Annotated in this window: 72 protein-coding genes and 1 tRNA gene (2 of these 73 cut by a window edge); 51 read left to right on the top strand and 22 right to left on the bottom strand. The window is 63.4% G+C overall.

The annotated features are described in order from the left end of the window. The 11 genes from FIU89_RS11225 to FIU89_RS11175 all read right to left on the bottom strand — a co-directional run. Positions 1 to 113 carry the 5' portion of a helix-turn-helix domain-containing protein gene (locus tag FIU89_RS11225; RefSeq protein ID WP_254701649.1) on the bottom strand. The gene continues 94 nt to the left of window position 1, outside the view, so 113 of the gene's 207 nt are visible here — the first part of the coding sequence; the start codon lies at positions 111 to 113; its stop codon lies beyond the left edge, outside the window. 296 nt (positions 114 to 409) lie between these two features. Then, positions 410 to 703, bottom strand: coding sequence for a hypothetical protein (locus FIU89_RS11220; protein ID WP_152492676.1), 294 nt, complete (start codon positions 701 to 703; stop codon positions 410 to 412). Further along, the gene (locus FIU89_RS11215; RefSeq protein WP_152492675.1) at positions 700 to 1,386 is read right to left on the bottom strand and encodes a hypothetical protein; all 687 of its coding nucleotides are present in this window, start codon (positions 1,384 to 1,386) and stop codon (positions 700 to 702) included. Before FIU89_RS11215 ends, FIU89_RS11220 begins: the two co-directional genes overlap by 4 nt. Positions 1,387 to 1,517: 131 nt before the next feature. Beyond that, on the bottom strand, positions 1,518 to 1,748 hold the full coding sequence (locus tag FIU89_RS11210) for a hypothetical protein (RefSeq protein ID WP_152492674.1): 231 nt from the start codon (positions 1,746 to 1,748) through the stop codon (positions 1,518 to 1,520). A 42-nt stretch (positions 1,749 to 1,790) separates the two neighbouring features. Continuing rightward, positions 1,791 to 1,964 (bottom strand): hypothetical protein, encoded by a 174-nt coding sequence (locus FIU89_RS11205; protein ID WP_254701648.1) that lies wholly within the window; start codon positions 1,962 to 1,964, stop codon positions 1,791 to 1,793. 405 nt (positions 1,965 to 2,369) lie between these two features. After that, complete coding sequence (locus FIU89_RS11200) at positions 2,370 to 4,190, bottom strand: ParB/RepB/Spo0J family partition protein (RefSeq protein ID WP_152492672.1); 1,821 nt, start codon at positions 4,188 to 4,190, stop codon at positions 2,370 to 2,372. A gap of 24 nt (positions 4,191 to 4,214) precedes the next feature. Then, on the bottom strand, positions 4,215 to 4,781 hold the full coding sequence (locus tag FIU89_RS11195) for a hypothetical protein (RefSeq protein ID WP_152492671.1): 567 nt from the start codon (positions 4,779 to 4,781) through the stop codon (positions 4,215 to 4,217). A 15-nt stretch (positions 4,782 to 4,796) separates the two neighbouring features. Next, the gene (locus FIU89_RS11190) at positions 4,797 to 5,138 is read right to left on the bottom strand and encodes a hypothetical protein (protein WP_152492670.1); all 342 of its coding nucleotides are present in this window, start codon (positions 5,136 to 5,138) and stop codon (positions 4,797 to 4,799) included. 18 nt (positions 5,139 to 5,156) lie between these two features. Next, positions 5,157 to 5,471 (bottom strand): hypothetical protein, encoded by a 315-nt coding sequence (locus FIU89_RS11185; protein WP_152492669.1) that lies wholly within the window; start codon positions 5,469 to 5,471, stop codon positions 5,157 to 5,159. A 101-nt stretch (positions 5,472 to 5,572) separates the two neighbouring features. Further along, positions 5,573 to 5,851, bottom strand: a complete 279-nt coding sequence (locus FIU89_RS11180; RefSeq protein ID WP_152492668.1) for a hypothetical protein — start codon at positions 5,849 to 5,851, stop codon at positions 5,573 to 5,575. Beyond that, a complete protein-coding gene (locus tag FIU89_RS11175) occupies positions 5,851 to 6,042 on the bottom strand; it encodes a hypothetical protein (RefSeq protein WP_152492667.1) in 192 nt (63 codons plus the stop codon). The genes FIU89_RS11180 and FIU89_RS11175 overlap by 1 nt, the downstream gene beginning before the upstream one ends. 4 nt (positions 6,043 to 6,046) lie before the next feature. Between FIU89_RS11175 and FIU89_RS11170 the strand changes: the two genes are divergently transcribed. Beyond that, the gene (locus tag FIU89_RS11170; protein WP_172978093.1) at positions 6,047 to 6,295 is read left to right on the top strand and encodes a hypothetical protein; all 249 of its coding nucleotides are present in this window, start codon (positions 6,047 to 6,049) and stop codon (positions 6,293 to 6,295) included. A 448-nt stretch (positions 6,296 to 6,743) separates the two neighbouring features. Here FIU89_RS11170 and FIU89_RS11165 read toward each other — a convergent pair whose 3' ends face one another. Continuing rightward, positions 6,744 to 7,094 (bottom strand): hypothetical protein, encoded by a 351-nt coding sequence (locus tag FIU89_RS11165; protein WP_152492665.1) that lies wholly within the window; start codon positions 7,092 to 7,094, stop codon positions 6,744 to 6,746. An 80-nt stretch (positions 7,095 to 7,174) separates the two neighbouring features. Here FIU89_RS11165 and FIU89_RS11160 point away from each other — a divergent pair, with 80 nt between their 5' ends. The 43 genes from FIU89_RS11160 (at position 7,175) to FIU89_RS10955 (ending at position 38,353) form a co-directional block, all read left to right on the top strand. Continuing rightward, positions 7,175 to 7,390, top strand: coding sequence for a hypothetical protein (locus FIU89_RS11160; RefSeq protein ID WP_152492664.1), 216 nt, complete (start codon positions 7,175 to 7,177; stop codon positions 7,388 to 7,390). Next, positions 7,387 to 7,809: a hypothetical protein gene (locus tag FIU89_RS11155; protein ID WP_152492663.1), complete on the top strand. Its 423-nt coding sequence runs from the start codon at positions 7,387 to 7,389 to the stop codon at positions 7,807 to 7,809. The genes FIU89_RS11160 and FIU89_RS11155 overlap by 4 nt, the downstream gene beginning before the upstream one ends. Before the next feature lie 9 nt (positions 7,810 to 7,818). Beyond that, positions 7,819 to 8,217 carry a hypothetical protein gene (locus FIU89_RS11150; protein WP_152492662.1) on the top strand — a complete coding sequence of 133 codons (399 nt, stop codon included), beginning with the start codon at positions 7,819 to 7,821 and terminating at the stop codon, positions 8,215 to 8,217. After that, entirely contained in the window at positions 8,214 to 8,753 is a 540-nt protein-coding gene (locus FIU89_RS11145; RefSeq protein ID WP_152492661.1) for a hypothetical protein, read from the top strand. The genes FIU89_RS11150 and FIU89_RS11145 overlap by 4 nt, the downstream gene beginning before the upstream one ends. Positions 8,754 to 9,069: 316 nt before the next feature. Beyond that, the gene (locus FIU89_RS11140) at positions 9,070 to 9,345 is read left to right on the top strand and encodes a hypothetical protein (protein ID WP_152492660.1); all 276 of its coding nucleotides are present in this window, start codon (positions 9,070 to 9,072) and stop codon (positions 9,343 to 9,345) included. Then, complete coding sequence (locus FIU89_RS11135) at positions 9,342 to 9,548, top strand: hypothetical protein (protein ID WP_152492659.1); 207 nt, start codon at positions 9,342 to 9,344, stop codon at positions 9,546 to 9,548. Before FIU89_RS11140 ends, FIU89_RS11135 begins: the two co-directional genes overlap by 4 nt. 110 nt (positions 9,549 to 9,658) lie before the next feature. Next, on the top strand, positions 9,659 to 10,444 hold the full coding sequence (locus FIU89_RS11130; protein WP_152492658.1) for a PcfJ domain-containing protein: 786 nt from the start codon (positions 9,659 to 9,661) through the stop codon (positions 10,442 to 10,444). Continuing rightward, the gene (locus tag FIU89_RS11125; RefSeq protein ID WP_152492657.1) at positions 10,441 to 11,175 is read left to right on the top strand and encodes an SAM-dependent methyltransferase; all 735 of its coding nucleotides are present in this window, start codon (positions 10,441 to 10,443) and stop codon (positions 11,173 to 11,175) included. Before FIU89_RS11130 ends, FIU89_RS11125 begins: the two co-directional genes overlap by 4 nt. Further along, entirely contained in the window at positions 11,172 to 12,029 is an 858-nt protein-coding gene (locus FIU89_RS11120; RefSeq protein WP_172978092.1) for a ParB N-terminal domain-containing protein, read from the top strand. The genes FIU89_RS11125 and FIU89_RS11120 overlap by 4 nt, the downstream gene beginning before the upstream one ends. A 112-nt stretch (positions 12,030 to 12,141) precedes the next feature. Then, positions 12,142 to 13,050 (top strand): DHHA1 domain-containing protein, encoded by a 909-nt coding sequence (locus tag FIU89_RS11115; RefSeq protein WP_152492655.1) that lies wholly within the window; start codon positions 12,142 to 12,144, stop codon positions 13,048 to 13,050. A gap of 9 nt (positions 13,051 to 13,059) precedes the next feature. After that, entirely contained in the window at positions 13,060 to 13,437 is a 378-nt protein-coding gene (locus FIU89_RS11110; protein ID WP_152492654.1) for a hypothetical protein, read from the top strand. Positions 13,438 to 13,575: 138 nt separating this feature from the next. Next, positions 13,576 to 14,304 (top strand): helix-turn-helix domain-containing protein, encoded by a 729-nt coding sequence (locus FIU89_RS11105; protein WP_152492653.1) that lies wholly within the window; start codon positions 13,576 to 13,578, stop codon positions 14,302 to 14,304. Continuing rightward, positions 14,301 to 14,900, top strand: coding sequence for a hypothetical protein (locus FIU89_RS11100; protein ID WP_152492652.1), 600 nt, complete (start codon positions 14,301 to 14,303; stop codon positions 14,898 to 14,900). Before FIU89_RS11105 ends, FIU89_RS11100 begins: the two co-directional genes overlap by 4 nt. Continuing rightward, entirely contained in the window at positions 14,900 to 15,592 is a 693-nt protein-coding gene (locus tag FIU89_RS11095; protein WP_216647016.1) for a hypothetical protein, read from the top strand. The genes FIU89_RS11100 and FIU89_RS11095 overlap by 1 nt, the downstream gene beginning before the upstream one ends. A 45-nt stretch (positions 15,593 to 15,637) precedes the next feature. Then, positions 15,638 to 16,048 (top strand): GIY-YIG nuclease family protein, encoded by a 411-nt coding sequence (locus FIU89_RS11090; protein WP_152492650.1) that lies wholly within the window; start codon positions 15,638 to 15,640, stop codon positions 16,046 to 16,048. 96 nt (positions 16,049 to 16,144) lie between these two features. Further along, positions 16,145 to 16,816: a hypothetical protein gene (locus tag FIU89_RS11085; RefSeq protein WP_152492649.1), complete on the top strand. Its 672-nt coding sequence runs from the start codon at positions 16,145 to 16,147 to the stop codon at positions 16,814 to 16,816. 318 nt (positions 16,817 to 17,134) lie between these two features. Beyond that, on the top strand, positions 17,135 to 17,791 hold the full coding sequence (locus FIU89_RS11080; protein ID WP_152492648.1) for a hypothetical protein: 657 nt from the start codon (positions 17,135 to 17,137) through the stop codon (positions 17,789 to 17,791). Beyond that, positions 17,791 to 19,908 carry a terminase gpA endonuclease subunit gene (locus FIU89_RS11075; RefSeq protein ID WP_152492647.1) on the top strand — a complete coding sequence of 706 codons (2,118 nt, stop codon included), beginning with the start codon at positions 17,791 to 17,793 and terminating at the stop codon, positions 19,906 to 19,908. The genes FIU89_RS11080 and FIU89_RS11075 overlap by 1 nt, the downstream gene beginning before the upstream one ends. Beyond that, positions 19,908 to 20,114, top strand: a complete 207-nt coding sequence (locus FIU89_RS11070; RefSeq protein ID WP_152492646.1) for a phage head-tail joining protein — start codon at positions 19,908 to 19,910, stop codon at positions 20,112 to 20,114. Before FIU89_RS11075 ends, FIU89_RS11070 begins: the two co-directional genes overlap by 1 nt. After that, on the top strand, positions 20,114 to 21,640 hold the full coding sequence (locus FIU89_RS11065; RefSeq protein ID WP_152492645.1) for a phage portal protein: 1,527 nt from the start codon (positions 20,114 to 20,116) through the stop codon (positions 21,638 to 21,640). The genes FIU89_RS11070 and FIU89_RS11065 overlap by 1 nt, the downstream gene beginning before the upstream one ends. Further along, positions 21,633 to 24,050 (top strand): S49 family peptidase, encoded by a 2,418-nt coding sequence (locus tag FIU89_RS11060; protein ID WP_172978091.1) that lies wholly within the window; start codon positions 21,633 to 21,635, stop codon positions 24,048 to 24,050. Before FIU89_RS11065 ends, FIU89_RS11060 begins: the two co-directional genes overlap by 8 nt. Before the next feature lie 90 nt (positions 24,051 to 24,140). After that, positions 24,141 to 24,473, top strand: a complete 333-nt coding sequence (locus FIU89_RS11055; RefSeq protein ID WP_152492643.1) for a DUF2190 family protein — start codon at positions 24,141 to 24,143, stop codon at positions 24,471 to 24,473. Beyond that, complete coding sequence (locus FIU89_RS11050; protein WP_152492642.1) at positions 24,473 to 24,805, top strand: hypothetical protein; 333 nt, start codon at positions 24,473 to 24,475, stop codon at positions 24,803 to 24,805. The genes FIU89_RS11055 and FIU89_RS11050 overlap by 1 nt, the downstream gene beginning before the upstream one ends. Further along, positions 24,802 to 25,218, top strand: a complete 417-nt coding sequence (locus FIU89_RS11045; RefSeq protein ID WP_152492641.1) for a hypothetical protein — start codon at positions 24,802 to 24,804, stop codon at positions 25,216 to 25,218. Before FIU89_RS11050 ends, FIU89_RS11045 begins: the two co-directional genes overlap by 4 nt. A gap of 76 nt (positions 25,219 to 25,294) precedes the next feature. Further along, complete coding sequence (locus tag FIU89_RS11040; protein ID WP_152492640.1) at positions 25,295 to 25,693, top strand: phage tail tube protein; 399 nt, start codon at positions 25,295 to 25,297, stop codon at positions 25,691 to 25,693. Between the two features lie 3 nt (positions 25,694 to 25,696). Beyond that, positions 25,697 to 26,107 carry a hypothetical protein gene (locus tag FIU89_RS11035; protein ID WP_152492639.1) on the top strand — a complete coding sequence of 137 codons (411 nt, stop codon included), beginning with the start codon at positions 25,697 to 25,699 and terminating at the stop codon, positions 26,105 to 26,107. A gap of 38 nt (positions 26,108 to 26,145) precedes the next feature. Further along, positions 26,146 to 26,331 carry a hypothetical protein gene (locus FIU89_RS11030; RefSeq protein WP_152492638.1) on the top strand — a complete coding sequence of 62 codons (186 nt, stop codon included), beginning with the start codon at positions 26,146 to 26,148 and terminating at the stop codon, positions 26,329 to 26,331. After that, positions 26,321 to 28,033: a hypothetical protein gene (locus tag FIU89_RS11025; RefSeq protein WP_152492637.1), complete on the top strand. Its 1,713-nt coding sequence runs from the start codon at positions 26,321 to 26,323 to the stop codon at positions 28,031 to 28,033. Before FIU89_RS11030 ends, FIU89_RS11025 begins: the two co-directional genes overlap by 11 nt. Next, positions 28,033 to 28,839 (top strand): hypothetical protein, encoded by an 807-nt coding sequence (locus FIU89_RS11020; protein ID WP_152492636.1) that lies wholly within the window; start codon positions 28,033 to 28,035, stop codon positions 28,837 to 28,839. The genes FIU89_RS11025 and FIU89_RS11020 overlap by 1 nt, the downstream gene beginning before the upstream one ends. After that, positions 28,839 to 30,593, top strand: a complete 1,755-nt coding sequence (locus tag FIU89_RS11015; RefSeq protein WP_152492635.1) for a hypothetical protein — start codon at positions 28,839 to 28,841, stop codon at positions 30,591 to 30,593. The genes FIU89_RS11020 and FIU89_RS11015 overlap by 1 nt, the downstream gene beginning before the upstream one ends. Positions 30,594 to 30,596: 3 nt before the next feature. Beyond that, positions 30,597 to 31,109, top strand: a complete 513-nt coding sequence (locus FIU89_RS11010; protein ID WP_152492634.1) for a PepSY domain-containing protein — start codon at positions 30,597 to 30,599, stop codon at positions 31,107 to 31,109. Then, entirely contained in the window at positions 31,106 to 31,423 is a 318-nt protein-coding gene (locus tag FIU89_RS11005; RefSeq protein ID WP_152492633.1) for a hypothetical protein, read from the top strand. Before FIU89_RS11010 ends, FIU89_RS11005 begins: the two co-directional genes overlap by 4 nt. Before the next feature lie 20 nt (positions 31,424 to 31,443). Next, complete coding sequence (locus FIU89_RS11000) at positions 31,444 to 33,705, top strand: hypothetical protein (protein WP_152492632.1); 2,262 nt, start codon at positions 31,444 to 31,446, stop codon at positions 33,703 to 33,705. A gap of 28 nt (positions 33,706 to 33,733) precedes the next feature. Continuing rightward, positions 33,734 to 33,973 carry a hypothetical protein gene (locus tag FIU89_RS10995; RefSeq protein WP_152492631.1) on the top strand — a complete coding sequence of 80 codons (240 nt, stop codon included), beginning with the start codon at positions 33,734 to 33,736 and terminating at the stop codon, positions 33,971 to 33,973. Continuing rightward, positions 33,973 to 34,392 carry a hypothetical protein gene (locus FIU89_RS10990; RefSeq protein ID WP_152492630.1) on the top strand — a complete coding sequence of 140 codons (420 nt, stop codon included), beginning with the start codon at positions 33,973 to 33,975 and terminating at the stop codon, positions 34,390 to 34,392. Before FIU89_RS10995 ends, FIU89_RS10990 begins: the two co-directional genes overlap by 1 nt. A 5-nt stretch (positions 34,393 to 34,397) precedes the next feature. After that, on the top strand, positions 34,398 to 35,243 hold the full coding sequence (locus FIU89_RS10985; protein ID WP_172978090.1) for a glycoside hydrolase family protein: 846 nt from the start codon (positions 34,398 to 34,400) through the stop codon (positions 35,241 to 35,243). Continuing rightward, the gene (locus tag FIU89_RS10980) at positions 35,240 to 35,587 is read left to right on the top strand and encodes a DUF6527 family protein (protein WP_152492628.1); all 348 of its coding nucleotides are present in this window, start codon (positions 35,240 to 35,242) and stop codon (positions 35,585 to 35,587) included. Before FIU89_RS10985 ends, FIU89_RS10980 begins: the two co-directional genes overlap by 4 nt. After that, positions 35,584 to 35,901, top strand: coding sequence for a hypothetical protein (locus tag FIU89_RS10975; protein ID WP_152492627.1), 318 nt, complete (start codon positions 35,584 to 35,586; stop codon positions 35,899 to 35,901). Before FIU89_RS10980 ends, FIU89_RS10975 begins: the two co-directional genes overlap by 4 nt. Next, positions 35,873 to 36,109 (top strand): hypothetical protein, encoded by a 237-nt coding sequence (locus FIU89_RS10970; protein WP_172978089.1) that lies wholly within the window; start codon positions 35,873 to 35,875, stop codon positions 36,107 to 36,109. The genes FIU89_RS10975 and FIU89_RS10970 overlap by 29 nt, the downstream gene beginning before the upstream one ends. Next, on the top strand, positions 36,106 to 36,231 hold the full coding sequence (locus FIU89_RS22820) for a hypothetical protein (RefSeq protein WP_302848990.1): 126 nt from the start codon (positions 36,106 to 36,108) through the stop codon (positions 36,229 to 36,231). The genes FIU89_RS10970 and FIU89_RS22820 overlap by 4 nt, the downstream gene beginning before the upstream one ends. A gap of 370 nt (positions 36,232 to 36,601) precedes the next feature. Further along, positions 36,602 to 37,534, top strand: coding sequence for a hypothetical protein (locus FIU89_RS10965; RefSeq protein ID WP_152492625.1), 933 nt, complete (start codon positions 36,602 to 36,604; stop codon positions 37,532 to 37,534). A 4-nt stretch (positions 37,535 to 37,538) separates the two neighbouring features. After that, positions 37,539 to 37,889: an STAS-like domain-containing protein gene (locus tag FIU89_RS10960; RefSeq protein ID WP_152492624.1), complete on the top strand. Its 351-nt coding sequence runs from the start codon at positions 37,539 to 37,541 to the stop codon at positions 37,887 to 37,889. Next, positions 37,889 to 38,353 carry a hypothetical protein gene (locus FIU89_RS10955; RefSeq protein ID WP_152492623.1) on the top strand — a complete coding sequence of 155 codons (465 nt, stop codon included), beginning with the start codon at positions 37,889 to 37,891 and terminating at the stop codon, positions 38,351 to 38,353. The genes FIU89_RS10960 and FIU89_RS10955 overlap by 1 nt, the downstream gene beginning before the upstream one ends. 474 nt (positions 38,354 to 38,827) lie before the next feature. Here the strand turns inward: FIU89_RS10955 and FIU89_RS10950 are convergent. Next, positions 38,828 to 38,904: transfer RNA gene (locus FIU89_RS10950), tRNA-Ile, on the bottom strand. A gap of 133 nt (positions 38,905 to 39,037) precedes the next feature. Between FIU89_RS10950 and purM the strand changes: the two genes are divergently transcribed. Then, positions 39,038 to 40,084 (top strand): phosphoribosylformylglycinamidine cyclo-ligase, encoded by a 1,047-nt coding sequence (purM, locus tag FIU89_RS10945; RefSeq protein WP_152492622.1) that lies wholly within the window; start codon positions 39,038 to 39,040, stop codon positions 40,082 to 40,084. 41 nt (positions 40,085 to 40,125) lie between these two features. Then, positions 40,126 to 40,674, top strand: a complete 549-nt coding sequence (gene purN / locus FIU89_RS10940) for a phosphoribosylglycinamide formyltransferase (RefSeq protein ID WP_254701873.1) — start codon at positions 40,126 to 40,128, stop codon at positions 40,672 to 40,674. Between the two features lie 37 nt (positions 40,675 to 40,711). Here the strand turns inward: purN and FIU89_RS22290 are convergent, their stop codons facing one another. Beyond that, entirely contained in the window at positions 40,712 to 40,888 is a 177-nt protein-coding gene (locus tag FIU89_RS22290; protein ID WP_172978088.1) for a hypothetical protein, read from the bottom strand. 208 nt (positions 40,889 to 41,096) lie between these two features. On the opposite strand from FIU89_RS22290, the gene rnd reads away from it, so the two are divergent. Beyond that, positions 41,097 to 42,257 carry a ribonuclease D gene (gene rnd, locus FIU89_RS10935; protein WP_152492620.1) on the top strand — a complete coding sequence of 387 codons (1,161 nt, stop codon included), beginning with the start codon at positions 41,097 to 41,099 and terminating at the stop codon, positions 42,255 to 42,257. Positions 42,258 to 42,261: 4 nt separating this feature from the next. Here rnd and FIU89_RS10930 read toward each other — a convergent pair whose 3' ends face one another. Beyond that, complete coding sequence (locus FIU89_RS10930) at positions 42,262 to 42,852, bottom strand: hypothetical protein (RefSeq protein WP_152492619.1); 591 nt, start codon at positions 42,850 to 42,852, stop codon at positions 42,262 to 42,264. A 130-nt stretch (positions 42,853 to 42,982) separates the two neighbouring features. On the opposite strand from FIU89_RS10930, the gene FIU89_RS10925 reads away from it, so the two are divergent. Then, the gene (locus tag FIU89_RS10925) at positions 42,983 to 43,393 is read left to right on the top strand and encodes a SufE family protein (RefSeq protein ID WP_152492618.1); all 411 of its coding nucleotides are present in this window, start codon (positions 42,983 to 42,985) and stop codon (positions 43,391 to 43,393) included. 233 nt (positions 43,394 to 43,626) lie between these two features. On the opposite strand, the gene FIU89_RS10920 is transcribed toward FIU89_RS10925, so the two are convergent. From FIU89_RS10920 to FIU89_RS10910, 3 genes are all read right to left on the bottom strand, one after another. Next, complete coding sequence (locus FIU89_RS10920; protein ID WP_152492617.1) at positions 43,627 to 44,256, bottom strand: DUF1638 domain-containing protein; 630 nt, start codon at positions 44,254 to 44,256, stop codon at positions 43,627 to 43,629. Between the two features lies 1 nt (position 44,257). Then, positions 44,258 to 44,443 (bottom strand): hypothetical protein, encoded by a 186-nt coding sequence (locus FIU89_RS10915; protein ID WP_152492616.1) that lies wholly within the window; start codon positions 44,441 to 44,443, stop codon positions 44,258 to 44,260. A 99-nt stretch (positions 44,444 to 44,542) separates the two neighbouring features. Beyond that, entirely contained in the window at positions 44,543 to 45,247 is a 705-nt protein-coding gene (locus tag FIU89_RS10910) for a B12-binding domain-containing protein (RefSeq protein WP_152492615.1), read from the bottom strand. A 204-nt stretch (positions 45,248 to 45,451) separates the two neighbouring features. Between FIU89_RS10910 and FIU89_RS10905 the strand changes: the two genes are divergently transcribed. After that, positions 45,452 to 46,540 (top strand): PA0069 family radical SAM protein, encoded by a 1,089-nt coding sequence (locus FIU89_RS10905; protein ID WP_152492614.1) that lies wholly within the window; start codon positions 45,452 to 45,454, stop codon positions 46,538 to 46,540. A gap of 195 nt (positions 46,541 to 46,735) precedes the next feature. On the opposite strand, the gene FIU89_RS10900 is transcribed toward FIU89_RS10905, so the two are convergent. From FIU89_RS10900 to FIU89_RS22285, 4 genes are all read right to left on the bottom strand, one after another. Then, positions 46,736 to 48,043 (bottom strand): HlyC/CorC family transporter, encoded by a 1,308-nt coding sequence (locus FIU89_RS10900; protein WP_152492613.1) that lies wholly within the window; start codon positions 48,041 to 48,043, stop codon positions 46,736 to 46,738. 242 nt (positions 48,044 to 48,285) lie between these two features. After that, positions 48,286 to 49,251, bottom strand: coding sequence for a site-specific tyrosine recombinase XerD (locus FIU89_RS10895; RefSeq protein WP_152492612.1), 966 nt, complete (start codon positions 49,249 to 49,251; stop codon positions 48,286 to 48,288). Then, positions 49,248 to 50,786 (bottom strand): hypothetical protein, encoded by a 1,539-nt coding sequence (locus tag FIU89_RS10890; RefSeq protein ID WP_152492611.1) that lies wholly within the window; start codon positions 50,784 to 50,786, stop codon positions 49,248 to 49,250. Before FIU89_RS10890 ends, FIU89_RS10895 begins: the two co-directional genes overlap by 4 nt. Then, positions 50,773 to 50,922, bottom strand: coding sequence for a hypothetical protein (locus FIU89_RS22285; RefSeq protein ID WP_172978087.1), 150 nt, complete (start codon positions 50,920 to 50,922; stop codon positions 50,773 to 50,775). The genes FIU89_RS10890 and FIU89_RS22285 overlap by 14 nt, the downstream gene beginning before the upstream one ends. 161 nt (positions 50,923 to 51,083) lie before the next feature. Here FIU89_RS22285 and FIU89_RS10885 point away from each other — a divergent pair, with 161 nt between their 5' ends. Together FIU89_RS10885 and aroB are read left to right on the top strand one after the other, a co-directional pair. Further along, positions 51,084 to 51,593: a shikimate kinase gene (locus FIU89_RS10885; RefSeq protein WP_254701872.1), complete on the top strand. Its 510-nt coding sequence runs from the start codon at positions 51,084 to 51,086 to the stop codon at positions 51,591 to 51,593. After that, positions 51,590 to 52,055: the 5' end (the start) of a 3-dehydroquinate synthase gene (gene aroB, locus FIU89_RS10880; protein ID WP_152492609.1), read on the top strand. It continues 647 nt past the right edge of the window; only the first 466 of its 1,113 coding nucleotides appear in the window; its start codon is at positions 51,590 to 51,592; its stop codon lies beyond the right edge, outside the window. The genes FIU89_RS10885 and aroB overlap by 4 nt, the downstream gene beginning before the upstream one ends.

Here is a 52,055-nt window from a genome sequence, read left to right as displayed (position 1 = left end):
TCCCGGCGTGGGATGTCGAGAGTCCGCAACGTCGATTCCGACACGCCGATATAGCGCGCGGCCACAGGCGCGGGCATCAGGCGAGGAAGGAAGTCGAGGGCGGGTGTGCTCATCTTGACCTCTGCGCCGACCTCGCCGCTTCACGGATGATCTGGCGGATCGTGTCCGCCATCGAGACACCGCGCTGCATAGTCAGCTCGTAGAGCAGCCGGTAGTCGTCGGGCGCCAGGTGCGCGACAACTGGGCGGGAACCTTTGCCCCCAGGTGGCGTGGCCTTGCAGCGGTTTCGCGCGTCAGTCATGGCGAAATTTACCGCACTTAGTGCAGTGATCCGTGTTGAAGGGCCCGAGTACCTGGAAATTGTGGAGATGCCACTCGTGCCGGCAGAAAAACTGCTTGATGCGCTGGATCATGACACCTCCTCCAAGGCTATGAGGTACGCCAAGCCGCGTCGCGTAATGCCGTAGCCGGAACCAGCTGGGATGCCATCTTCCGTGAACAGGCCTCGTTGATACCTTGCGAACCCGCGATTGGTGAGGTCGCGGCAGATCGCGCGAACGATGTCGCGAGACAATAATTGTGGATCGCCGAGCACGCGCAGGTGCGAGAAAGTCTCGTACCTGCCAAATGCGTGGCTACTATTGTCGAGGTCCGCCAATATCGCGCGATGCAGCGCGCGACGGGCTTCGATGACGCCGCTCATGCCGCCGCCTCCATCTGGTCGACGTTGCATTGGTGGACCTCGAACGTGTAGGCCGCGACCCACGGGTTATCCGCCCAGGGCGCGCGGTCTGCGTTGAGCAAGTCCCATAGCTTTGAGAAGCTGCGCTGAGCGGGCCTTTCGCCGGATTCCACGCCTACCGCCGTCAGGCTGTGAGGCCAGATGCCGGGGACGTAGTAGAAGGGCGGATCCGCCGATTCCATCTCGATCCCTTCGGCCTGCGCATCCGCCTCGCTGATTTCCTGCAACCGCTGCACGCGCACGTCCGTCACCCGGAGCGTGAGGCGGGAAAACTTTCGGAACATGAAGATCGACGGGAACCAAGCCGCGCCTGGAATGTCGTTCGTGGCCCGGTATTCGACGCGACCATCAAGAGCGCGCAGCGTGTCCTGCGTCGTCCATGCGCCTTGTCCGGTGTGGGTCCATGTCTCCTTCACCCAAAGCAGATCGCCGGGTTGAGGGATCGGCAAATCGGCAAGGCATCCTGTCTCCCTGGCGAACCATTTCAAACGCCCGTCGAGATCCTGTTCGTCCATGATGCGCTCGGGCCAGCCTTTGGCCTGTGCCCATGAAGGCCGCTTCAACAGCCGCCGGGTCTGCGTCTTGCGGCCGGCGAGTAGCGCCCGGATCATCGGCGCGCTGAAAAGGATGGGTTTGACCGTCATTCAACCTTCCTCCGGTTCCGGCAGCAGCTGCAGCTGCGTGCGGGGCAGGCGGTCGCGGATCTCGTCCTCGGTGACCGTGGTGCTGATCGTCATTTTGCGGGTGCGCATGGTGGTCTCCTTGGTGTGCGGTACTATCCCGAATGCGGGCAGTCCCAATCGCAATGTTCGGTTCCAGCGAGCATGCAGGTACCGTCCTCGGTCAAACCGCACTCATCAAATCCCATTTCGTCGTGGTCTTCCCACTCGTCAGGGTGATTATCTTCCGGTGGCGAGCGCAGGATTTTTCCAGTTTGTAGGACGACATAACCCTTGAAGGTGCAGTCAGCGACTGGGCACCAGCAGTGCAGCGTGTCATCTTCCATCTGGGCGTCGCAGTCGGGGCATTGTCTCGGCATGGGCATACCTCAGCCCAGCTTGGCCCGGACCATGCAGTCCTTGGCTTCCAGCAGCTTGCGCAGGCCGGCGCTCTTTTCCGGGCCGTCGGGCAGGGTTTCGTTCATCTCGACCGCCAGCTCGCCGAACGGCTTGCTGACCGTTTGCAGGTGCGCCGTCAGGTGGGCGTATTCGAAATATTTCATGATCGGGTTTCGCATAAGTTGCTCCTGTCGATGGCGCCGGGGGTATTTCAGGACCGCCCGGCCAGTCCCTCAGATTTACAGCCCACGGTTCGCACGTGGTGGCCCGTTCCTCGACACGGGCTGCGGCCCCTTGACGTTTTCGTGGTCGTCCCCCCGCAGCTGGTCCCTCTCCACTTCGGTGCCGGTTAACCGGCTGTCTTAGTTGCCATCAGCGTGGACATCACCCACGCTACGGCTGCATCAAGGGTTGCAAACGGCCCCATCGTTGGGGCTCGCCGTTCCCTTTCATCGCGCACAAAGAAATGATCGCTATTGTCGTGAGGCCCGCCACGAATCGCGAAAACTCGGCGGTTGCCATTCGTCACATCCCAGTGCCCGGGGTTTCGTCGGTATAGGCTGATCGTGTCACACATCGCCCGGCACCCATGCATCGATCTTCTGTATCTGCGCGCGGCTGAGACCGTGGGTCTCCTGGACCTCGGCGTTGGTGAACAGGTCCTCGAGATCCTTGGCCTTCTGCGCCCGGCTCTGGTTCCTGAACTGGGCGCGGCGCTCGTCGTCGTCCTCGAGCTCGAGCAGCTCGGCCCAGAGATTGTCGAGGAACTCCGCGCGGCACCGCTTGAAGAACGTCTCGGCCGTTGGCGTCCAGACCTTGCGCAGGCCGACGCTGAACTCGCGTTCCATCTCGGCCATGGCGCTGGCGTCTCCGACGCTGCGCAGGGCGCGGGGCAGGTGGCGGGCAAGGACCTGGTTGCGGTGTTTCTTGCCCAGCTCGCGGAAGGCGTCAAACATCAGGCAGTCGTCCTCATTGCGCTGGTGCCAGTCCTTCAGCTCGGTCAGGCGCTTGTCGACGGTCACGCTGTCGGACGCATCGGGCAGGGGGTGCAGGCTGGTGCTGATGTTGAAAGGCGCGCTGTAGGGCGGAAGGTGGCCGTCCAGCTGCCATGCGAGCATGTCGAGCACCAGGTCGGTCTTGTCCACCAGCCCGCCCATCAGCGCGGCCGTGCGCAGGGTGATCAACTCCTGCCGCAGGTTGTCGGGGATCGGCGGCTTGGCCGGGGCGTCGTCGGTGCCGGCGGCGGTGGTGGTGCCGCCGCCCTTGCCGCGTTTCATCCAGCCGCGCGAGATCTCGACCTGGCCGTTGCGCTCGGCGTAGACGAAGGCGGTGCCGGCCTCGATCACATCGTCTGGATAGGCTCCCTCGCGCCGGTCGCGCAGTTCCTTCAGGCGGGCCAGTTCTTCGGTTGTCGCCGCGCGGCCGCGGATGGCGTCCTCGAGCGCGTCCAGTTCCTGTGCGTCGCCCTCGGGCAACTCGACGCTGGGCGGGCGGTGCTTGTCGAGACCGGACGTCAGGTGGTGGATCCAGTGGTTGTCGGTCACGACCCGGACCTCTGCCCAGCCTTCGGCCTTCACCTCGTCGGCGATGCGGGCCAGTCGGTCGCCGAAGAGTTTCTTCAGCAGCTTCTCGTCGTGCAGCAAGGCGTGGTCCTGGAACAGGTCTTCGGTCATGGCGCCGCCGGCCTCGATGTATGCCGGCAGGCCGATGCAGCGAACGCGCCAGTCGTCGGAATCGATGCTGCCCTCTTCCAGTTCGCGGCGCACGTACCATTCATTCCAGCCGTTCTCGATGGCGGCCTGCAGCGTCTCGACTTGGGCCTCGGGGCTGCGGGCGATGGTCAGCGCGCGGGCGACCTCGAGGCTAATCTGTCCGGCCTCGAGCGCGTCGATCACCTCGTCGTCCAGCGCGGCCAGGGCCAGCCGGCGGGCAACGTGGCGGGCGGGCTTGCCGAAGCCACGGGCGATCATCTCGGCGCTGAGGCCTTGCGCGGCCTGGGCGGCATAGGCGCGGATTTCCTGCGCGGGGCTGAGTTCCTCGCGGCTGACGTTCTCGCCCAGGGCCCAGGCGCGGGCGACGATCGGATCGTCGGTGACGTGCAGGGGGATCTCCGTGATCTTCTGCTGATCGTGCGTGCGAGACCAGCCTTCCTCGGCCAGTTTCTGCAAGCCGCGCAGGCGCAGGCCCCCGCCCACGATACCGAACCCCTCGCGGTCGGGGTCCTGGTAGGCCAGCAGCTCCTGCATCAGGCCGACGCTGGTGGCGATGCTGGCGGCCTTGGCCTCGACCTGGTCGTCGGTCGCGGTCTGGCGCGGGTTGAAACGATGCAGGTAGAGCTGATCGAGCGGGGCCGTGATGTGGCGGGTGGTGGTCATGGGGCCGTCGGGCATGGTTTGGGTTCCTTTTCGGTGAAATCAGACTGCGGTCACGACTTCGCGGCGCTTCCATTCCTCGCGATCGTCGGAAAGTCGCATGTTCATTTCGTCGTCGGTTTCCGGGTGCAAATGCGCATCGTTTACGATCATGTGGTAGAAATGGCGCCACCAATCGGCGATTTTATCGTCGGAGTGATGGACACCGATGATCTGGGCGCCGTGCATGAAGTGCAGCTGAAAGTGGTGCGGCAGCTCGTCGACGTGCTCGAGGTAAACGAGCCTCATCTGATCGAAAATTCGGCTGCATTCTTCGGTCCAACCATTGAAGTCGCCAATGTCGCCAAGCCAAAGGCCTGCTGAACGTGCGTGAGTGACCGTGAACGGCCCAGTAAAGCTGCCACCGCCTGGCTCAAAAGGGTCCGTCAGGGCGCGCTGGTCGAAGGCCGACAATAGAACGCACCGGCGATACCAGCGGAGCAACACCTTCACTGGGTGGTTCTTGCGGATCCCGTCCGGCGCGCGCACGGCCGCAAACAGGACCGACTGCTGCATGATTGGAATATTCAGCACCCAAGGTTGCTGCGCCGGACCGATGGGTTCTCTCATGCTCGTCTCCTCGTTTCAGTTATCGCGGCTGCGATCGGGGCCGATGCCCATCGCGTTCATGATCCGCACGGTTTCGGGGTCGGTTTGGGATCGGGCCCATTCCTCGGATTCCTCGCGGGTCGCATCGAATTCGCCTTCTGCGACCCGCTTGGCAAACTTTGTGAAACCGGCGTTCATCAGCTCGATGTAGAGGGCCGTCGGTCCACAGACGTGCACATCGGCGTAGTCGTCGAATTCTCCTGTCTCCGCCCTTGCTGCCAGCGCCTCATACTTTGCGGCGTTGGAGGGTTGCGCCTTGGCGGCCACGGCGCGGAGCTCTGCGGCCAGATAGTGTTTCGTTTCCCTGGGGCGTGGCATGTCTCCGGATCCTCTATTTCAATTCATGTGCTTCGCGCGGCTCTTCTCAAACTCCGCGAATTCCTTCGAAGATCTGCGAACCGGTTCTGTCCAGGCGCGGTCGAAATCTGGCTCGGCGAGGCCGTTCGATTCGAGGATGTCGCAGAGCGCGCGGCGAAGGTCTGGAAAGTCCTCCAGCAGGTTTTCCTCTTCGGCATGATCACGGCACAGCGGCATATCGGAGATGACTGAGACGGGTGTGTGTGCTGCCAGCGACCAGCCTTTTGCAGGCAAGTGGACTTTGACCGCCCACTCGCCCTTGTTTTGGCAACCGTTTTTCACGCATTGGCTCATGCTCGTATCCTCTGTGTCAGTTTCCCCCGGCGCGCCACTGAGTGGGGGCTCGAAGACGTGCCGGGGGTCACCACCCTCAAGGGATGCGGGGTGGCATTTGGTTAGCGTCGGTTGGGACGCGGGATGCGGCCGCGCCAGGCGTCGTATTCGGTGCGCAGCGTCTCGAAGCGTTCGGCGGCGCGGGGATCGGTGGCCAGATCGCGCCGGCTGCGCACGCCGCACCAGCCGCGGATGTATTCGGCGGCGGCGCCTTCTTGCACCGGGCCGTGGTTGTCGCGGAAAATGCGGTTGCCGACGAAGGTTCGGAAATGCTCTTCGCACGCCATCATGCCGGCCTGCTGGGGCAGGGGCAGGTCGCGGAAGGGCGTGCGCACCGGCATCAGTAGCGACCGATCTGCTCGATCACGGCCGTCTCGACAGCGACCCGCTGCACCACGTGAAGCGTCAGGGCCAGCAGCGTGCTGACGACCAGGACAACTTTGAGACCAAGCAGAAACCAGAGCACCGCGTCGCCGGGGTTGGCCGGCTGGGTTTGGTTGCGTTCATACTTTTCGATCATGAAATCGGGCATTGACGTGCTCCTATTTGGCGATAAGGCGATCATGTTCGCGCGTCGCTTGCGACCTTTGCTGGTTGGCATGGACTGGGCGGCGGACGCGGAGGGCGACTTCATCCTTGGTCTGATCGGGGTTGGCGATCACCCAACGAGCGTGGGCGCGGGCATCGGCTTCAGCATTTGGGTTTTGGACGTTCATCGTTTCCTCCTGCACCGATTGGTGATTTTGGAGGAATATGAAGGGGACAAATGTCCCCGTCAACAATAAAAAGAGACAATTGTCCCTTGTTGGCTAGGCGCTGTCGATTCGTTCGGCAAGCATTGCGGTAGCCTTAATTCCGGCAATCCAAATAAAACTCGGTAACTGTACTGGATTTTCTAAAAGAGTAATTCGGGGTTTTACTTGTGTGCTGCATTCAATGTTTGCCGAGGTTCGACGGTCGAAATTGCCCAAATTGATGGGTGTTTAGATTCGCTGGTCTTGCGTTCGGGGCGGCAAAGCAGTGATCGAGAATATTGTCGGAATTGCAAGGCTCCTAGTGCGAAACCTTTCTTTGTTCGCGCTATCAAGTCTTTATCTAGTTGCTGGCAGAATACCCACAGAAACGTCGCTCACCTAAGTTGACGGCTCGCGCGGAGCCCGCTTAGTCTGGCGGAACGCATGGGGAACGCGGAGGGTGCAATGGTCAGAGACTGGAGGAAATTTGTGAACGCGCTCAGGAGGATTTCTGAAGAGCAGGATCCGGATCTCCGTCTCGCCCACGTGCAACGGCTCGCAAGAGACCCCGTTCTTCGTGACTTAGTGATCGCCACAGAGCGGCGGCTTCTGATCGAAGAGCGGCGGTGTCATCCTGCAGCAACTCATCCAGGGTAAATCCAAGAGCATTGGCCAGCCGCATTGCGTCTTCCACGTTGGTGGAAACTTTCTCGCCCTTGGCTCCTCGCTGCATCAATTTCTTGATCTGGTCGGGCGAAACGTCCGCCATGGCGCATGCTTGAGCTGCGCTGATGCCCGTGATTTCTAGGGCTTCTTTGAATGCATCATAAAAGCGTCTGACCATGAACATTAGATACTCATTTCGTGGTTGTCGCTTCTAGGGGACAAAAGTCTCTTGACGAATAGGGGACAATTGTCCTCTATGTGTCCATGACCAGAGTACAGATCATCAAAGCGATCGAAGCGTTCGGAAAGCGCCACAGCATCGCACCTGCGACAGTTACCAGCCGAGCAGTTGGAAACAGTCGGCTCTATTCGCGGCTTCAATCCGGTGGGGACTGCACCACTGAAATTGCGCAGCGACTCTTGAATTTTATGGAGCGGCACGATGCGGCGGTCTCTGTGAAACCTGAGGATGCCGCATGAACCGCCGCGTGGACCGCCCGAGATTTTTCGTTGTGTGTTGCGACGATGGGTCATGTCCCGAGGATGCCATCGCAGCACTTCAGGGCGCTACCGGACATGAGTTCGGACAAAAGTCCGGACATGGGTCCGGACAAATGTTCCGAAACGGCCAGAATTCGGAATTTTGGTCCGAACATAAGTCCGGGCCGGTGGCGGTTTTTGATCCGCACCAGGTGCACCGCGAATTTCCCGAGCGATGGTCGCGCTTTATCCGCAGTCATTACAGCGATTTGCGGCACGTTCAGGATCGGTTTCACGTCTCCGAGCGCACCGCGCGAAAGTGGTGGAAGGGCGAAAGCGGCGCCGGCGGCGGCTATGTCGCGATCGCCGTGAATGACCATCCGCTTGCAGCTCCGCGCATGTTGTTCGCGGCGGAGTAGGAGGGCGGCATGACCAAGCACAGTTCGAACCACACTGGCGAGATCAACACGGTCAATGCCGGCGACCATGACGCCCGCCTGGCGCGGACCGCGGCGCAGTTGCGCGTGCTGGCCGTAGAGGGCGAGGCGTTGGGCAAGCTGGTCACCTTGTCGATGGAGCTGGACCCCGCGACGGCGCGAGCGCTTGCCCGGCGGATCGATCCGGGCCAGCAGCTTGTGCGCAATGTCGCGGCCGAGGATTTGGCGAAGGCAAAGTGGACAGAGGCGTGGATTGCGGAGTTTGCCGCGCAGGCGCAGAAGGAGGCAATCGAAAAACGGGACCTGAGCCAGATGGCCGGCGTTATGCAGGCGGCAGGTCTGGCTTGCTGTCTTTTCATGGTCGCAAAAGCCTTCGGTGTTTTCCCATGAACGCCCGTGCCGAATTCCCAGCCCGCGCCAAGCTGCGAGTGCTGCCCGATGACTGGGATATGCATCACGACAACCGGCTGCGCGATACCGGCGGCGTCTATTCGAAGGTCGCGGTGCTGTCGGATGAATGGGGCATTGCCGAGACGGCGCTGATCACCCGCTGGCACAAGCTGCGCGGTCGGTCAGGGGTCGATCGGTCAGTGTCAAACCGCGGCAAGGGGAAAAGCAGCGCGGGCAAGGTGACCGGGGGACGTCCGCCGCGGCGCCAGGACGTCGAAAACCCGCAGGACTTGCCGAGGCCAGAGTTGGAACTGGTGCGCGATGTGGCATCCGATCTGCCCAGACGGCAGCAAAATATCCTTCTGGTCATCGCTGGATCCCCGGGATTGAGCTGCAGTGAAATTGGGCGTGAAGGTCAATTTTCGAGCGGTAGCGTCGCCACGTCGATCCCGCTTTTACGGCGGCACGTCGCTGCGAGTGGTTGGTCGATCGTTACGGCGCCCGCCGGTGGGTATTACCTGGTGGAGATCTCGTGATGCTCCAGGTCGCCTCCGCCAAACGAACACCCTTGCCGCGTGGGGTTTATCGCGCGGTATTCCTCCCTGTCACCTGCGGGCGTGCCTCCGATCCTCTTAGGGCGCGCCCGCCTTTTTCGACAGGCGAGGCGGGGCGAACTGCCTGCCCCGGAAACCTGCACCCTTGCCCCCGTGCGCGTCTGTCCACGCGCCGGGGGTCCTTTGCACGCGGTCCGGCGCATTCCCACCGGGGCTGGCAACGGCGTGTCGTGTCCCGGGGATCCACCCGGCCGGACCGCGTGCAAAGGGCCCTGGCATCTGTCTGGCGGTGTCGGGCATGAGCGGGATCGTCTGCTTCGCGCGCCCCGCCGGGGTAATGCCGCCGATCGGGCGCATGATCGGCGAAGCGGGTTGGTTCGTGGCCTGCGCCCGGACAGGCCGCAACCTGACGGCCGAGATCCTCGACCCGCTGCTGCCGGCGGGTTCGCGCTTCTTCGGCCTGCGACGGGTCAGTGAGCGCCAGGCGCAGGTGCTGGCCTTCATCCACAATTTCCCCGAGGCCAGCCGCGCACTGGTCGCGGATCTTCAGAACAAGTTCGAGGTCGCGGCATGATCCCGGCGTCCGGCATAGACCTGAGCGCCTGCGAGGATCCGGCCTGCACGGCTGTGCATCTCATTCTGACCGACGATGATGGCGTTGAGTTCGCCGTGGCGTCGCTCGAGCCTGACCAGGCGCGCAAGCTCGCGGTGCAACTCAACGCGTGGGCGGATCGAAGTGAGGCTTCGGCGCTTCGCGAAGCGGGGCGGCTGACGTGACCTCGGTTCGAGAGCAGATAGCAAGGGCTTCAACGCTCTATCCTGACTGGACTGGCCCTGTTGTCGAGTTGCCAGGCTGGGCGAGCACGTTTCGGAAATGTCGGCCAATCTTGAGCCGCATCTACGCGAGCTCGCGGCATTGGCAGCAGGCCGAAAAAGATGGGATTCGGCACGTTTCGCCGATCCTGGTCGCATTCTGCGCTTCGCCGGCCGAGGTCAAGGCGCAGGTCGGCGCGGGTCTGTGGAAACAGGTGCACCACGCCAAGTTGACCTCGAACAAACACCGTCTGACGCTGATGCTGCGCATGGGGTGGAGTTTCGAGCAGTCGCTGATCTGGCCCACCAGTCGACGCTTCGATCCATGGAAGTATCGCAGTTATGGCAACGCGAAGCTGCACCAGGCGGCACGGCTCGCCGGCGATGACGGTGACGTCGTTGAATGGCTTTTGCTGCTGCGCGACTGTGCCCGAATGGGGGTGCAGATCGACCCGAGTTGGGGTCGCAAAAGGTTGTGTCGAGAACACGACGCTGCTGCATTGAAGGCCGTTGTTGCGCGGTCTGATCCTACACCTTGGTCAAAGCCTTGGTTCTTTGATTTTGACGGCTACAGCTTCAGTTTGCTTGCGTCTGAGAGTGCGCTGGCAACGGAAGGTGTCACGATGAGCCACTGCGTCCGTAGCTACACATATGAGTGTCGCAAGGGGCGTGAATTTGTTCTGAGTGTCCAAGGGCGGGAGAGAGCGACCTGTTCCTGGCGGATTGGCGATCGGGCCATTCAGGTCAAGGGCCGTTTCAATCGTCCAGTCACACCTCGTTGTCGGAAGGCGGCTAAGGCGGCGCGGACCGCATACGAGGGAGTTCTGCGCGAGCAATCTGGCGGCGAGGTGGACCAATGACCGCCCCCGGCAACATCTCCGCTGCTGTGCGCCAGCAGCGACACGAGGCGCATGACAGTCTCGATGATTTCCCGACGCCACCCTGGGCCACGCGGGCGCTCTGCGAGACGATCCGCAACAAGGGCCTGTTGCCGCCGCTGGCGAGTGCCGAGGATCCGGCGGCGAACCGGGGCCACATGCACAAGGTGCTGGCGGAATACTTCGCCGATGCGCGCGGCGCGGACGTGTTCGACTATGGCGCCGGCTTTCCGGTGCGCGACTACCTGCTGGGGCCACCACCGCCCGACGTGACCTGGATGATCACCAATCCGCCCTTCAAGCTGGGCGAGGCGTTCATTCATCGCGGTCTGAGCCATGCGCGTCACGTCGCCGTCTTCGTGCGCAGTGCCTTCTGCGAGGGTGAAGGCCGGCACGCGCGGCTCTTCGCAGAGAACCCGCCCAGCCTGGAGCTGCAATTCTGCGAGCGCGTGGTGCTGTGGAAGGGGCTGTGCCTCGATCCCGACGTGCCGGTCACCCGGTGGAACGAAAAAAAGCAGGCCTTTGTCACCGAAAAACCGACCTCGGCCACTGCCTATTCCTGGCTGATCTGGGGCGCGGGCAAGCCGGGGCGCACGCTGAAGGAATGGATCGCCCCCGGCACGCGCGCGCGGCTGACCCGCCCGGGCGATTACCCGCCGCTGCCACCCGAACTGCTGCCGCGGCCCATCGAGCGGGAAGGAGCATTGCTATGACGTTGCGCACAATCGACGTGGCTGGCGAGGATCGCCGCCCGGCACCCAAGGACACCCGGCCCGAACTGCGCTGGATCCGCATCGACCAGCTGGTGATCAACACTGGCTATCAGCGTGCGATCGAGGCGCGCGGCCGGCAGACCATCCGCAAGATCGCCGACAACTTCAGCTGGTCGAAGTTCGGTGCGCTGGACGTCAACCAGGTGGGCGACACCACGTTCGAGATCATCGATGGTCAGCACCGGACGCATGCGGCCGCGCTCTGCGGTATCGATGAGGTGCCGGCGCTGGTCAAGGTTCTGACGCCGCAACAGGCCGCTGCGGCGTTCTCGTGGATCAATGGCATGGTCACCGCCCTGACGCCGAACCAGGTGTTCCGCGCCGCCCTGGCTGCGCTGGAGCCCTGGGCGGTGCAGTGCGACGCCACGGTCAGCCGGGCAGGGTGCAAGCTGATGACCTACAACAAGAGCGCGGCGCACAAGAAGCCGGGCGAGGTCTTCTGCGTCTCGATGATCCGCCAGCTGGTCGCGGCCGACAAGGGCACGTTCCTGGTCGCCGTGCTCGACGGGTTGATGGTCGATGCCTGCCGGGGGGGGGCTGCGACCGATCCGGCGCTCTTCGGGGCGATGTGGCTGCGCACGCTGACAGAGGCGGCGCAGTCCTGCGGTATCACGCGCGGCGAGGTGATTGGCGACTTCCTGGCACAGAACGACATCTGGTCGATCGAGAAGGCCTGCCTGCGCCTGCGAGCGGACCGGAAAGGCGAGTATTACAACACGCCCATGCACAAGCTGTTGACCGGGGCCGTGACGGCAAAGTTGAGGGCCTGGCAGGCCGGAAAGGTGGCGGCATGAGCAAATCCGCGGCCCATCGAGCAGGAAGAAGCATTGCTATGACTTTGCGCACGACCGACGTCGCCGGCGAGGATCGCCGCCCGGCCCCAAAGGAATAGGAGCGAAGGTATCCATGCCATATCAACCCAATGTGCTGATGTACCACGACAACTGCGACGACGGCTTTGCCGCCGCATGGGCGGTTCACAAGAAGTGGGGCGACGTCATCGAGTTCCTGCCCAGCAACTATGGCCGACCGCTGCCCGACTTCGACCCGAGCGGGAAAGACGTGTTGATCGCAGACTTTTCGATCCCTCCGGAGCAGTGCGAAGATGTGGTCAATCGCGGCGGTCGGGTCCTCATGCTCGATCACCACAAGACGGCAAGGGAGCGCTTGTCCGGCCTGCACCAGGTGGTTCGCCCGACGATCGACAATGTAGGGCGGTGCTTCGACCGAATGACCGGGACATGGCGGGAGGAGGTGCTGGTCGAGTTCGACATGGAGCGATCCGGCGCGCGCATGGCGTGGGACTTCGCTTTTCCCGGCAACGAGACGCCCGAGTTGATCTTGGCCGTCGAGGACCGCGACCTCTGGCGGTTCAATCGACCCGACACGAAGCTGGTCAGCATGTACCTGCGATCGCTCGACCGGGACTTCGCGCAATGGGACGCGGCGGCGGCGCTCTACAGCGATGATCCAGATCGGTTCCTCGGCGAGGCCAGAGCGATCAAGCGGTTCTACGACCAGAGGATCAAGGCCATCTGCGAAACGGCTGGGGTGCAGCATTTCTTCGGCCACGACGGCGTGGCCGTGACCTATACGTGCCCTTACGATTTCGTCTCGGACACCTGCCACACGCTCTTGGACATGCACCCGGACGCGCCATTCGCTGCAGCGGTAATCCAGAACCGGGAGGGGATCACCTACTCGCTGCGCAGCCGAGATGAGCGATCGGACGTGTCCGAGATTGCGAAGGCGCACGGCGGTGGCGGTCATCGCAACGCGGCAGGCTTCAGGCTCACCGCCAACGATTCCAGATAGGAGGCTGATATGATCTGCTATCACGGCGGGCCGCCCGGCCTGAAGATCGGGGATCGCATACTGCCTGCATCGGTTACCGGCGTAAAATCATCTGCCGAATTCGGCGCCGCCGGCGTATGTGATCCCGGCAAGGTGTACGTCACGCCAGATCCGCGATCCGCGGCGATGTTCGCGTCACTGCATCCTTCAGGCGATGGGCGGGTCTACAAGGTCAGGACCGTAGGAGAGGTCACGTATGATCCTGACTGCGCGTTGCCGGGCCTAAGCTACGTCTGCGATGCGGCCGTCATCGTCGGGCGCGTACGGGTCAAGCGCAAGGTGCTGAATCGCGTCAGGCGGGTGATGATGGAAGAGGCGGGGCTGTCCGCCGACCTGCGCCCTCCCTGACCCCCACCACCACCGTGCAAGGCGCCGACAGACGCGCCTGCGCACCCTGAGAGGCAGGGTTTCGCCATCACCGCAGACCGCCCCGTCACCGCCCGCCAGAGGCGTTCCGGGGCATGACAGGCAAGGACAGTCGCGCCCATGGGCAGTGCCGCCGCGTATAAATCCGAGATCAGGTTGATCGCCGCCAACGAGTGGAAGCACCAGCGCTTCAGCTGGCTCGAGGGCGTGCGCCGCGACGCCGATCTGAGCGACCGTGCCAAGCTGACGGCGCATGTCCTGGCGCTCGATTTCACCAACGCGCAGACCATGCGCTGCGACCCGTCTTTCCGCCAGATCGCCGAGATCCTGGGCCGGTCCCAGGACACCGCGAAACGGGCCGTGCGCGAGCTGATCGAGGCCGGCTGGCTGACCCGCGACGGGGGTCTCGGCCGGGGCAACAACACCAATTACGGGTTCCTCACGCGGGCCAAAATCATCCATCTAAAAGGGGGCAAATCTGCCCCCCCAAAAGGGGGCAATCCTGCCCCCTATTACGGGTCCGAAAAGGGGGCAGATTTGCACGGTAAAGGGGGCAAATCTGCATCGAGCCATAATATAGATAAACCATGGGAGAACCATGGCGCACGCGCGGGCGCGCGTACGCACGCGGGAGAAAACCGCTTTTCCCAAGCCGAAATCGAAGAGGCGCGACAGCTGATCCTCTGGGTTGAGAAGGGCGGTAACATCGCCTCGCTTCAGCCTGCCATCCTCGGCGCTGTGCCCCGGCTGATCTGGGGCGCCATTGCCGAGAAGATGATCGCCGAGGCCGACGGTCTCGCCCTGATCCAAACCGCCCAATCCATGACCCGCGAAAGGAGCACGCGATGAGCAGCGCCGTGACCACCGACGCCATGACGACCGACGAAGGCAAGCGCGCCCGGGTGCGCCGCCTGCTGATCCATCCCCTGGCCGCCGACGGGTTTCGAAAGCGGGTGAAGACCTCGGATGAGGATCATCGCAACTTCCTCGACCGGGTGGCCGACAGCCTGGCCTACATGACCGACGACGGGCTGCGCGCTCTGCGCCGGTCGCTGGCGACCAAGGGCGACGGCTCCAGCCGCGACTTCTGGCCCAGCTATGCCTGCATCATCGGCTTGGCCGAAGCGTTCGAGCCGCGGCCGCTGGAGCATGCGCCCGAGCTGCTGCGCTGGTTTGCGTCCAGGGCGGGGCCAGCCGCGCTCGAGGCCGGGCGCCACGTGGCCGAGTACGAGTTCTGGAAGAAGCACAAGCGCCCGCCGGTGATGCCCGGCGACAAGGCGCGCGTGGCCGAGGTGGCTGCGAAATGGAACGACAAGGCCGAGCGCATCCGCGACGTGATCCGCCGGCGCGGACGGGCCAATTTCGACGACGACCTGCAGTGGCTCGACTGGTACGAAAAGACCTGGACCGACGTCGAGGCGCTGATCGACGGGGGTGGCGCATGATGCCGTTGCGCAAGACACCTGCGAATGATCAGCCCGCCCGCCCTGTCGACGATGCGGGCAAGGAGCTGATCTCGATCCGGTCGCTGCTGGAATGGGCCTTTGCGGTCGAACATGCGCAGCTCGAGTACGACGATCTGCGCGACACCGGCATCGTGCGGGAATACGCGGCGAGGTCCCAGACGGCCAACGTGTGCGACATGCTGGCGATCGGCAAGGATGGGGCGCGCGGGATTGGCGTTCGGGTCGACGCCACGCCCGGTCGCAGCTATCCGCACGAGGATGCCGACCTGGTCGCCGCGATGGTCAAGATCGCTCTGCCCTGGCGGCTGGCCACGATGGTCGCCGAGCTTGCTCGCGCCGGCCGCACTCCGGACTGGGGGCAGGATATGCGCCCCCGTGTCGAGCCGCGCGAATGGCGCAACACCCGCCACGGCGCCTATGCCAAGACCGAAAAGATGGGCGTGGTGCAGTATGTCAGCCGCGGCCGGGTGCGAGCCGCGCCGCTCATGGCATGCCCGATCGTCTACCGGGACACCGCGCAGGAAATCGCCCGTGTCAGAAGGGGTTACCTCGAATGGTGGAGCGCGCTTCTTTCCGTCCGCTGCGCCCTTGCGAACAACGAGATGCGGCGGTTCGCGCTGACTGAGACCATGCCTTGCCAGCGGCCCTGGCAAAACGCGGATCAAGCCTGAGCAGCCTGTGCTAAGGTTGTGCACAGACCGCCAAAGGAGATCTAGATGCATTCGACCCCATCCGCTGAAGAGCTGCTATTGCTTCAAGAGGCTGGCTTTGACGAACGCGACGGCACCAGAGCTGTCGTGGCAAATCAGGTCTCGCAGGTTTCGGGAATATACTTCCTCTCCGCCGCGGGGGCGAACCTAATAAAGATCGGTTTCGTCCAGAACATCGACAAGATCGCGCGCCGGGTTGACGCCTTGCAGGCGGGCTGCCCCTATGCGCTGGTGAATGTCTTTGTGGCGCGTGGCGCGAGCCGTCGCGAAGAGTGGAGGGCGCATCGGCTGTTCGAGGAATACCGTTTTCGGGCCGAGTGGTTCCGCTGTGACGGTCGGCTTAAATCCTTCCTTCAGTTCGCTGTCGCATACCCTGATGAAGCCTCCAGGCGGCTGCGTCTGCAATTGGAGGATTGACTTCGAAAATCTCAAGGGCTATGCAAGACGCCAGAAATCGAATTGCGCCCGGAGCGGAGATCCCGCCCCGGGCGTTTTCTTTTGGGCGGAGGCCGAATGATCACGCTAGATGTCGACACGCGCGAGATTGAGCGACGTCTTGGCGAGATCGCAGTGCGGCAGGTGCCGTTCGCGGCCGCGCTGGCGCTGAACGATACCGCCAAAGATGGCAAGGACGCCGTCGAGCTGGAGATGAAGGTCAGCTTCGACCGGCCCAAGCCGTTCACGCTCAATGCGTTCCGGGTGCAGCGGGCCTCGAAGAACCGGCTTCAGGCGATGCTGCTGCGCAAGACGATGGTGGCGGGGCGGCATTACCTCGAGGTGCAAGAGGCCGGCGGCACCCGTCCGCAGACCGGGATGGAGCGGCGGCTGGCCTCGAAGGTTAAGGCCGGGGGCGTGCGGTCGGTCTATCCGGCGCGCGGGGCGCGGCGCGACAAGTACGGCAACTGGTCGCGCGGTCAGCGCAACCAGGTCCTCGCCGCGATCGAGGGGCAGGGCGGCAAGGGCGCCGGCAAGTTCTTCGTTCCGCGTCCGGGATCGGGGCTAGCGCCGGGCGTCTACCAGCGCATGGCGCGGCGCAAGATCAAGAAGGTGGTGCACCTGTCCGACAGGCCCGCGACCTATGGCAAGACGTTCCGTTTCTATCAGCGGGCAGAGCGTCGGATGCGGATGACGCTGCAAGAGAATTTCGAGAAACGGTTCGAGCAGGCACTGCGCACCGCGCGGTGAATGACCACCCCCGGGCAGGGGTGGCTGCGGCCCGTCGGGGCGCGGGGGGGGGCAGAGGCGGGGGACGGATCGTGATCCCTCGGCCGGGACGGCGAGGCACGCTGTCTTGCGGCATTGGGGGATGGCACCCCCGCCGCCCGGCCGCACGATCCCCACCCCCCGCCCGCCCGACCGTTTGGGTCCTTCCCGGGGCCCCGCCGCCCGCGGGTAATTCGCACCCCGGTCAAAATCGGTGCGATTTTTGTTTTATCCCGTGGGGTTGGGGTTCTTGTTGTTGCTCTTTGCCGGGCGACTGTCAGCACAATCAGGAAAGAGGCAATGGCCAATATCATCACCCTCGAGAACGGGGAGGAGATTGACGTCGATGCTTTCCCTCTTCCCGAGGGGGTGAGCGACGAGCTGTTCAACATGACGCAGATCGCGAAGGCGATGAACACGTCGACGGTCACGATCACGCGGTGGATCGACCAGGGGTTTCCGGTTCACCAGAAAGGCGGCAACGGTCAGGCATACGAATTCCGGCTGAGCCATTGCTACGCCTGGCGAATGTGGCGCGAACAGTCGGACGCGGCGGATCGGGCGCGTAAGGACGAGCTTGCCGGGCAACTCGCGATGCAGTTCCTTGGGGGCGAGGAAGAGGCCGGCCACCTGAAGACGCAGCTGTCGCCGAAGGAGATGAAAGCACATCTCGAGGTCGAGATGGTGCGCAACCAGGCCGCGCTGCAGCGCGAGGAACTGGTCAAGAAAGCGCATGTCGAGCGTGTGCTCGAGGGCGTGCTGATCACGTTCCGGCAGGCGATGACGAACCTGCCGGACTACATGGAACAGGAGTTCAGCCTGAGCCCGGTGCAGGTCGAGAAGGCGGAGCGATACTGCGATAACCTGTTGCAGGACATCCGGCTTCAGATGAGCGAGGCACGGTTTGCGGTGGGCGAGGTAGTGTCCGTCGCGGATCACAGGGGCAGGACGGCGTAATGGTCGAGATGAGCGACCGGGCCATCGGCCAGGTCATCGAGATCCCGCCGTTGCCGCCTTTTGCGTCGGCCCGGGATATCCTGGCCGATGCGTTGCCACTGCTGGACGCGCCGAGCCGGATATCGCCGGTGGCCGCGGCGGAGCGGTACATGCGGGTCGAGGCGCGGGGCGTCTGGGCGCAATACGATTGCGATGTCACGCCTTACATGGGCGAGGTCCTCGACACGATGCAGTCGCGGCTTTACCGCGGCGGCGCGTTCGTCGGGCCCGCGCAATCGGGCAAGACGCTGGGGCTGATCGTCATGGCGGCGCACCCCGTCACCTGCGACCCGGCGCCGGTGCTGATCATCCACATGGATCGGCCGAGCCGGGACCGTTGGGTTGAGGAATCGCTGAACCCGGTGATCCAGAACAGCCCGGCGCTGCGCGATCTGCTGGGCCGGGCGCGGGACGACGACACGTTCAGCCGCAAGCGGTTTCGCGGGATGCGCCTGGCGATCGGGTACCCGACGCCGCAATGGCTGTCCTCGGCGAAGTACCGGCTGGTGGCGCTGACGGATTTCGACCACTTCCCTCCCGAGCTGGGCGTGCGCAAGGATGCGCCGGAAGGATCGGCGTTCGACATGGCGACCGAGCGGGTCAAGACGTACATGTCACGCGGCTTCGTCTTTGCCGAAAGCACGCCGGCCTGGCCGGTGAGCGATCCGGCCTGGGCGGCGTCGGCGAGCGAACCGCACGCGTTGCCGCCGGTGAAATACGGGATCGTGAAGCTATACAACACCGGCACGCGGGGGCGCTGGTACTGGGAATGCCGCGATTGCGGCGAGCTTTACGAGCCTTCGTTCGACAAGCTGCATTTCGACGGGGACCGGCCGCCGCGCGAGGCCGGCGAGGCGGCAGAGATGGAATGCCCGCATTGCCATGCACTGACCGGGCCGCAGCACAAGAACGAGATGAACCGCGCGGCGCGGCGCGGCCGGGGCGGATGGCTGCACGAGGCGGAGCATGGGGGCGACCTGGTGCCACTCGGTGACAGCGCGATCCGCCAGTCGGACATCGCCAGCTGGTCGCTGGACGGGGCCGCGGCGACCTTCTCGACTTGGTCGGGGCTGGTTTCGAAGTACATCGAGGTCAAGCGGCAGGCCGAGGAGCTGGACGACGACCTGGGCCTGGCGCGGTTCTATTACACGAGCCTCGGCAAGCCTTATGCACGGGCCGCGTCGGATGCGGACGAGATGCTGTCGGTGACGGCGCTGAAAGAGGACCGCACCACTGCGCCGAAGGGCGTCGCGCCGGATTGGGTGCGGTTCATCACCGTGACGGCGGACGTGCAGAAGACGCGGTTTCCGGTGCAGGTCACCGGCTGGGGCATCGACGGCACGCGGACGGTCATCGACCGCTTCGACCTTTACAAGCCGCCGGCAGGGGCTGAGGGCGAGGATCTGGACCGGGCCTTGAGCCCGGCGAAATACGCAGGCGACTGGGACGTCCTGGTCGAGCTGGAAGACCGGCGCTGGCGAGTCGAAGGCACGGAGTTCGAGCTGCGCGCCGTTGCGCTGGGGGTCGATTTCCAGGGCGAGCCGGGCGTCAGTGACAATGCGGAGCTGTTCTGGAAGCGTCGGCGCAAGGCGGGCCAGGGTGGTCGATGGTTCCTGACCCGCGGCCATCCCGGCCTGCGCCAGCGCGACCGGGTCTGGCACGAGGCGCCGGGCCGGTCGAACCAGGGCAAGAAACGCGGCGTCAAGCTGCTGAACATGGCCACGGACCGGCTGAAGGATTCGGTTACTGCCGCGCTTGTGCGGCCCGCCGGCACACCGCGCAGCTTTCCGCTGCCGGAGTTCCTGGGTGATGACCACCTGGCCGAGTTCTGCGCCGAGGTCCGGACCGACAAGGGCTGGGAGCCGAAGCCTGGCCAGAAACGAAATGAAAGCCTTGACCTGTCGGTCCAGGCGCAGGCGCTGGCCGAGCACAAGGGTCTGCGCCGGATGAACCCGGAAAGCCCGTGGAACTGGGCCATGCTGGGGGCGGACAACCCGCATTGTTTCGCCGTCGATGCGACGGCCTCCGAAGCCAAGCCGAAGGCGCGCAAGCGTCGGGTCGGCAAGATGAGGATCTAATGGCCTACACACAAGACGATCTGACCAAGCTGCAAAAGGCGATCTCGAAAGGTGCGGCCGAAGTGCAGCTGGACGGTGAACGCGTGCGATTCCGCAGCCTGGACGAGATGCTGCGGCTCGAGCGCAAGATACAGGCCGAGCTTGGCGTCACTGAGCGTCCAACTCGCCGGATGCATTATCCCAAAACTTCGACAGGGTGGCGCTGATGGTGGGATTTGTCGATCGGTTCGCGCCGCGGTGGGCGTTACGTCGGGAAGTGGCGCGCGCGCAGCTGGACCTGTTGCGCGAGCGGCGGGCGGAGCGGAACGCTTCGGCGCCGTATGCGCCGGTCGGTGGGGGCCGTCGCAGCCGAGAGTTCTACCGCAACAGCCGAGATCCGCATGGCACGATCTCGGGCGCGCGCCAGCCGCTGGCCTATATCGCGCGGGATATGCTGCGCAACAACCCGCGGGTGACGCGGGCCAACAACCTGTTCGCCGGTTACGTGGTCGGGTCGGGCATCCGACCTGTGGTCGAGATGGTCAGCGATGAAGACAAGGGGGACAAGAGCCGCATCGAGGGCTTGATCGAGGATCATCTGTTGACCACGGCGATCGACGCCGACGGGCACAGCACGCTCTTCGGGATGCAGAACCTGGCGCTGAAGACGATCCCGCTGTCCGGCGAGGTGCTGCTGCGGTATCGCCAGCGTCGCTCCTCGGACGGGTTGCCTCTGCCGTTCCAGATCCAGTGCTTGGAAACCGATTACATCGCACACACCAAACACACGCTTGGCTCGCCCCAGGGCCGCCGGATCGAGAACGGGATCGAGTATGGGCCCACGGGCGCGCCGGAGGCGTATCATCTTTATGCCAACCATCCCGGTTCTCAATACGGTACCGGCGATATCCGCAGGGTGTTGGCGGAGAACATCGCGCACGCGTTCCTGGTCGATCGGCCGGGGCAGCGGCGGGGGGTGAGCTGGTACGCGCCGGTGATGGCGGAGCTGCATGACCTGCACAAGTTCATGCAGGGCACGCTGAAGCGGCAAGAGGTTGCGGCGATGTTTGCCGGAATTCTCAAGAGGAACGGTGACGACGACGCCGGTGACGAACTGAAGGACGCGATTCTGGAAGTCGAGGCGGGCGGCATTCTTGAGCTTCAAGACACGGACGAAATGGAATTCAACGATCCGCCTTCGGCGCAGAGCGCGGAGCCGATCGTGAAGATCATAGACAGGGTGATCGCGAGCGGCCTGATGCTGACCTACGAAGGGTTCAGCGGAGATTACAGCCAGGTCAATTACACCAGCGGCCGGATGGGCCGCATGGACCAGGACCCGATGATCCAGTTCTGGCAGAACGAGTTGGCGATCGCGCGGCTGATGGGGCCGGTCACGCGGTGGTTCAAGGAAGCGCTGTACTTCAAGACGTTCATCGAGCCGGACAAGTACCGGCTGCGCTGGACCGCCCCGCGACGGCCAGTGGTCGATCCGACCAAGGATTACCCGGCGCTGATCCGGAAGATTCGCGGCGGCCTAGCGACGCGGGCCGATGTCATCCGGGAGATGGGCCAGGATCCCGAGCGGATCTGGAACGAGTGGAGTGGCTGGGCGGCCCGCGACGACGAGGCCGGGCTGGTCTTTGACAGCGATCCGCGGCGCGTTTCGCTGTCCGGCGTGGCGCAAGCCAAGGCCGCCGGCGCCAATGCCGCGAACGAAACCCTTACCGACGAGGATGAAACCGATGACTGATTTGACGATGCCACAGATCGCGGAGCGCATGTTCGGCACGCCGTTGCTGGTGGAACCCGCAAAGGCCGCCGTGATTGCGCGTGCCTTTGCGCCGCGGCTGTTGGGTACTGCGGCGGAAGTTCATGTGAGCAGTGCGGTCTCGCCCGCCGACAGCGGCGGTACGGAAAAGCGCGCGGGCAGTATCCTGCATGAGGGCATGTCGGAACATCTGAAGGAACGGCGCGCGGGTTTCATTCGTCACGGGCCGGTCGCGGTGATCGAGGTGGTCGGCTCGCTGGTGCGGCGCGGGTCCTGGCTGGGCCAGTCTTCGGGGATGACCAGCTATGAGGGCCTGCGCGGGCAGCTGAAGGCGGCGGCGGCGGATCCGGAGGTCAAGGCGATTGCCCTGGAGTTCGACACGCCGGGCGGCGAGGCGGCCGGCGCGTTCGAGCTGGGCGACCTGGTGCGCGAGATCCGCGAGACCAAGCCGGTCTACGGCTTTTGCGCCGAGTATGCCTATTCCGCAGGCTATGCGCTGGCCAGCCAGTGCAATTACCTGACGGTTACGGAGTTCGGCGGTGCCGGCTCGATCGGCGTGATCATGATGCACGTCGAGTACAGCGATCACCTGAAGAAAGAGGGTGTCACCGTCAACATCATCCGCGCCGGGCAGCAGAAGGCCAAGGGCAATTCCGTCGAACCCCTGCCGGACGAGCTGCGCGAGGAATGGCAGTCGGAGTCCGAGGCGATGCGCGTGCAGTTCGCCCAGCTGGTCGGCAAGGGGCGCGGCGACCGCTTCGACATGGCGGCGGCGCTGAAGACAGAGGCCAAGGCGTATAGCGGGACCGAGGCTGTGCGCCTTGGTCTGGCCGACCGCGTGGCCGATCCCAAGAAAGCCTTCGATGCGATGGTCGCGTCGATTGTTGCGACCGGCGCGTGGGACGGGACGGTTCCCGTCCCCGCGGCCAAGGTCACGAACCGCAGCTCCGGCTGCACAACCGGGGCGCAAACGCCCCACGCTCAGAAGGAGGCAGATATGCCTGATCAAGTGAAAGAGCCGGAAGCGCAAGGTGTGACCGGCGAGACCAAGGCGGGCGAAGGCAAGACCTCGACCGCATCCCCCACGGCGGCGGAGACCTCGGCGCTCAAGTGCGACGCCGCGGCAATCACCAAGGCGGTTGCCCGCGCGGGTCTGTCGGCAGAGTTCGCGGCCGAGCTGATCTCGAGCAACGCAACCCAAGAGCAGGCGTCCGACGCGATCATCGACAAGCTGGCCGACAAGAAGGCCGGAGCCGATGGCGGCGATATCGTGAACGAGGCGCGCGTGGTGCATGATGGCGTCGACCGCATGAAGGCGGGCATGTCGAAGGCGCTGCTGAAGAAGGCCGGCGTTTCGGGCGGGGAGGCGAACGAGTTCTCGTCGATGTCGCTGCGCGAGATGGCGCGTCACACGTTGCAGGTGCGCGGTCTCGATATGCGCTTCGGTGGCGTGCAGCAGCTGGTCGGGGCGGCGTTCGTGCCGACGATGGCCGGCGGCCTGCACAGCACCAGCGATTTCGGCGAAGTGCTGGCCGACGTCGCGAATAAGTCGATGCTGATGGCCTACCAGGAAGCCGAGGAAACCTTCGAGCAGTTCACCAAGCGCACGACCCTGACCGATTTCAAGCCGACGAAGCGCGTGGGAACGGGGCTGTTCCCGGATCTTTCGGAGGTCGGCGAAGCTGGCGAGTTCAAGTACGGAACCATGGGTGACTTTGGCGAGACGATCGCGCTGCTGACCTATGGCAAGCTGTTCGCGATCACACGCCAGGCGATCATCAACGACGACCTGGGCGCCTTCACCACTGTGCCGATGAAAGCCGGACGCGCGGCCAAGCGCAAGATCGGCGACCTGGTCTTTGCGGTGCTGAATGCCAACGCGGCAATGTCGGACGGTACGGCGTTGTTCCACGCCGATCACAACAACCTGGCGTCGTCTGGTGCGGCGCCATCCGAGACGACGATCGACGCGGCGCTGGTGGCCATGGCCGCACAGTCCCCGCGCGGGACGGATGCGGACAGTTCGGCGACGTTGAACATCCAGCCCAAGTACCTGATTTCCGGCTACACGCATCGCTCGGCCGTTCTGGCGGCGCTGATGTCGGAGAAGACGCCGGACACCACCGGCTCCAAGTCGCAGATGCGCTACAACACCGTCTACCAGGCGGCCGAGCCCATCTTCGACAACCGCGTTGCCGGCAATGCCTGGTACATGGCGGCGGATCCGATGACGTTCGACACGATCGAGGTCGCTTACCTGGACGGCGTGACCGAGCCCTACATCGACCAGCAGGACGGCTGGACGGTCGACGGCACCGAATTCAAGGTGCGCGAGGACGTGGGTGTCAAGGCTACGGCCTGGGAAGGGCTTTACAAGAACGCCGGCTCCTAAGCCGCGTTCCGATCCGAGCTGAAACGCCCGGCGCCGGACAGGCGCCGGGTTTTGCATTTGCGCCCCGGCGCACAATTCGAGGAAAGAGAAATGCAGAACTATGTTCAACCGGGCGCAAGCCTGACCCTGCCCGCGTCGGAGGATGTCACCTCGGGCCGCGGGATCCTGATCGGCACCGTCTTTGGGATTGCGCAGCATGACGCGGATTCCGGCGATGACGTGTCGATCCTTCGCCATGGCGTCGTGACCCATGCCAAGACCAGCGCGCAAGCCTGGACGGTGGGCGCGAAGCTTTACTGGGACGACACCAACAAGGTCTTCACGACCACGGCCAGCGGTAACACGCTGGTGGGGGCCGCCGGCGCGGCGGCGGCCAACCCGTCGGCGACCGGCACGGTGATCCTGGACGGCGCAGTCCGGTAATGTCCGGGATCTTCGACGGCATGGCCGGCGTCCTGAACGACGTGTTCGGGGCGCCGGTCATGCATACGCCGGCCGCGACGGGCTTGCCGGTAGAGGTGCAGGGCATCTTTCGCCGGGATCCCATCACGGTTGCGGACGAAGATGGTCGCGAGTTCCTGGTGACTTCGCCGTCCCTGCGGGTCGAGCGGCCGGATGCGGCCGGGATCGTGGTGGGTGACGTGATCGAGGTGTCGGGCGGCGACCGATTTACGGTTCTCAATGCACAAAGAGCCACGCCAAGCCCCGCGTCGGATGCGCTGGTCGTGTTCGAGCTGGAGGCGATCGAGGCATGAGTTTCCGAACCATCCTGAGGACGCAGCTGCGGGCGGCGCTGGAGGCGTCCGACCGCCTGGGCATCGTCGAATTCTACGATGCGTTTCCGCGCAATCACGATGCGACACAGCTGCCCTACTGCATCGTGCGTACGCCGCGCGAGCGGACGAACCGGGATCACGACTACGGCGTGAATCGCGCGACCGAGGTTGTCGTGTCCTATCGCCGGCTTGGCGGCGACGACCTGGAGGACGAGCTGGATCTCGATGCAGACGAGGTGGTCGAGGTCGTGCTGCCGGTGCTGCGCGGCGTCGGTTTGCTTTACGGGCTGGACATGACCGAGACCGACGTGGTCGCGGCTGGCGAGACCCGGCGCGGCGAGCTGGACATGACATTCACCGTCGAGCGGCTGCTGGACGAAGACGAGCTTTAACACCGGCGCCGGCGGCGGCATCGGGCAAATCCGGGGGTGCAGCGCCCGGGCAACCTTGCGTTAACGGAGAGAGAACATGGCGAAGAGCGCGGGACGGAATTACCTGGTGAAGAAAAACGGCACGACCATCGCGTCGGTTCGGCAGAAGTCGGTTAACTGGTCGTCGCAGATGATCGACGTGACGACCGATGATGACACGGGCGACACGACCTATCTTGCGGACGTTCTGACCGGAAAGGCATTGGAGTGTTCAGTGGAAGGTCTGACCAACGACGACGTGTTCTCGGATATCGCGTTCTCGACCACCGACGCAGACAAGTTCCTGGACGATCTGACGATCGAACGACCCAACGGGGACGAGATCTCGGGCACGTTCATCCTGAGCGCCTATACCGAGACTGGTGCGTACCAGGATGCTGTGACTTTCACCGCGACGCTGACGCGCAGCGGTGCGCATACGTTCGCAGAGGCTTAACGCATGCGCGGTTTCGAGGACATCAGCGTCTGTTGGATGGGCGTTGACTACACACTTAAGGCGCGGGGCATCATGCCGCTGGTCGCGTCGATCGAGGACATCATCAGCGGGACGAGCGGCGTGGCGGCCGTGGCGATCCTGATGGGCCAGAATGGCGGGCCCACGGTGTCGCGCGTCTCAATGGCCTTCGCCGCGATGCTGCGGCATGCGGGCGCCGATGTCAGCGACGACGAGGTGTATCTGTCAGTGCAGGGCGAGCTTCTGGAGGGGAGTGGTGACGCGCTGAGCGCCATGTCGGAGGCGTGCAACTTGCTGCTGGCAATCGTCAGCCCGCCCCTTGCCGAGAAGATGGCCGCCGCCATGGAGGTCGTGGAAGATTTCGATGCCGCCGAGGAAGCCGAAAAAAAGGCCTGAGCGGCGGGCTTGTGCGGGCGCTGCACGATGCGGTGGTCGTGCGTGGATGGGTTTCGCCGCGAGATTTCTGGGACATGGCGCCGGGCGAGGTCTGGTGGGTGATCGAGGCACATGAGCCACGGCAACCGTTGGGCGGAGCCGAAAGCATGGGCGAGCTTTACCGGATGCTGAAGGAAAACCAGGCAAAAGAGCGGGTAGGGAAAGAGGTCAGGGATGGCGCGTAGTATTGGCGACCTCGAGATCCGCGTCGGTGCGGATGTCGGCGGTCTGCGGCGGGATCTGAAAAAGGGTGAGCGCGACATCCAGGGCTTTGGAGCGCGTGCGACGGTGATGGCGAAGAAGGTTGCCAAGGCAGGGGCGATCATCACGGCGGGTGTCGCGGCCGCGACGGGCGGGCTCTTGGTGATGGCGCGCAGCGCGGCCGAGACGGGCGCCGAGATCGAGCGCCTGTCGCGCCTGGCGAACACCACGCCGGAGACGTTCCAGAAATGGGCGCAGGCGTCCAAGACCGTCGGCATCGAGCAGGACAAGCTGGCCGATATCCTGAAGGATGTGCAGGACCGGGTCGGGGACTTCATGGCCACCGGCGGCGGGCCGATGGCGGATTTCTTCGAGAATATCGGACCGAAGGTCGGGGTCACGGCGCAGCACTTCAAAGACCTGAGCGGCCCGGATGCGTTGCAGCTGTACGTGGACTCGCTGCAGAAGGCCGGTCTGTCGCAGTCCGAGATGACCTTCTACATGGAGGCGATGTCGTCTGACCTGACGGCCATGCTGCCGCTGCTGGCGAATGGCGGCCGCGAGATGAAAAAGCTCGGAGACGAAGCTGCCGCAGCCGGTCTGATCATGTCGAATGATGCGGTTAAGGGCTCGACAGATCTTAAGAAAGAGCTAGACGCGCTGGCCACCGTCATCAGCACCCAGGTCAACCAGGCAATCCTCGATAACAAGGAAGACATTACTGCGCTGGTTTCGGCCCTGGTTGATCTGGCGCCCAAAGTTTTGAATGTCGTCCAGGTGTTCGTCGATTGGGCCGCCGCGGTTGTTGACGTGGTCGAGGCGCTTGCGCGACTGAAAAATGAAGGCTGGACATCGTTCCGGATCGGAGACCCGTCGCGCTTCGAAGATGCGCCAACCCTGGATCCGGGAAACCTGCCGGGGCGCTTGGGTGAGATCCTCGGCGGCGGCGCCGGTTCCAACATTCCACGGCCCCCCGGCCTTGATTACCTGACCGACCAGCTGACGGATGACAGTACCGAAGGCGGGCAGGGGATGGACACGCTCGGTTTCGTTGCCGGCGGCGCGGGTTCGCCCTTCAGCTATGACGAGGAGTTCGTCGAGGACGTGTTGGGCCGTCTTGGCGATTTCATGTCGCGCCGGCAGGAGGTGATCAGCGAGGGGGCGCTGGCCGAGCGGTTGATCCACCAGGATCACGTCGATCGCATGAAGGAGCTGGACGCGGACTCGATGGACGCGCGCTTGGCGGGGCTGCGCGGGGCATTCGGCGACGTGTCGAGCCTGATGCAGACCGAGAACAAGAAGCTGTTCCAGATCGGCAAGGCCGCGGCGTTGGCGGACGCCACGATCAGTGGCTACCAGGCCGCAGTTGACGCATGGCAGAAGGGCATGAAGATTGGCGGGCCCGGGGTGGCAGCGGCATTCACCGCCGCGTCTCTGGCGCGGACCGGGGCCCTTATCTCGCAGATCTCGGCGCAGTCCTACGGTGGAGGATCGAGCGCCGCAGGCGGCGGGGCGGGCGCGGGTGCGGGCGCTGGCGCGCCCGAGGCGAGCCCGTCTCAATATTTCACCGTGAACCTGCCCGGTGATGGTCCGATCTCTCGAAGCTCGGTGAGGGATCTGATGCGTATGATGAACGAAGAGATCGAGGGCGGCGCGACCCTGAGCGGGATCGTGGTGAACGGCTGATGGGCGTGATCTTTCAGCCTTTTTATGTTCTGCCGCGTGCGGATCTGCCGCTGACCCATGCGCGGATTGTGCATGCCGGCAATTGGTTTTCCGGTGGCACCGCGTCGGCGAGTGGCACCAATGCAGCCTTTTTCGAAGATGCGCCGATGGGATCGTTGACCTATGAGAAATGGCGGGCGGATGCGGTTCCGGCTACATGGGAATACGACCACGGATCCGAAGTTGTGGCGGATGCGATCTGCATCGCTGCGCATACCTTGGGCACCTCGGGCGCAACATTCAAGCTGCAGTATCATGACGGCTCGACATGGGTGGACCTGACCCGGGCTGTCAGTCCCGAGAACGACATGCCCGTCATGGCGATCTTCGAGCCTGTCGAGGCGCAGCGTTGGCGTATCAGTATCAGCGCGGCGTCCGAGGTACCGGACCTGGGAGTGTTTCGCGTCGCCGATACGATGCAAATGCCTCGGCCGCTTTACGGCGGTCACGCCCCGATGGACATGTCACGCCAGACGGTCATGCGCCAGAACAACTCGGAGACCGGCGAGTTCCTGGGCAAGACCCGTGTGCGGTCCAGCCTGATGGCGCAGTTCGAATGGCGGCACCTCGATCCCGATTGGGTGCGCAGCTACTGGCGCCCGTTCATGCTGGCGATCGAGACCGATCCCTATTTCATCGCATGGCGGCCGGGCCGGTTTCCCGAGGTCGCCTATGTCACGACGGCGCAGGCGCCCATTCCACAGAACATGGGGATCAACGGATTGATGCAGGTGAGCCTGACCGGCACCGCGCGGGGGTATGATTGATGTCGAGCGCCACGCAACCGGGCCGCGAGGTCGTCCAGATCGTCGAGCTGATCGTGCCGATCTGCGCCAACGTGTTCGGCACCAGCCCGTGCACCGCCACAGGCACGGGCGATCAGAAGTGTTTCAACACGCGCGCCACGTGCCTGGATGCCGAGAATTTCGACGGTTCGGCCACGCTGAGCCTGTTCTTCTCGCGCCAGAGCGTTGCCGAACGGCGGGTCGAAGGGGTGGATTACATCATCCCGTCGTTGCGCTCGGTCTCGACCGCGCCGACCAGAATCAACCTGTCGGCCGTCGATCCCGACTCGACAGGGCTGGGCAATCGCGCGGTGTGCGATATCGAACTGATGGACCATCCGCACACCGACAGGGTGGTTGATCCCTATCTGGCGGATCGCAGCTATGATCCGATGGCGCGCGGCAGCTTCTGGACCAAGTGGCTGCGCCGCTGGAAGTATCGCCAGAACATCACTGTCAACGTGTACGAAGGCTATGCTGGCCAAGCGCTGGCGGACATGATCAAGCGGCAGTACGTCCTGATCGAGGTCAGCGGCCCGGATGCGTCGGGCCGGGTCCGCCTGAAGGGCAAGGACATCCTGCACAAGCTGGAAGAGCGCAAGGCGCAGTGCCCCGAGGCGTCGCCCGGCGTGCTGCGCAACGCTCTTCTGGCGGGGGCTACGACCTTTGCCGTCGCGGGTGCCAGCCTGTCGGATTACCCGGCAAGCGGTCTGTTGCGGATCGGTGACGAGTTCATCGCGTATTCGGCCCTGTCCGGGGTGGACGGCGTGCTGACCTTCACGGTGTCCGAACGCGGCGCCGAGAACACGGTGGCGGCGGACCACGACGCCGAGGCAGCGGTGCAACTTTGCAAGCAGTACACCGCTGCTACGGTACAGGAGATCGTCGAGGATCTTCTGACGACACATGCCGGCATAGACCCCGCCATGGTCGACAGCGCCGGCAGTTTCGCGCAGGAGGTAAGCCGTCACCTGTCAAGCTACCGGCTGAGCACGATCATCAGCGACCCGGCGGCAGTCAACAAGCTGATCGCCGAATTGCAGGCACAGTGCGGGTTCTTCATCTGGTGGGACGAGCGGGTGGCCTTGATCAAGATGCGGGCAATCCGCGGGCTAGAGACCGAGCCGCCGACGCTGACGGAGCGGGACCACATCATGCCGGGCCTGTCGGTGCGCGAGTTGCCCCGCAACCGCGTGAGCCAGGCGTGGGTCTATTTCAGCGTGCGAGACTGGACGCAAAGCCTGGACGCCGTGAATTTCCGGCAGGTCCAGGTCGTTGCGGACCTGGCCAGTGAAAGCGAGGATCGTCACGGCGAGCCGTCGATCCGCAAGTATTTTTCGCGTTGGCTCCCCACGGGCAACCTGGCGTTTTCGTCCGGGTTCAAGATCGTGAATCGGTATTCCGAGATCCCGAGCGAGGCGGGTTTCCAGGTCGATGCCAAGGATGGGCACGAGTACTGGGTCGGCGATGTCTTCTACCTGTCGCACGGGCGGCTGGTGGACGCGCACGGCGCCCCGGTGATCGAGCAATGGACGGTCGTCAGTGCCGACGAAGTCGTGCCGGGCGAGACGGTCGAGTACGTCGTCGAGAACACGCAGCTTTATGGCCGGGTCTATGACTGGATGGCAGATGATGCCGGAGACTATCCGGGGACATCCGCCGAATTTGCCGCGGCCTACTGGGGCGATTCCGACGGACTTTTGTCGGATGGCACAAAAGCGGCCACGTGGGGGTAGATCATGACAAGTTTCACGAGCATTCCGAACACCGAAATTGCGCAGGACAAGCCGATCAAGGCCGAGACTGGATTGGCGCTGAGAGATAATGCGATCGCAATCGCGGAGGGTGGATCTGGTGCCCCGAAGATCGCAAAGAAGATCGTCTCTGCCCAAGCGCCCGGCGGGAACGTCACGATTACGGACCTCGATGATTTTGCCGGCGTGCTGGTGTACGGCATTGTCCTTTCGGATGACAGCGGACCCAACATGACCGTTGAGTTCAGTCTGAATAATGGGTCGACCTTTTCCGCCTCTGTGGTCATCGGACAATTCGGTCAACAACTGAGGGCGTCATTTTCTTTTTGGCTGGACTTTGCCACCGGCGACTTCGTTTCGGTCGGAGAGTTCGAGTCTGCACTCCGCGTCACTGGTACCTTGGCCGGATCGAGCGCCGCCATCACCGATCTGCGATTCAGCTGTACCGATCCCTTCGCGCTCCTGATCGAGCCGAACGGGGGGCAGAGCGCGACATGATCCGCGTGAATGCCACGGTAAGCGCGCGCACCGGCAAGGTGGTCATGGTCGAGGAGGAGGTTCTCGACCCATCCCCGGACGGCGTGCCGAAGGCCGTTAGCAGATACCAGTTCAAGGCGGCATTGATTGCTCTGGAAAAAATGGGTGAAGTAACGCTGGCGATGAGCAGTGCCAGTCCAATGGTTCAGCTGGCCTGGGCGGAGGCGCCCGAAATGCGCCGCGCGGATGCGCTGGTCGGCTTCATCACTTCGCAATGCAATTACTCCGACGCGGATCTCGACGAGATTTTCAGCACGGCGTGGGCGATCACGTAAACAAAAGGCGGAATCAGTAAATGGCGACGAACACCTGCACGGTGTCCGGGCAAATCGTGTTGCCCGACGACACTGATGTGACCGGCGGGCGGCTGGTCTTTCGGCTGAGTTCTTATGATGTGGACGGCGGCGAAACCGTTTCCGAGGCCACGGTCGTCACGACGATTGGCGGCGATGGATCCGTGTCGGTCGATCTATGGCCGAACCATCGGGGGGTGCGGGCAAGTTACTATACCGTCAAGATCGTGCGCCAAACTTTGGCCGGTGATGTCTCATTTGATCTCGGTCGCATTCAGGTGCCAGACGAGGCGTCCGCGGATATCGCTGACCTCCTAGGCACGCCGCTTGTGTCTGAAACCGTCAACTGGACCACGCTAACCGAAGGCGATCGACTAGAGCTGCTCGCTGCCTCTGCGCGTCGTTTCACAAACCTTGCCTCGCTGAACGCGGACACTGAGCTGACACTGGACGCAGGGAAGGTCGGAACGGTCGCAGAGGGCGACATCATCGAGGCGCGCAGCTTTCGGTTTTCGGTCGCCGCAGACGATGCAACGGATCATCACCGGGAAACTGCAGGAGGACTCAAGCTCTACGCCCGACCGAATGAAACTGGTCACATCGACATTTTACAGTTTGGCGATGGTCTGTTCAAACAAGCCAACATCGACATGATCGAGGCTGACTTTGGCCGTGTCGGGGTCTCGGTTGGCACGAATGTTGCTGCGAATGCCAGGGTCACAGCTCCCATATATTTCTCGCCGGGTGCCTTTCTGTCGCCAGGCAGCGGCGTCACCGTGGAAATCAAGGACGACATCATCGCGCCGAAACAGTGGATTTTCCGTGGGAATGGTGGTTACGAGCTGGGCCGGGACAGTGGGGGCGACGAGCGCGGCGAGGGTAACCGCGAAGTCCTTGCGGAATGGTTCGGCATGTACGCGCATAGCGGCGGCGTCGATCCCGGTGAAGACATGGCTGACTATCTGCAAATAGCCATGGATGCGCTTGGCAACAGCCGCGAAGGCCTGATCCACTTTGGTAACGGCAGTTACCATTTCAAAAGCACGACCGCGATCAATCGGGCCATCACGCTCAAATTCCCCGGCACGCGGCGCGGCGTTGTTCGTGTGCATGGCGACGGCTACCCGGTGTTCACGTCCAATGGCGACGCGGTAAGGATCGAGGGGGCCAATTTCGAGATGTTCGTTGGTGGCATTACGTCACGCGACAGTCCGTGCATCCACTACACCCACGACGAATGCAGCACGGACGATATCCGCGTGAGCGACGTCGCGCAGGGCATCATCCTCGAAGGCAATCGTTGCCGCGCCGAGAACACATCAGGGGTGTACAGTCATAACCCCGGCGCAGGTAGTTCAATTGTTAATGTGCGGGGCAAGGGGTGCACTGTGCTGGAAACCGAATGCCCGTCGAGCAGTGCTTACGAGCCGGAAGCACTCGTGAACGCAGGAGGCGGTGCGTCGGAGAACATCGTCGCGACAACTATCCGCGGGCTATACTGGTTCAATGACGCGATTGGGGCGCTTCTGAACGCAGAAGGTGGCGATATCACCAGCACCTCGGTTTCCGCTGTGCGAAATCATAGCGCGTCTGACGGCCCTCCTTCTCTGGCAAAACTGGTTGGCAGCGGTGAGCATGACATTTCCGCTTTCATCATGTCTGACTGGCTCTGCAACGCGCTCACAGACAATATCATGGACATCTTGAGGACTGGTACTGGCAAGACGGAAAAGATTATTCTTGGCGAGGGTGCGGGTGGAAATGGCAGTGGATATTTCTTCAATATCGCATGCGAAGCCGGGGCCGTGCAAACCTGCCGAATTGGCGGCGACGTGATCCCCTCAGACCGAGGTGGTTTCTCCATCAGTGGCGCTGCAGCAGCCAATGTAACCGGGCTTCGCAAGCCTCTTGAGTTGGACGAAAACGGCCTGATGCGCGGGGTTTGGGGTATTCCCGAGGACACCGACGACCTGGTTATTTCCAGCGGGGAAATCACGCTTCCGGCCAACGCACCCACCGCGATTTACAGGGTGGACACGGAAGGCAACGCAGGCTCCGACACCCTCACCACGATTAATGGCGGTGTCGAGGGGCAAATCATCATCCTGAAAACGGAAAATTCGTCTCGCGATGTGACGCTGGACGATAATGCCGGGAACCTGCGGATTGCGGGGGATTTCACGATGGATACCACACAGGACCGCATCTGGCTGCAGTTCGACGGCACCAACTGGTTTGAGCTGGGCCGGGTGGATAACGCCTGACAATACTGGTGAAGAGGGGTTTTCCTCAATGGCTGAAGAAAACTATCAGGTCCTGCTGTTTCGGATCGATCGACAAGCCGAAGAAATACGGGATCTGAAGTCCCATGTCGAGAAGCTGGAAAAGCGCGCCGTCGAACGGGACCAGGAAAGATCGGCACAGGAGCGAAAGCAATTGCTGGCCGGGATCAGCTTCCTGGGCGCGGTGATCATCACGCTTGGAAGCGTCCTCTGGTCTTACCGGGCGGTCATTTTCAAGGGGGTAAACTGATGTGCTCAACGACGCTTCGTGCGCTCTATGCCGTGCTCTATTCCTTTGTCGCGATCATCCTGGTCATGGCGTTCTGGCTGGTGCTGTCCACGGACCTGATCATGCGGCCGACCGCAATCCATTACGACGACCGCAAGGTGACGTTTGTAAGGGAAACCCCCTTCGGTGAAGTGTGGGGTGTCTGGTCGACCGAGATCCGCGTGACGGGAACCGGAGAGGAATGCCCGAGCGGTCGCAACCGCGCCCTCTACCAGGTCAAGGACGACAACACGGTCACCTATTACCTCGGCCCGTGGGCCGATCGATGTCTTGAGCAAGGGCCGCCACTCGTCATTGTCGACACATGGCAAGCTTTGCTCTTCGGCGTCATTCCGTTGCGGCCCGTTCGGATCACCACTGTCATCGAAATCGCGGAGTAAGTTCTATGAAACTCATACCGAATGTGAAGTCGAAAATGCGGGCGTACAGCATCTGCACGCTCATCCTGATCGGGGTGGTCTTCTATGGCCCCGAGCAATACTTCGCGCTGACCGGCGACGTGATAGATCCATATCACGTAGGGTACGCGATGCTCTTCCTGATCGTGTTCGGCATCATCGGCTGGTTTATCGACCAGACCCTGCCCAGCATCCTCCGCACCATGAAGCTGGCGGGTATCAGCGCTGTCATCACGGCCGTCCTGCTTTGGCTTGTTTCCGCGCCAGTCTTCGCTATGGGGGAGGCTCCGAAATCGGATGACGGTCCGAATTCCGGGCTGCCGACATGGGAACAAACGGCAGTCTATGCGCTCCCGCTCACCAAGCAGTGGGAGGGTACGGGCCCCACCTTCAAGTGCTCACAGAGCAAGCGCGGAATTTGCGTGAGGGCTTACCTTGATACCGTCGCCGAGCCAGATTTGCCGACCATCTGCTACGGCGAAACCAGCCACACGGGGACCAGGGTTTCGATGGGCGACGTTCGGACTATCGAGCAATGCGAGGCTGGGTTGTACCGGATCATGCGCGACCTTTACTGGAAGAAGTATCGAACCGGCGTCACAATCAGTCACATGCCGCCGCAGGTCGATGCGGTCTTCACAGATCTGGCGTGGAACGTCGGGCCCTATGCGGTTCTGCGGTCGTCAGCGCTGAAGAGCGCAAACCGGGGGGACTTCGCCGACGCATGCTATCGGCACACTTTTTACAATAAGTCGGGTGGCGTGTTTGTGCGTGGCCTGTCGCGCCGCCGGTCAGCTGGCTACAAGGTCTGCATGTCAGGAGTAGACGCGTGAGCGCGCTCGGCTCAAAGCTACGGAAGCTGGAGGGTGGGCGGGTCGCGTTCATGTGCCCAGGCTGCCAACAGGCACATCACGTAACGGTCGACGGCTCGCGTGGGTGGACTTTCAACGGGGATGGTGACCGGCCCACGTTCTCGCCTTCTGTGCTGGTGTCGGGCACCGTCCCAATCACTGACGAAGAGCACGCTAGGCTCATGGCTGGTGAAAAGATCGAGCCGGTTTCGTTGATTTGCCATTCGTTCGTCACTGATGGCCGCATTCGGTTTCTCAACGACTGCACGCATGATCTCGCAGGCAAGACGATGGATTTGCCGGATTGGCCGGGGAGGGCGGCATGATCACCCGCTACGCGCTCATCGCTGCCCTTTTGGCCTGCCTGGGCCTCGGTGGGGCGCTCTGGTGGCAGTCGAGCCGTGTAGACGGCCTGAAGGCCGACAAGGCGCGTCTGGAGCGCTCGGTGCAGAGCCTGGAGGCCGCGCGCGCCCAGGCCCGCACAGCGGCGCGGGTGGCACGAGCTGAGGCGGACAGGCAAGCCAAGCTGGCCGCCGAATACGAACAGGTCAAAGACGCTTTCCGAGAAGGAGATTTCGATGCACCGCTTCCTGATGATTTCCGCGATCTGCTTGACCGCATCCTGCGGTCCGGAGACTGAGATCGAGTACATCACGCCCGATGTGCCGGCCGAGTTGCGCACGCCGGTGCCGGTGCCGAAACGGAAAGCAGAGACGCTGGCCGATGTAGGTGTGATCCTGACCGATCACGTCGAGGCGCTTGGCAAGGCGAACGGCAAGATCGTGGCAACGGACTGTATTTTGACCGAGGCCGAGACGGGCAAAGTTAAGGAGGGCTGCGAGGAATGACCTTCTGGGACTTTATCGCAGTGGCGTTCCTGGTGGCTGCCGGCTTGTCCCTTCGCCCGGCCGGGCCAATTGCAACCATCCTCCTGGGCGCCATGGGCGCGATCGTGGCGTGGCTGGGGTAGGCGTTCACAGCCTCACGATTCGTTCACGGTATGTCACTGTGATAGGTCGGCAGCCATCTCGTTGAAATCTCGGTAACTCGGCACGATTCAAAATCCCCTGATTTGGTCAACCTTTCAGCTGGTAATTTGCGATCTCTAAAGTGCTCTGTGCCTCAACCAGGAAGTTGTCCACGACCACGTGTGCTTATGATCTTGGATTTGTGTTGTATTGGACATCAATTTATTACAACTCCGAGATATGAAGCGTTTGTCCCAAGTCGAAAAGTTTCGCCAGGCAAGGATTGGCCGGCGCCGATGGCATAGGTCGCTATCACGAGCAAATAAGTTTCGTGTTCGACTTCAGATCCGGGAAGTCCGAATTGCGGCGCCAGTGATTTTCAGTTTCACCAAGAACTACATTGAGTCCGTTACCTTTCTGCGCGACTTGAAGGTTGCGGCATTGAAGAAAGCGCCTCCGAATATCAGACACAGTGTATTCATTGATTTGTCTGAGGTTAAAGATGTCTCGCCGGCGGCGGCTTTGGTTTTGGCTGCTGAGGTCGATCGGTGGCGGCAGGTTAAACGGACCCGATTGGCCCCAAGAAATGTTTCCGATTGGGACCCATTCGTTCTCCAAACGCTTCATTCAATGGGTTTCTTCCGCCTATTGGGTGTTGAAAGCGGTGTTGCAAAGAGCAACACGCCTCAGGCGGTCGAGGTTACGATGTTGCCGATTGTCTCCAGCACGAGGCTAGAAGGAGGACTGCTTCAGCCCATGATGGACTTGTTGGCGAGGGCTGCGAACATTTTGGGGCAAGATCCTTTAATTTACCCGGCGTTAACCGAGGCCGCCTACAACGCAACGCTACACGCCTATCCAGACGATCAGCCGACGGAATTCCCCATCCCGGCAAAGTGCTGGTGGGCGACGGCATGTTGGAACATTGAAGGAGGCGTCGTGAAGTTCATTGTCTATGATCAGGGTGTAGGAATTCCTGCGACCCTGCCTCGCTCCAAGCATTGGGAGCAGGTCAGGGCTTTGTTTCCGCAGGGATTGAGAGTTGCAACCGCAGATGCTTCCAGACTCATCGCAGCAGCAATTCAATTTGATCGTACTTCATTGGAGGGTGGGCACGGCAAGGGCCTTCAGGATGTCGTCACACCCGTAGATAAAACCGTTGGCGCTAAAGTTCGGCTATTGAGCGGAACCGGAAAAGTCACATATCATAATGGAGGTGGCGTGAAATTGGAAGACGAAACCCTACATATAGGTGGAACGTTGGTGGAGTGGACAATTCCTGTGGATTCATACCTTCCGGAGTAGAATCATGACTAGAACCATCAATATAGCGGAAGACTTCACCCGTTACCCGGGTGGGCGTTACCCTCGTGACGGCGAAGGTAACGGTACTGACTTCCGAGATCGTTTCTTGGTTCCAATACTTAAGGATCATGACAAAGCCGTTATAATTCTTGACGGTGCTGCAGGCTATCCTTCTTCGTTTCTTGATGAGGCTTTTGCGGGCCTTGTCAGAAATGAAGGTTTTTCCGCCGACGTTGTACTGGCCTCGTTCGAGCTGGTTGCAAAAGAACCTGGTTTCAATCGTGTGATTGAGATGATTAGCCGTTACGTGCGTGAAGCAGGCGAGAAGAAGGTCGGTGCCGTAGAGGCTGGTTAGTGGATGGGATCACTCAAATTTTGCTCTCAGCGCTGGTAGGTGCAGGTTCGGCCTTGGCGGTCGAGGGTCTTAAAGGTGTGGTTTCGAGGTATTTTCAAAAGCTGGACGAGACGAAAGCTCAGCGTGAGCACGATTACTTGACCCTTCGGAACGTCATCTTTGAGACAAGGGATTTAGCAACTGAATACTGGGAAAATCCCGGAGCCGCGCCCGGGCAGAAAACTAGGCAGGCGTCCATCATTGGTCGCCTAACATTCATTCTCAAAATTCAGAGCGATTTATTTGATGCCAATCGGGCACTGTCTCGTAAGGTTGGTGAGCAAATGGATCAATTTTACGACGCTTGCTCGGGCGGCGAATTTGGTAGCTCGGATCGGCCGGAGCAGTCCGAAAGATGTACTGACGTTGAGGTTGCCGCTTACTCTCTGGTTCATCGATGCCAAAGTGCATTGAGACAGCTTTAAAGGGCTGCTTTTCCGGCACTCACAGCGTCCCAGAGCCGAAGTCTGCGATGGTTCTTGTCCAGCACAGCACTATGCTACCATTACTTTCAACTTGATTGATATTAGGTGACGGCAAGATTGTCACTGCCTGTCTTTTTGACAGCCCAAGTTCCGAGGATTTGTTTCGTATGGAGTTTGCCAAAACTCTCTGTTTAAGCTCGGATTAGTTGTCAATTTTGATCTAAGACATTGATTTCTATGGTGCCGGATTTTGCCAAGAAATAGCTGCAAAGCCTTGAATCAACTGTTTTCTGGCTAGATCTTTCAGGATTCGAAGTGTGGGGGGGCTACGCTTGGATTCTGATGGAACTCCTTCTAATGCTATTGGACCCTAATTGTAGGTCCACACCGTTTGTAAGCTATTGAAATCATATGGACCCTTTTATTGGTTTCGGGTCCACACGAGCATTGAAAGCGTTGAAGTTTTCGGGATTTTGGTAGGCCCGGAGGGACTCGAACCCCCAACCAAAGCGTTATGAGCGCTCTGCTCTAACCAATTGAGCTACAGGCCCGACCTTGCGTTTCGGGATAGGCGGGGGCAGGGCGGGCGTCAAGGGCTCTGGCAACCCCTCGCGGGCATTCGCGATTGCACGGACGCCCGCGATGGATTAACCGAAGCCCCGACATGCCAAGCGGAGACCGCCCATGACCGACGCCAAGAACGGGATCACCTATGCCGATGCCGGCGTGGATATCGATGCGGGCAACGCGCTCGTCGACCGGATCAAGCCTGCCGCCAAGCGTACCAACCGCGCGGGCGTCATGGCGGGCCTGGGCGGTTTCGGTGCGCTTTTCGATCTCAAGGGCGCGGGCTATACCGACCCCATTCTGGTGGCCGCCACCGACGGCGTGGGCACAAAGCTGCGCATCGCGATCGACACCGGCAACGTCGACGGCGTCGGCATCGACCTTGTCGCCATGTGCGTCAACGACCTTGTCTGCCAGGGAGCCGAGCCGCTCTTCTTTCTGGACTATTTTGCCACCGGCAAGCTCGACACGGATACAGCGGCCCGCATCATCGAAGGCATCGCCGAAGGCTGCGTGCGTTCCGGTACCGCGCTCATCGGCGGCGAGACGGCGGAAATGCCCGGCATGTACCCCGAAGGCGACTTCGACCTCGCCGGCTTTGCCGTGGGCGCGATGGAGCGCGGCAGCGACCTGCCGGCGGGCGTCACGTCCGGCGACGTGCTTCTGGGGCTTGCCTCGAACGGCGTGCATTCCAACGGCTATTCCCTCGTGCGCAAGCTGGTCGAGATGTCCGGCCTCGGCTGGAACGCCGAGTGCCCATGGGCGGATGGCAGCCTTGGCGCGGCCCTGCTGACGCCCACGCGCCTTTACGTGACGCAGGCGCTCGAGGCGGTCCGCGCGGGCGGCGTCCACGCGCTCGCCCACATCACCGGCGGCGGCCTGACCGAGAACATCCCCCGCGTCCTTCCGGACGATCTTGGCGTCGATATCGACCTCGACAGCTTCGATCTGCCGCTCGTCTTCCAGTGGCTGATGGCGCAGGGTGGCATGGCGCAATCGGAAATGCTCAAGACCTTCAACTGCGGCGTGGGCATGGTGCTGGCGGTCGAGGCCGACCGCGCCGAGGCGCTCGCGAAGCTTCTGACAGGCACCGGAGAGACCGTGATCCGCCTGGGCCACGTGACCGAGGGGCAGGGCGTCCGCTACACCGGCACCCTCGCGTGACCAAGCGTGTCGCCATCCTGTTCTCGGGCAGCGGCTCCAACATGGTGGCGCTGATTGACAGCATGACCGGCGACCACCCGGCGCGCCCCGTGGTGGCGCTTTGCAACACGCCCGATGCCCCCGGCTTTGCCAAGGCCGAGGCGCGCGGCGTGCCGACCGAACTGGTGGATCATCGCGATTTCAGGGGCGACCGTCCCGCCTTCGAAGGCGTCATGACCCGGACCTTGGAGCGCTACGCGCCCGACATCATCTGTTTCGCGGGCTTCATGCGCATCCTGACCGACGATTTCATCTTGCGCTGGCAGGGCCGGATGATCAATATCCACCCGTCGCTCCTGCCCAGCTATCGCGGCCTCGACACCCACGCCCGCGCCATCGCGGCGGGCGAGGCCGAGGCGGGCTGCACTGTGCACGAAGTGACGCTGGAACTGGATGACGGCCCGATCCTGGGCCAGGCCCGCGTGCCGGTGCATCCCGGCGACACGCCCCAGGCGCTGGCCGCCCGGGTGCTGGAGCAGGAACACCGGCTTTACCCGGCGGTCCTGCGCCGCTTCGCCGCCGGCGACCGCACGCCCGTCCACCTGCCCTGAGCGGGTGAGGGCGGACGGCACACCGCGCGGTTCCGCATCAGCGCGGCGCAGACGCCGCAACGTTGCCGTGCCAGTCGGCCGAGACATCGGCCGGCGGGGCGCTCACCGCGACACCGCCAAGCGCCAGCAGCAGCATGGCGCTCAGCGTCATCGCCACGTCGCGCGATTTCATCCGCGGGGCAGGGCGGCTGGGGATATGGTCGAGGGTCGTCATGGCATCTCTCCGTCATCGGTACTGCACGTTACATAGATGCGGCCTTGGTATTTTTGAAACGAATGAATGTTGTATCGGGTATAAAGAAACGTGATGTATCCGGTGCCGCCATGCCGCAGCCCCGCGGTCGCGTGTCACTTGCGCTTTGCTTTCCGCCGCGCCTCGGTATAGGCGGTTGGACTACCACGTTTTATCCGCCGGAGCAGGAATGCAGACCATCACCACCACCGAAGACCTCGCCGCTTTTTGCGCCCGCGCGGCAGAGGCCGAGTATGTCACCGTCGATACCGAGTTCCTGCGCGAGCGCACCTATTATTCCAAGCTCTGCCTGATCCAGCTGGCCCTGCCGTCCCGGGGCGAGGACGACGCCGTGCTGGTCGACCCGATCGACGGCCAGGACATGTCGCTCGAACCGCTCTACGACCTCTTCCGCGATCCTTCCGTGGTCAAGGTGTTCCACGCTGCGCGGCAGGACCTCGAGATCTTCTATGTCGATGCCGGGCTGATTCCCGACCCGCTCTTCGACACGCAGGTCGCGGCGATGGTCTGCGGCTTCGGCGAACAGGTGGGCTACGAGACCCTGGTGCGCAAGATCGCCAAGCAGTCGCTCGACAAGACCTCGCGCTTCACCGACTGGTCGCGCCGCCCGCTGACCGACGCGCAGAAGACCTACGCGGTGGCGGACGTGACCCACCTGCGGGACATCTACGAATTCCTCGCCGCCAAGCTGGCGAAATCGGGCCGCGACAAGTGGGTGGCCGAGGAGATGCAGGTGCTCACCAACCCCGAGACCTATGTCACCCGCCCCGATGAGGCCTGGCAGCGCGTCAAGACCCGCAACTCGTCGGGTCGTTTCCTGGCCATCGTGCGCGAACTGGCCCGCTTCCGCGAGGACTATGCCCAGAGCCGCAATATCCCCCGCAACCGGGTCTTCAAGGACGACGCCCTGGTGGAGCTGGCCTCGACCAAGCCGAAATCCGCGAACGACCTCTCGCGCTCGCGGCTCTTGCTGCGCGAGGCGCGGCGCGGCGACATCGCCGACGGCATCATCGCGGCGGTCAAGGCGGGGCTCGACTGTCCGAACGACGATTTGCCCAAGGCCGACCGCAGCCGCGAACGGCTTCAGATCAACCCGGCGCTTGCCGATCTTCTGCGCGTTTTGCTGAAAGCGAAATCCGAGGAGTATTCAGTCGCCTCCAAGCTCATCGCCTCGGCGGCCGACCTCGATGCCATCTCGGCGGGCGAACGCGACGTGCCGGCTTTGGGCGGCTGGCGGCGCGATGTGTTCGGGGATGATGCGATGCGGCTCTGCGACGGCAAGGTCGCACTGGCCGCCCGCCGCGGATCGGTTGTGGCGATCGACCTATGATGCGTCAGCGGCGCGAACTGAGGGCGTTCAGCTCGCCGCGCACGCGGATCTCGTTGATCTCTTCCAGGTCGTTGTTGCTCAGGAACGCGCCCACCCGCACCTCGCGGGTGCTTTGCGTGCCCACCGGCATCTCGATCGGCTGATAGGCGTTCAGCGTGTATTCCATGACGCCATTGATCGGACCGTCCTCGCTGATCGGCAACAGGCGCACGTCGAACGCGCCCTCGCGCTGGGGCAGGCCGGTCACGCGCACGATGGCGCCCGTGGGCAGCGGCTCGACCACCATGCTGGTCACCTGATCGACAAGGCTGCCATTATAGATCTCGACCTTGGCACGGCGGCGGAAGATGCCCGAGCGTTGCGCGACCGAGGCGTTCCTGCGCACGATCATCTCGGCATTTTCATCCTCGATCAGAGGGTTGCCGGTCTGCCGATCGCTGGGCGAACGGCGCTCGCCGGTATTGGTGGTGTTCACGATCGGGGTGGACCGGCTGTTGCCGAACCAGTTGCGCGGGTTGGCGCCGGAATCGCGCCAGCCGCTGCACGCCGTCAGCGTCATGCTTGAGATCACCATCACCGAAAGCAGAACCCGCATTTCGACCGCCCCTTCCTCGTTTCTTTTCGACTACCCCATCCGGGCGGGCTTGAAAAGGGACTTGGCGCACTGGACCTGAAGGTGTTGCACGCCTAACTGTGGTCAGAAGAAGCAGAAGGAGACCAGCCGCATGGCGCAGCCGGCATTCGAAGAGATCGTCGAGGATTTCGAGTTCCTGGAGGACTGGGAGGATCGCTACCGCTACGTGATCGACCGGGGCCGCGCGATGGAGCCGCTGGATGACGCCCTGAAAGTCCCGGCGACCAAGGTCGACGGCTGCGCCAGCCAAGTGTGGCTGCATCCGAAGGTCGAGGCGGGCAGGTTCCGCTTCGACGGCGATTCGGATGCGATGATCGTGCGCGGCCTGATCGCGGTGTTGCGCACGCTCTACAATGACACGCCCGTGGGCCAGGTGGGGCAGGTGGACGCCCCCGGCGAACTGGCCCGGCTGGGGCTGAACGATCACTTGTCTGCGCAACGCTCCAACGGGCTGCGGGCGATGATCGAGCGGATCCGCGCCGTGGCCTCCGAGGCGGCGTGATCCTAAAGCGTCCCGCCTTTAACCTGACACATCAGATAAAGGCGGGGTGCGCGCCTCGACCGAGCCTTGCACTGCGCTTCGCCAAAAGCTGTGAGTCAGGTTTTTGGCGAAACGCTTTAGAGGAGTGGCTGCGCCACGCTCTGTTTTTCCGTGAAGAGGGGCGCTGCCCCTCCGGTCGAAACGATGTTTCGACCTCCTCCCCGGGATATTTCCGGCCAGAGGAAGACAGCCGCTCAGGCGCGAGCTGACAGCGTGGTTTCGAGGTCGCCGTAGCCGGTAAACCGGTATTCGAACTCCAGCCCGAGCCGGTCGGCGCAGTCTTCTGCCTTGGCTTTCAGCGCCGGGTCCTCGACCTGCGCCTGGTAGACCAGCGTGGTGTAGTTGCCGAAGATCATGTCGCGCAATTCGGGGTGGCGGTCGAGACCCATGGGTTTCCACACGAAGGCGTCGAACTGCTTGACCAGGAAATCGGTCAGGTAGAAGGCGGTGATCTCGTCGCGCGCGGCGAAGGTCTCGTTGCCCTCGAAGAAGGAATAGCAATGCGGGCCTTCGACCATCTCGACGCCCAGCTCCCGGCATTTTGCCTGCAGCAAACCGCCGGTGCCGCAATCGGCATAGACCACGAAGATGTCGTCATAGGCGTCGCGATGCTCGGCCACCGTTTCCTCGACCGCCGTGACGATCCTTTCGGGATAAAGATGGTATTTCGCGGGCAGGCATTGCAGCACCATGTGATCCCACCCATTGGCGCGCTTCAGCGCCAGGATCTCGCGCGCCAGTGCGCCGCAGGCGATCAGCAGGATGCTGCCCTTCGCCCGCTCGGCAAAGCCGTCCTCGGTCAGGGTGCTGTCGCTCGGCAGCATCTCAGCGCCCGCCGCCACGCAGGCCGAGGAACCGCACCAGCAGGTAGACCCCCAGCACCAGCGGCACCGCGACCATCCAGTTCTCCGACAGCGCCTCCGGCCCCCAGGCCGAGGTCAGCAGGAAAATCGTGCCGCCCGCAGCGGCGATCACGACAAGCAACAGCAGCACCAGTTTGTTGAGCGGCATCGCGAGGGTCCTTTCCGCAACAGACATAAGCGCAGTCGTCCGACGAAAAAAGCCCCGCCGGGTCGGGCAGGGCCTTGTCGTTCACCCGAGGGCAGGGGCTCAGCCCGTGGCGCCTTGGTTGTGCTTGCGGCCCACCAGGTCCTTGGCGGTCTCCACCGCCACGGCGGCGTCGCGGCAATAGGCGTCGGCGCCGATGGCCTTGCCGAATTCCTCGTTCAGCGGTGCGCCGCCCACCAGCACGATGTAATCGTCGCGCAGGCCCTGTTCCACCATCGTGTCGATCACGACCTTCATGTAGGGCATCGTGGTGGTCAGCAGGGCCGACATGCCCAGGATGTCGGGTTTTTCGGTTTCCAGCGCCTCGAGATAGTTCTCGACCGGATTGTTGATCCCGAGGTCGACCACCTCGAACCCGGCACCTTCCATCATCATCGACACCAGGTTTTTGCCGATGTCGTGGATGTCGCCCTTGACGGTACCGATCACCATCTTGCCGACGCGCGGGGCGCCGGTTTCGGCCAGCAGAGGCTTGAGGATGGCCATGCCGCCCTTCATCGCGTTGGCCGCGAGCAGAACCTCGGGCACGAACAGGATACCGTCGCGGAAATCCTTGCCGACGATGGTCATGCCGCCCACCAGCGCCTCGGTCAGCACCTGGTAGGGTTGCCAGCCACGCTCAAGCAGGATGTTGACGCCTTCCTCGATCTCTTCCTTCAGACCGTCATAGAGGTCGTCGAACATCTGCTGGACAAGTTCCTCGTCGTCCAGTTCGCTGAGGATGATGTCGTCTTCTTCGTCGGACATGTGCTTTATCCCTTGGTGTGGCGCGTGGCCCGGTGTCTAGCCTCCGCGATTACGTCCATTTTGTCGCACACGACTTTCCAATTCCGACATGCGCGGTTCTTGCACCGACAGATAGCGCAGATTCCGCGCGGCCTTCAGTGAAAAACTTCCATACTGACTATGAGCTTGTTGCATATGTTCTCTTAATGTTCCTATAATCGGGCCATGTCCGATACCTCCGATACCGTCGATCCGCGGTTGCGCCGTCCGGGCCGGGGCGCGGTCAGCAACGCCGTGGGCCGGTACGAGCGGCAGGCACGCAGTTTCGAGGATGACGGCTGGAATGCCGCCCCCGAAGAGGCGGCGCTGCGCACCCGCGTCAGCATCGAGCGGCCGCGCAGCATCATCACCTACAACCGCTCGCCCGATCTGCCGTTCGACCGCTCGATCAACCCTTACCGGGGCTGCGAGCATGGCTGCATCTATTGCTTCGCCCGGCCCAGCCACGCCTGGCTCGGCCTGTCGGCAGGGCTCGATTTCGAGACCCGGCTGGTCGCGCGCCCCGACGCGCCCCAGGTGCTGGCCGCCGAGCTGCGCAAGCCCGGCTACCGCGTGGCGCCCATCGCCATCGGCACCAACACCGATCCGTATCAGCCCATCGAAAAGGCCCATGGCATCATGCGCGCCTGCCTCCAGGTGCTGTCGGATTTCAACCATCCCGTCGCCATCGTCACCAAGGGCAGCCTCGTGGAGCGTGACATCGACATCCTGTCCGACATGGCCGCGCGCGGGCTGGCGCGGGTGGGCATCTCCGTCACCACGCTCGACGCTGCGTTGTCTCGCGCGATGGAGCCGCGCGCACCTGCCCCGGCGCGACGGCTGAAGGTGGTCGAACGCCTGGCGAACGCGGGCGTGCCCGTGCGCGCCATGGTCTCACCGGTGATCCCGGGGCTGACCTGTCACGAGATGGAGCCAATCCTGCAGGCCGTTGCCAAGGCAGGGGCCGGCGCCGCCAGCTGGATCATGCTGCGCCTGCCGCTGGAGGTCTCGCCGCTCTTTCGCGAGTGGCTGGCCGAGACTTGTCCCGACCGGGCCGCCCGCGTGATGGGTCACGTGCGCGACATGCATGGCGGCAAGGATTACGCCTCGGACTGGGGCCGCCGGATGCGCGGCTCAGGGCCCTATGCCGAGATGGTGGCGCAGCGGTTTCGGGTCGCGGCACGACGGCTGGGGCTCGACGCGACACAGCCGCCTTTGCGGTGCGACCTCTTCGCGCCGCCGGCGCGGGCCGGGGACCAGATGGAACTGTTCTGAGGTGGACTATCACATTGGCGTCTGCGCGTGGGTTTTCACCCACCCTACGGGTCCGCGCGACACCGCGTCGGGACCTGTTCAGCTGCCGTAGGGTGGGGTTCCACCCCACCGCTTCGCCCTCACTCCGCGCAAACCCGACCCGGAACCTCGATGCCGCCGTAGGGTGGGTGAAAACCCACGCGCACCCACCGCGCCTTACAACTTCCGCACCTTCAACTTGGTCAGCCGGTTGTCCTCCTTCTCCACCACCTCGAAACGGAAGCCGTGGAAATTGAACACCTGTCCCACCTCGGGGATGATCTGCGCCTCGTAGATCACCAGGCCCGCCACGGTGTTGGCCTGATCGTCCGGCAAGGTCCAGTCCGTTGCCCGGTTCAGGTCGCGGATCGTCGTGCCGCCGTCCACCAGGAACTGGCCGTCGTCGCTGCGCCCCACCGGTTGGTCGCCATCGGGGTCGAACTCGTCGGTGATCTCGCCCACGATCTCTTCCAGGATATCCTCCAGCGTGATCAGCCCCTGAAGGTCGCCATACTCGTCCACCACCAGCGCGAAATGGCTGCGCATCCGCAGGAACTGGCGCATCTGGTCGTCCAGCGTGGTGGTCTCGGGCACGAAATAGGGCTCCATCGCCACGTCGCAGATGTCGAACGTCGCCAGCGCCCCGCGCGCGCCCTCGGCCTTCAGCGCCAGCGTGTGCATGGCGCGCAGCAGGTCCTTGGCATGGACGATCCCGATGATGTTGTCGGGATCGTCACGATAGATCGGCAGCCGCGTGTGGTTGGATTTCAGGCACTGGTCCAGGATCGCCTCGGGTTCCAGCGCCGCGTCGATCATCTCGATCTGGCTGCGGTGCAACATGATCTCCTCGACCGCCCGGTCGCCCAGGTCCAGCGCGCCAAGGATCCGGTCGCGGTCCTCTTTCTCGACCACGCCCTCGGAATGCCCGAGGTACAGCGCTCCCGCGATTTCCTCGCGCACCGCCAGGATCTGGCTGTCGGGGTCGGTCTTCACCCCGAACACCCGCAGCACGCCGCGCACCAGCAGGCGGACCGCCGACACCACCGGCGAAAAGATCACGATCACCCAGCGGATCACCGGGGCCGCGTGCGAGGCCGCCGCCTCGGCATTGGTGATCGCATAGGTCTTGGGCAGAACCTCGGCAAAGATCAGCACCAGGAACGTCATCACCAGCGTCGCCAGCGCCACGCCGCTCTCGCCGAAGGCGCGGGTGAAGAGGGCGGTCGCCAGCGACGTCGCCAGGATGTTCACCAGGTTGTTGCCCAGAAGGACCGAGCCGATCAGCCGCTCGTTGTCCTCGGTGATCTGTAGCGCCCGTTCGGCGCCTTTCGATCCCTTGTCGGCCCGCGCCCGCAGCTTGCCGCGCGACGCGGCGGTCAGCGCGGTTTCACTCCCCGAAAAGCAGGCGGACAGAACCAGAAGCAGAAGGATCGCACCGGCAGAGATCCAGAAGGCGGTGTCAAAAGTTGGCGAAACGGGGTCCATTGTCCAAAAGTCACGTTATGCGTTGCAGGGGTTATGGGGCGTGCAGGCGGGGCATTCAAGGAAACTGGCGCGGAAACTTGCAGATTTGGGGGCGCAGGACCCGTGAAGGGGGATTCGACGGACCCAGGCCCTGCCGGGCGACGAGACCGGCTGGCGCATCGCACCTGCACGGTCTGCCGGCCGACGCCAGGTGGCAGGGCTTCCGTCCGGTCCCGAGCCCGGGACATCGCGCCTGCAATCGGTCAGTCGCCGTCCGTCGACCTGCCGCCCGCCGCCTTGCGCGCCTCCTGCGCCAGCGGGTGCGCGTCGAACACCAGGTCGCGCAGCCGGTCTTGCAGCACATGGGTATAGATCTCGGTCGTTCCCACATCGGCATGACCCAGGAGCGTCTGGATCGTCCGCAAATCGGCGCCGCCGGCCAGCAGATGCGTCGCGAAGGCATGACGCAGGATGTGCGGCGACACCCGCTCGGGGCTGATCCCCGCCGCCACGGCGAAATCCTTGACCAGCAGGAAAAAGCGGTTGCGCGTGATGTGACCCGCCTTGCCGCTCGACGGAAAAAGAAAGGCCGAGGCTGGCTTGCCCTTCGCCTTCGCCGCCTCTTCCGCCGCATCGCGCACCGTCAGCCAGGCGTCCAGCGCCGCGCGGGCCGGGGGCGACATCGGCACCAGCCGTTCCTTGCCGCCCTTGCCGCGCACCAGCAGCATCTGCGGGTCGCCCCGGCAGGACGCCACCGGCAACGACACCAGTTCGCTCACCCGCATACCCGTGGCATAAAGCAGTTCCATCAGGCAGGCGTTGCGGACCCGGTCGGCCTTGTTCCGCCCGGTCTGCCGCGCGGCCTCCAGCAGGCGGTCCACGTCGCCCAGCTCCAGCGTCTTGGGCAGACGCTTGTCGCGGCCCGGGCCGCGGATCTGGATCGCCGGGTTGTCCTCGCGCAGCCCCTCGTCGAAGGCAAAGCGATAGAATTGCCGGATCGCCGACAGTCGCCGCGCCCGCGTCGACCGCGCCAGTCCCTGCGCGTCGCAATGCACCAGGTAATCCTCGATATCCGCCTGCGCCGCGCGCGCCGCATCCTTGCCGCCACGCGCCAGCCACTCGGTGAAATCCGTCAGGTCCCGGGCATAGGCCTGCAAGGTATTGCGGGCCGCCCCAGCCTCGGCCGCCTGGGCGTCGAGGAAATTCGCCAGCCAGTGCCGCGTGCTCACGTGCCCGCCTTCAGCAGCAGGATCTGCAACGCCGCCTTGCGCGCGGTGTCCTCCAGCCCCACAGCCCGCAGCGTCGACAGGCCCGCCACGATGTCGCTGGCCTGGTTCGGTCCGGCGCCGTCCAGTTGCAGCGCCGCCGTCAGGATCGCCTGTCCTAGCCGCCCGGCCTCCAGCATGTCGGCATGGTCGGGATGGGCTGCATTGGCGGCAAACGCCTCTGCAATCGCGATCTGCGGCGTCTCGCTGGCCAGGTCGGCGTCGGGCGTGCCCTGGGCCAGTCCCACCAGGAAGCGCCCGCGCGCATCGTTCGTGGCAAGTTTCGGCGCCAGCGACTCGTAATCCTGCGACAACAGCGCCACCTCGAAGGCCGCCTCGCGCCCGCGGCCCTGCAGATCCAGCGTCGACAGCGACTGGGCAAAGAGCGTCGCAAACGCCACGCCCAGGCCCTCGCGCTTCATGTCGCGCCACAGGTCGGGCAGGATCTCGCCCACGGCTTGCGCGTCGGTGTCGAGGATCGCCTGTTCCAGGTCCTGCACACCCGCCACGCGTTCCCACACCCCGCCCGACGCCGCCGGACTCTGATCGGTGTAAAGCCCCAGCAGTCGATTGGCGGGCAGGGCGCCGGTGCGGGTCAGCCTCTCTGCGGCTTCGATCTCGGCCTTCAGCCCGGTCAGCCCGCGCATGTCGGCCACGGCGAATTCGCGCGGCAGGTTTCGCGTCGGCAGGGGCGTTCCGGCCGCCTCGTACAGGCGGTAGAGCAGCGGCGTCATGGTCGCGGCCGGCGCCAGCGTGGTGTCCGCGTCGATCGTTTCGGGGTCCAGGAAATGCGCCAGCAGGCGTTCGCTCGGGGAATCCAGCACACCCAGCGCGGTCGCCGTCTCGTAGGTCAGCGCGGCGGTCTGCCAGTCCCCCGTGCGCGCCCCGCAATAGATCCGCGCATCGTATCGGTCCGACAATTCGGGTTCCTGCGTCAGGGCGGAACAGGCTTCGTTCTCGGTGCCGCTCAGCAGCGCCAGGTCGAACCACTGGTCGAACAGATCGGCATCGTAGGGGCCCGCCTGCTGCACCAGCGCCAGCGCCGGCTCGACCGCGCCCATCTTGCGCAGCGCGCCCAGCCGGGCTCGCAGGAACCGCGCCTCCGCGCCTGCGTCGGCGGGCGCCTCTGCCTCGGCCAGCAACAGGGTATAGTAAAGCGCCTGGATCGCCGGCAGCGGATCGGACGGCAGCCGCGAGAACAGCGAGATCAGCGTGTCGGTGCTGCTGCCGGCCCACAGGTTCGGCGGCAGCCCGGTGGTGCTGCCCGGCAAAAGCCCCGCCGCATCGGGCCGCGCGCCGTCCAGCGGCATCACGTCCACGTCCGGCACCACGGCGCCCTCCACATCGCTCTCGGGCGGGGGCTGCAACGGCGCTTCCAGCGGTCTCGCCACGCTGATCGGCGCCGGGTCGTTCAGCCAGTCGATGGCCCCCAGCGGCTCCTGCGCCAGGGCGGGGGCCGCGAAGGCGATGGAAAAGACAACGGTATCAAGAGTCTTCAAGTATGATTTCCTGTCGAATTTCTTCCCGGTCGGGCGAGAAATCCGCCCCGAAAAATGGTCCGAGATAGGCATAGCCCACCAGCGCGAGGAACGCCAGAATGCCAAGGTAGATCAGCCATTTGATCAGTCTGAACATGAAGTGCCTGCCCGTTTATTGCCGTCTTTTACCACTTTATAACTGGCAATTTCATCAAGATCACGTCATTCAGTGCACGAAAAGTTACGATTGGCATAGGAGCGCCGACAGTGGCCGCCGGGGAGCGTTGGCAGTTGAAGAAAACCGTTGTGCTGGTGGGGATGATGGGGGCTGGAAAAACGGCTGTGGGCAAGGCTTTGGCAGCCATTCTTGATGTCCCTTTCCTTGATTCGGACGTCGAGATAGAGGCCGCGGCCAACATGAAGATCTCCGAGATTTTCGCCCGCGACGGCGAGGCGTTCTTCCGCGACCGCGAAACGCAGGTCATCGACCGCCTGCTCGACAGCCAGCGCGGCATCCTGTCCGCCGGCGGCGGCGCGTTCCTGTCCGAGCGCAACCGCGACCTGATCCGGGCCAAGGGCGTGTCGGTCTGGCTCAAGGCCGATCTCCGGCTTCTGTGGAACCGCGTAAAACACAAGGATACCAGGCCCTTGCTGCGCACGGCTGATCCTTACAGGACGTTGAAGGATCTCTACGAGGCGCGGCTGCCGTATTACGAAATGGCCGATCTTGCCGTGCCCGCCCATGCGTCCTACACGATCGACCAGATGGCCACGAAGGTCCGCGACGCGCTGCAGCAACGCCCGGACGTACTGGAGCAGACGACATGACCGAACTCGTTCACGTGGGCCTCGGCGACCGCGCCTACGACATCCATATCGGCCCCGGGCTTCTCGGGCAGGCCGGGGAACTCGTCGCGCCGCTCCTGCGCCGTCCCCGCGTGGTCATTGTGACGGACGAGGCCGTGGGCGCGCTGCACCTCGCCACCCTGCAGGCGGGGTTGCGGGCGGGCGGCATCGACAGCACCGCGCTAGCGCTGCCCCCCGGCGAGGCCACCAAGAGCTGGCCGCAATTCGAGCGCTGCGTCGAATGGCTCCTGTCCGAGAAAGTCGAGCGCAGCGATGTCGTCATCGCGCTCGGCGGCGGTGTCATCGGTGATCTGGTGGGGTTTGCCGCCTCCGTCCTGCGCCGGGGCGTGCGGTTCGTGCAGGTCCCCACCAGCCTTCTGGCGCAGGTCGACAGCTCGGTGGGCGGCAAGACCGGGATCAACGCGCCCCAGGGCAAGAACCTGA

It is taken from the genome of Roseovarius sp. THAF27, assembly GCF_009363655.1.
Taxonomy (GTDB): Bacteria; Pseudomonadota; Alphaproteobacteria; order Rhodobacterales; family Rhodobacteraceae; genus Roseovarius.
This window is presented reverse-complemented; position numbering and strand designations above follow the sequence as displayed.

Excerpts from the sequence above, each read along its gene's own strand:
- FIU89_RS11215 (WP_152492675.1), bottom strand. The coding sequence starts at position 1,386 with ATGACGGTCAAACCCATCCTTTTCAGCGCGCCGATGATCCGGGCGCTA.
- FIU89_RS11020 (WP_152492636.1), top strand. The coding sequence starts at position 28,033 with ATGGGCGTGATCTTTCAGCCTTTTTATGTTCTGCCGCGTGCGGATCTG.
- FIU89_RS11120 (WP_172978092.1), top strand. The coding sequence starts at position 11,172 with ATGACGTTGCGCACAATCGACGTGGCTGGCGAGGATCGCCGCCCGGCA.
- purM (WP_152492622.1), top strand. The coding sequence starts at position 39,038 with ATGACCGACGCCAAGAACGGGATCACCTATGCCGATGCCGGCGTGGAT.
- FIU89_RS11175 (WP_152492667.1), bottom strand. The coding sequence starts at position 6,042 with ATGCCCGATTTCATGATCGAAAAGTATGAACGCAACCAAACCCAGCCG.
- FIU89_RS11060 (WP_172978091.1), top strand. The coding sequence starts at position 21,633 with ATGACTGATTTGACGATGCCACAGATCGCGGAGCGCATGTTCGGCACG.
- FIU89_RS11155 (WP_152492663.1), top strand. The coding sequence starts at position 7,387 with ATGAACCGCCGCGTGGACCGCCCGAGATTTTTCGTTGTGTGTTGCGAC.
- FIU89_RS10975 (WP_152492627.1), top strand. The coding sequence starts at position 35,584 with ATGATCACCCGCTACGCGCTCATCGCTGCCCTTTTGGCCTGCCTGGGC.
- FIU89_RS11010 (WP_152492634.1), top strand. The coding sequence starts at position 30,597 with ATGACAAGTTTCACGAGCATTCCGAACACCGAAATTGCGCAGGACAAG.
- FIU89_RS11000 (WP_152492632.1), top strand. The coding sequence starts at position 31,444 with ATGGCGACGAACACCTGCACGGTGTCCGGGCAAATCGTGTTGCCCGAC.
- FIU89_RS10920 (WP_152492617.1), bottom strand. The coding sequence starts at position 44,256 with ATGCTGCCGAGCGACAGCACCCTGACCGAGGACGGCTTTGCCGAGCGG.
- FIU89_RS11095 (WP_216647016.1), top strand. The coding sequence starts at position 14,900 with ATGCCGTTGCGCAAGACACCTGCGAATGATCAGCCCGCCCGCCCTGTC.
- FIU89_RS10905 (WP_152492614.1), top strand. The coding sequence starts at position 45,452 with ATGTCCGATACCTCCGATACCGTCGATCCGCGGTTGCGCCGTCCGGGC.
- FIU89_RS11195 (WP_152492671.1), bottom strand. The coding sequence starts at position 4,781 with ATGAGAGAACCCATCGGTCCGGCGCAGCAACCTTGGGTGCTGAATATT.
- FIU89_RS11160 (WP_152492664.1), top strand. The coding sequence starts at position 7,175 with ATGACCAGAGTACAGATCATCAAAGCGATCGAAGCGTTCGGAAAGCGC.
- FIU89_RS11190 (WP_152492670.1), bottom strand. The coding sequence starts at position 5,138 with ATGCCACGCCCCAGGGAAACGAAACACTATCTGGCCGCAGAGCTCCGC.
- FIU89_RS10910 (WP_152492615.1), bottom strand. The coding sequence starts at position 45,247 with ATGTCCGACGAAGAAGACGACATCATCCTCAGCGAACTGGACGACGAG.
- FIU89_RS10995 (WP_152492631.1), top strand. The coding sequence starts at position 33,734 with ATGGCTGAAGAAAACTATCAGGTCCTGCTGTTTCGGATCGATCGACAA.
- FIU89_RS11100 (WP_152492652.1), top strand. The coding sequence starts at position 14,301 with ATGAGCAGCGCCGTGACCACCGACGCCATGACGACCGACGAAGGCAAG.
- FIU89_RS11045 (WP_152492641.1), top strand. The coding sequence starts at position 24,802 with ATGAGTTTCCGAACCATCCTGAGGACGCAGCTGCGGGCGGCGCTGGAG.
- FIU89_RS22820 (WP_302848990.1), top strand. The coding sequence starts at position 36,106 with ATGACCTTCTGGGACTTTATCGCAGTGGCGTTCCTGGTGGCTGCCGGC.
- FIU89_RS10925 (WP_152492618.1), top strand. The coding sequence starts at position 42,983 with ATGGCGCAGCCGGCATTCGAAGAGATCGTCGAGGATTTCGAGTTCCTG.
- FIU89_RS11140 (WP_152492660.1), top strand. The coding sequence starts at position 9,070 with ATGAGCGGGATCGTCTGCTTCGCGCGCCCCGCCGGGGTAATGCCGCCG.
- FIU89_RS11015 (WP_152492635.1), top strand. The coding sequence starts at position 28,839 with ATGTCGAGCGCCACGCAACCGGGCCGCGAGGTCGTCCAGATCGTCGAG.
- FIU89_RS11180 (WP_152492668.1), bottom strand. The coding sequence starts at position 5,851 with ATGCCGGTGCGCACGCCCTTCCGCGACCTGCCCCTGCCCCAGCAGGCC.
- FIU89_RS11055 (WP_152492643.1), top strand. The coding sequence starts at position 24,141 with ATGCAGAACTATGTTCAACCGGGCGCAAGCCTGACCCTGCCCGCGTCG.
- FIU89_RS10960 (WP_152492624.1), top strand. The coding sequence starts at position 37,539 with ATGACTAGAACCATCAATATAGCGGAAGACTTCACCCGTTACCCGGGT.
- FIU89_RS11115 (WP_152492655.1), top strand. The coding sequence starts at position 12,142 with ATGCCATATCAACCCAATGTGCTGATGTACCACGACAACTGCGACGAC.
- FIU89_RS11025 (WP_152492637.1), top strand. The coding sequence starts at position 26,321 with ATGGCGCGTAGTATTGGCGACCTCGAGATCCGCGTCGGTGCGGATGTC.
- FIU89_RS11145 (WP_152492661.1), top strand. The coding sequence starts at position 8,214 with ATGAACGCCCGTGCCGAATTCCCAGCCCGCGCCAAGCTGCGAGTGCTG.
- purN (WP_254701873.1), top strand. The coding sequence starts at position 40,126 with ATGGTGGCGCTGATTGACAGCATGACCGGCGACCACCCGGCGCGCCCC.
- FIU89_RS11150 (WP_152492662.1), top strand. The coding sequence starts at position 7,819 with ATGACCAAGCACAGTTCGAACCACACTGGCGAGATCAACACGGTCAAT.
- FIU89_RS11210 (WP_152492674.1), bottom strand. The coding sequence starts at position 1,748 with ATGGAAGATGACACGCTGCACTGCTGGTGCCCAGTCGCTGACTGCACC.
- FIU89_RS11085 (WP_152492649.1), top strand. The coding sequence starts at position 16,145 with ATGATCACGCTAGATGTCGACACGCGCGAGATTGAGCGACGTCTTGGC.
- FIU89_RS11205 (WP_254701648.1), bottom strand. The coding sequence starts at position 1,964 with ATGAAATATTTCGAATACGCCCACCTGACGGCGCACCTGCAAACGGTC.
- FIU89_RS22285 (WP_172978087.1), bottom strand. The coding sequence starts at position 50,922 with ATGTTCAGACTGATCAAATGGCTGATCTACCTTGGCATTCTGGCGTTC.
- FIU89_RS11035 (WP_152492639.1), top strand. The coding sequence starts at position 25,697 with ATGCGCGGTTTCGAGGACATCAGCGTCTGTTGGATGGGCGTTGACTAC.
- FIU89_RS10930 (WP_152492619.1), bottom strand. The coding sequence starts at position 42,852 with ATGCGGGTTCTGCTTTCGGTGATGGTGATCTCAAGCATGACGCTGACG.
- FIU89_RS10885 (WP_254701872.1), top strand. The coding sequence starts at position 51,084 with ATGATGGGGGCTGGAAAAACGGCTGTGGGCAAGGCTTTGGCAGCCATT.
- FIU89_RS22290 (WP_172978088.1), bottom strand. The coding sequence starts at position 40,888 with ATGACGACCCTCGACCATATCCCCAGCCGCCCTGCCCCGCGGATGAAA.
- FIU89_RS11050 (WP_152492642.1), top strand. The coding sequence starts at position 24,473 with ATGTCCGGGATCTTCGACGGCATGGCCGGCGTCCTGAACGACGTGTTC.
- FIU89_RS11105 (WP_152492653.1), top strand. The coding sequence starts at position 13,576 with ATGGGCAGTGCCGCCGCGTATAAATCCGAGATCAGGTTGATCGCCGCC.
- FIU89_RS11220 (WP_152492676.1), bottom strand. The coding sequence starts at position 703 with ATGAGCGGCGTCATCGAAGCCCGTCGCGCGCTGCATCGCGCGATATTG.
- FIU89_RS11070 (WP_152492646.1), top strand. The coding sequence starts at position 19,908 with ATGGCCTACACACAAGACGATCTGACCAAGCTGCAAAAGGCGATCTCG.
- FIU89_RS10990 (WP_152492630.1), top strand. The coding sequence starts at position 33,973 with ATGTGCTCAACGACGCTTCGTGCGCTCTATGCCGTGCTCTATTCCTTT.
- FIU89_RS11040 (WP_152492640.1), top strand. The coding sequence starts at position 25,295 with ATGGCGAAGAGCGCGGGACGGAATTACCTGGTGAAGAAAAACGGCACG.
- FIU89_RS10915 (WP_152492616.1), bottom strand. The coding sequence starts at position 44,443 with ATGCCGCTCAACAAACTGGTGCTGCTGTTGCTTGTCGTGATCGCCGCT.
- FIU89_RS10985 (WP_172978090.1), top strand. The coding sequence starts at position 34,398 with ATGAAACTCATACCGAATGTGAAGTCGAAAATGCGGGCGTACAGCATC.
- FIU89_RS11135 (WP_152492659.1), top strand. The coding sequence starts at position 9,342 with ATGATCCCGGCGTCCGGCATAGACCTGAGCGCCTGCGAGGATCCGGCC.
- FIU89_RS11080 (WP_152492648.1), top strand. The coding sequence starts at position 17,135 with ATGGCCAATATCATCACCCTCGAGAACGGGGAGGAGATTGACGTCGAT.
- FIU89_RS11200 (WP_152492672.1), bottom strand. The coding sequence starts at position 4,190 with ATGCCCGACGGCCCCATGACCACCACCCGCCACATCACGGCCCCGCTC.
- FIU89_RS11125 (WP_152492657.1), top strand. The coding sequence starts at position 10,441 with ATGACCGCCCCCGGCAACATCTCCGCTGCTGTGCGCCAGCAGCGACAC.
- FIU89_RS11075 (WP_152492647.1), top strand. The coding sequence starts at position 17,791 with ATGGTCGAGATGAGCGACCGGGCCATCGGCCAGGTCATCGAGATCCCG.
- FIU89_RS11185 (WP_152492669.1), bottom strand. The coding sequence starts at position 5,471 with ATGAGCCAATGCGTGAAAAACGGTTGCCAAAACAAGGGCGAGTGGGCG.
- rnd (WP_152492620.1), top strand. The coding sequence starts at position 41,097 with ATGCAGACCATCACCACCACCGAAGACCTCGCCGCTTTTTGCGCCCGC.
- FIU89_RS11110 (WP_152492654.1), top strand. The coding sequence starts at position 13,060 with ATGATCTGCTATCACGGCGGGCCGCCCGGCCTGAAGATCGGGGATCGC.
- FIU89_RS10900 (WP_152492613.1), bottom strand. The coding sequence starts at position 48,043 with ATGGACCCCGTTTCGCCAACTTTTGACACCGCCTTCTGGATCTCTGCC.
- FIU89_RS11090 (WP_152492650.1), top strand. The coding sequence starts at position 15,638 with ATGCATTCGACCCCATCCGCTGAAGAGCTGCTATTGCTTCAAGAGGCT.
- FIU89_RS11165 (WP_152492665.1), bottom strand. The coding sequence starts at position 7,094 with ATGTTCATGGTCAGACGCTTTTATGATGCATTCAAAGAAGCCCTAGAA.
- FIU89_RS11065 (WP_152492645.1), top strand. The coding sequence starts at position 20,114 with ATGGTGGGATTTGTCGATCGGTTCGCGCCGCGGTGGGCGTTACGTCGG.
- FIU89_RS11005 (WP_152492633.1), top strand. The coding sequence starts at position 31,106 with ATGATCCGCGTGAATGCCACGGTAAGCGCGCGCACCGGCAAGGTGGTC.